This is a genomic window from Acinetobacter sp. GG23 (assembly GCF_057766365.1).
The window spans coordinates 1-57,671 of the sequence record NZ_JBYMDJ010000009.1; the positions used below are offsets into that span (position 1 = coordinate 1).

Consider the following 57,671-nt stretch of genomic DNA (forward strand, 5'->3'; position numbering starts at 1 on the left):
TGTCCGGTTTAACGCGAACTTTAACGTTGGCATCAACCACACGTTTTACAGCAACAAGAGCCTTCATGTAATCCTCGGCTGTTTCAGCAAAAGTAAATATTGAGAAAAGTTATAATAACTCTTCACTTAAAATTTTTAGGTGCCCTATCTTGCAATGCGTATGGCATTTCGGTCAAGTCACAATTATCGAAAGAGCTGTAAAAATGCGTAAAATTACTTGAACTAAGCGTTCATATTTTTTTGAAGTATTTTTATTAAGATGAATTCTCTCAATATTTATTTATTTTTTAACTATTGATTCTTATTATGTTTTTATTTGATTAATATCATCAAAAGTTCTGATTTAATTCTTGTTTTCAATTATTTTATAGCTACAGGAGCTTGGCCTTGATGCCTAGCTGACTAGGTTTTAAACTGTCATTTAAGACAGATAGGAAGCTTTTTTCTGCTATATCTGTAGCAAAAACGATCATTTTTTAGAATAAACTTGTAATAAATTACTTTTAATCTACAAATTTGCTGCTACTTAAAAAGCATGCCACGGTGGCATGCTGTTCATCAGCGTGTTATTGAATGATTAACCAGGTTGCAGCAAGCATGAGCAAACTACCCGAACCGCCATCAATCCATTTTTGTTTACGTTCATCAATCTGGGTCTTTTGGGTAATTTTGGCAAAAATTAAGCTTAAACTACAGTACACCACAAAGATTAATCCGATAAAAATAAACGATAGAATCAAACCTTGAGTTACCGTATCACCGCTTTTATGAATAAACTGCGGTAAAATCGCAAAATAAATCAACATACCCTTTGGATTCAGTAAAGCGGTAAAAAAACCTTTTTGAATCGGGTTCGATGTGCTTGTGTTTTCAATCGCCAATTTTTTATTGCTTAAAACCGACTTGAGTAAACCAAAGGCCAAAAATAATAGATAAGCAATCCCGAACCAGCGAATGGTTTCAAATAACAGCGGGAAGGAAACAATGATGGCCGCAATACCGAGCGCTACCAAAACAGAATGCACCAAATACCCCAGACATATTCCTACAGTTGCCATCATGCCTGCTTTTGCATCTTTTCCCATCACTTGTGACAGGATAAATAGCATATCTGGTCCAGGTGTAAAAATAAGCGGGATAACCGTTAAGGCGAACAGTGCAAATACAGACATTTCCTTTTCCCTTTCCATGTCTTGAAAGTGAAAATTAGTATCGAATAAATACTGCAAAATAGGATTTCAAATTATTCTATAATTCTAATCATTTTTCAAATATTATTCTAATTTATGAAAATATCCACCAAGTCTGTGCGGGTAAAGCTTGATCGAATTGATAAAAATATCATTCGACACCTGCAAGCCAATGGCCGTATTCAGAATAATGATTTGGCGCGTGAAATTGGGCTGTCACCTTCATCCTGTTTGCGCCGGGTAAAATTACTGGAAGATGCAGGTGTGATTCAGAATTACACCACCATTGTCGATCAACAAAAAATTGGCTTTCAGCTGATCTTATTTTCGCGCATCTGGCTGGTCGGTCAGGACGCCGAAACCATTGACACTTTTATTGAGGCGATGAAAGAGTTGCCCCAGGTGATGGAGTGCTACATTATTTTGGGGGAAAGTGATGCCATGCTAAAAGTCGTAGTGCCTGATCTGGAAAGTTACCGTAAATTCCAGTCGACACATCTAACTAAAAAAAATGGCATTACCAGTGTTAAAACGGATTTACCCAGTCAGATTATTAAACAGAGTTTCCAGCTTCCCCTGGATGATCTTTAAGACAGGATGAGGAGGGGTACAGCTTGAGACATCGCATTTAATTTTAAAAATATGGCAAGATTCTGATCTCAAGTCGTTTTATGTACTGAACTCTAGCACTGAAATGATGCATTATTTTCCCATTGTTTAAATCGGGAAGAAAGTAATGCGCTAGTGCATAAATTTTAAAGGATTATCGAAACTCGAGGTGGGAAGTTCTGTGCGGTCGAATTAAAAAGGTAGGGGATTTTATTGACTTCACAGCATTACCTGCTCAGCCCAGTCAATTTACCTTTTCGCCCTGCATCGAAAGTACTTTGCGACTTGAGCAGAAATATTGGGGGGAGTAATAGTTTTACGACCGAAGCTACGACCGCTTGTTTAAAATTTGCTTTTGATTCACTCAAGCTCAACCTAGTGGTTGTGTATTCACTGCAGTACAAAACATCAAAGCCCACGCTGTTATGCAAGGTTTAAGTATGCAACTTAAAAACTACTTCACTTACCCTGCTTTAGAGAACAGTAACCTCTTGCAAAGACCTGTGCTTTATCAAATAAATACTATTTTATTCAGGCAGGCTAAAACATCAAATTAAATATGATAATGTTGTAAAAAATCACGGTGAATATGGCTCAAATCAATTAAATCGTATTCCTGAAGATTAAATATTTCCCACACCTCTAAAAAGTCCTGTTTTAAATCCACACCCACTGTAGCCACCGGCCGCTCTTGCCACTGCAAGTCTGAAATCCAGATATAGCCTTGTTGCGTTTCTGCATTGAACGCCTGCACCTTACCTTCTGCATTGATGCCTTGGACATGGGTGTTTTCAGGTAAAGATGGCTCAATAGTAGGCAAACTTATTTCCACAAAATGCTTCACCTGACGCAGACCATAGCCTGCAAAAATCTCTTTTTGCTCGTTACTCAGTCGATCATACTTTTCTTGAATATTTGAAATCATTTTTTTTCCCTATCATTTTTAACTTTCAAACTTGGTGTAATACCCACTCAAACAATAAATAATTTCATGACTTGGCATTAGTCATAACTTTGCATTAGTCATGCCATCTAGTTCATATGTATACTTGATTTTTATACCTGATAAATTGGCTTTTTATTATTCTACAATAGTTTAAAATGTCCATAATATTCCGCAATACTAGCTATAGATGTATTTAAGTTTCATTAATTTATATGCTAAGACTTAAAAAAATTTAAAATCACGTTGAGACAAAATTTAGCTATCTTTAAATATCTATTACATTTTCTTGAGTTGCGCACGTGGATGTGCCTGATCATAGACTTGCGCCAAATGGTCAAAATCAACATGCGTATAGATTTGCGTTGTGGTTAAATTGCTATGCCCTAACATTTCTTGAACCGCGCGCAAATCTCGACTATTTGACAACATATGACTGGCAAAACAATGACGCAATAAATGTGGATGCAAATCGACATTTACTCCGGCACGTTGCGCTTGTAATTTAACCCGATTTTCAATTTGTCTTGCGCCAAGCGGATTGCCCTTTTGAGTAATAAACACATTGGCGTCAGGGACAAAGTCACCATTCCACAAAGGATAAATTTGCAACCACAACATTACCGCGTCTTTGGCTTTAGAACCAAAAGGTACCACCCGGGTTTTATTGCCTTTACCGGTGATGCGTAAAAGCTGCCGATTAAAATCGATATCTTTAATACGCAAACCTTGTACTTCCGCCAGTCGCAAACCACTAGAATAAAGCAATTCCAAAATCGCTTTATCGCGTAACCACATTTGTTGTTCGACTGGTTTTTCAGGTTTGGATTGATCTAAAATTTGATTGATGGTTTCAATATCTACCATACCGGGTAGCGGTCTAGGCAAACGTTTCAACTGAAAATCATCGGCAGGATTAAAAGCCAGATATTGCCCTTGTTCCGCCCATTTCATGAATTGACGAATGGAAGACAAAAGACGTTGCAAACTGCTGGAACTCAGTTGCTGCTGCTCAACTTTTTGTGCCAGATATTCACGCAGATCGGTCGATTCAACATCTGCCAGATTGAGTTTTTTGATTTCACAAAAATTTAAAAAATCCGAAACATCACGCTCATAGGCCTGCAAAGTATGTTTGGACTGATTTTGAATTTGTCTTTCTTTTAGCCACATCAGCAATAATTCAGCAGGAGCACGTATCTGCATCTCAGGATCAATCACGTTTTTTCTCACTGTATTTAATCGGTGCTATCAACGGCGATTATATTATTCATGTTTAACGAGTCTTATATTCAATGCTCAAGCAGATCCCAGGATACGCTTTTTCATTTTGATTCTAGCGGTTTCATAGCTTTTTGCATAATCAATCATTCCATAAATAAAAAAGCACCATCATGCTGACAGTGCTTTTTCAGTCAAACCATCGGCTTTATTGTTGGTAAAAACTTAAATCAATACGGCCTTCATAGACATTTGCAGTTGGACCGGTCATCCAGACCACATCGCCCTCTTTCCATTCAATTTGCAACTTGCCGCCGGCAAGTTCAATTTCTACCGTATTAGCAAGCAAGCCACGGCGCATGCCTGAAATAGCAGCTGCACAAGCACCTGTGCCACATGCCAACGTTTCGCCTACACCACGTTCAAACACACGTAAACGCGCATGATTTTGATCAACAATTTGCATAAAACCGGCATTGACGCGTTGTGGAAAACGCTCATGTGCTTCAATTTGAGGCCCCATGCCAGCAACATCAGCCCTAAGCACATCTGGAACAATGGTTACTGCATGCGGATTACCCATGTTCACCACATCAATGATAATACTCTCATCATTGGCCAACTCTAAGCTGTACAAATTTTCAGGCTCATCAGCAAGGAATGGAATCTGGTTCGGCAAGAATTTTGGATAGCCCATATTCACTCGAACCCAGCCATTCTGACCCAGCTCAGGCTCAACTATACCGGCTTTGGTTTGTACTTTAATTTTGGTTTTCGTGGTCAACTGACGTTCATGCACAAAACGTGCAAAACAGCGAACTCCATTACCACATTGCTCGACTTCAGAACCATCCGCATTAAAGATACGATATTTGAAATCAACATTGGGTAAATCGGGTGGTTCAACAATAAGCAGCTGATCAAAACCAATCCCAAAATGACGATCGGCCAAGCGCTGAATAGTCATGGTATCTAGGTAAGCGCGCTGGCTGATCAGATCAACCACCATGAAGTCATTGCCCAGACCATGCATTTTAGTAAATTCTAAAAACATCCTGCATTACTCCTTAAGGCAATAAACGCTCTTTATCCCATAATGATTCAATGCTTTCACGCTCACGAATTAAGTGGGCCTGATCACTATCAACCATTACTTCAGCAGCACGACCTCGACTATTGTAGTTCGAGCTCATTACAAAACCGTATGCACCTGCACCCAATACCGCAAGCACATCATTTTCTTGAAGGGCAAGCTTGCGCTCTTTACCCAAAAAGTCACCGGTTTCACAAATTGCACCGACCACATCCCACTCTTTGGCTTCAACGTCAGAACGCGGAGTCACTTCCTGAATATCCATCCACGCTTCATACAAAGCAGGACGAATCAGGTCATTCATTGCCGCATCAATAATGGCGAAGTTACGGTGATTGGTCGGTTTCAACAAATCAACTTTAGTCAGCAAGACACCCGCATTGGCGGAAATGCTGCGCCCCGGCTCCATATACACTTTTAAACCGAGTTTTTCTAAAGCCGGTTTCAACGCATTGGCATATTCGACAACGGTTGGCGGAGTTTCATCTTTATAAGTCACCCCCAAACCACCGCCGATGTCGATGTGTTTTAGATTAATACCGAGTTCTTTCAATTTTGCGATCATCATGATCACGCGATCAAGCGCATCTACGAAGGGTTGCGTTTCTGTTAGTTGTGAACCAATGTGACAGTCGATACCGACCACGTCCAGATTTGGTAAAGATGCTGCATATTGATAGGTTTCAAATACGCTGTCCGAGGGAATACCAAATTTATTTTCTTTTAAGCCCGTCGAAATATAAGGATGGGTTTTGGCATCGACATCTGGATTGACCCGTAGAGAAATCGGGGCTTTTTTACCCAGTTTAGCTGCCACTTTTTGAATGCGATCCAGTTCGGCATAGGATTCAACGTTAAAGCAGGCAATTCCGACTTCCAAGGCTTTTTTAATGTCCGCTTCTGATTTACCCAAGCCAGAGAACACAATTTTAGCTGCCTCACCGCCCGCTTTAAGCACGCGTGCAAGTTCACCGCCAGTGACAATATCAAAACCTGCACCCAGCTTTGCCAGTACATTCAATACCGCAATATTAGAGTTCGACTTTACCGCGAAACAAATTTGATGATCGATAAAGCTAAATGCACGATCCATATCGAGATAATGCTTTTCAAAAGTGGCTTTTGAATAAACATAAAGTGGCGTGCCAAATTGCTGCGCAAGTTGTTGCAACGAACATTGCTCTGCGTGCAGAACCCCATTAATGCGGGTAAAACTCATGAATCTATCCTTTCGATGACGCGTTTAGATATTGAAAATTAATTCGTTTCAGCAGATGAAGTAGGGAGCTCTTGTACCGGAGCTGCTTCCTCCTTAGCCGAAGATTGCTGTTTTGAATCGACATTGGGATATAACAAATATTTCGAACGCTTGTCGTAATTCTGATCATTCGGTAACTGTAAAGCTCCGGATTGACCACAACCGACCAAGGCAAAAGCTGTTGCCAATAAACTGATGTAGCAAATGACAAGACGCATCTGACCACCTATCCTATATTTTCGAAGAAGTATAACTCGATCACCGCCGTGACCAAAGGGCTAAACGCTAGAGATTATCGCTAGTTAAAAAAAAACGCCAGTTTCAAACTGGCGTTTTCACAAACAAAGGGCTTATTTATGTTTCGGTTTGTAGAAACCAAAGTAACCAATAATCAAAATAATGAACCAGATTGGACTTACCATCAGCGCTTTCATGGTATCTGCTTCTAAGGACAAGACGTAAATCATGCCAATAAAGAAGATGATTACCAGCCAACAGGTAAATAATCCACCCGGTAATTTAAAGGTTGACTTGGCATGCAGTTCTGGACGGGTTTTATAGTAGACAATATAACTCCAGATAATCATCAACCATACACAGATGAACAAAATGGTGGAAAGCGTGGTTGCCAGAGTAAAGGCTTCAACGGTGTTTGGTACAAAATACTGAAGTGCAGCACCCAGAAGTAAACACACCGCAGAGAAATACAAGGCATTCGCTGGAACCGCACGTTTGTTTAAATGCCCGAATGCCTTTGGACCTTGTTCTTCACGTGACAGACCGAATAGCATCCGGCTGGTCGAGAATACCCCACTGTTCATGGATGACATGACTGAAGACAACACCACCAGATTCATGATAATCGCTGCTGCAGCAATGCCTGCTTGGCTAAACAGGTTTACAAACGGACTGATGGTTGGATCAATTTTATTCCATGGCGTCACCGACATTACAATCACCAATGCCAATACATAGAAAATGATGATACGAATCGGAATTGAGTTAACCGCTTTAGGTAAGTTACGCTCTGGATCTTTGGTTTCAGCTGCAGTTGTACCGACCAGTTCTACCCCAACAAAGGCAAATATCGCAATCTGGAAGCCTGCCAGGAACCCGGATACTCCAGTGGGGAAAATCCCGTCATGTGACCAGAGATGGGTAAATGACGCTACTTCACCTGCAGTTGAAGTGAATCCGGTAAAGATCATCCATAAACCGACAGCAATCAGTACCACAATGGCAATAATCTTGATCAAGGCAAACCAGAACTCTAATTCACCGAATAATTTAACGGTAACCAGATTCAAGCCCATAATAAAGATGATGGCTGCCACACTGATCATTACCCCTTCTCCAGGCGTAAACGGCAGCCCTCCGTTAAAGAATTGAAGGTAATAAATAATTGCAGATAAGTCAGCAATACCGATGGTGATCCAGCACAGCCAATAGGTCCATCCAACAAAATAACCCGCCCATGGACCAATTAAATCTGTGGCAAAATCAATAAAAGACTTATATTGCAGGTTAGACAGTAACAGTTCGCCAAGCGCACGCATGACCAAAAAAACCATAAAACCAATAATCATATAAATGATCAGAATTGAAGGACCGGCCAAGCTGATGGTTTTACCCGAGCCCATGAATAAGCCTGTACCAATCGCCCCGCCAATCGCAATAAGTTGCAAATGCCGATTCGACAGACTTCGTTGAAGCTCACCATCTGCAGCAGATGAACTATGGTTTTCATTTGACATTGTTATTTTCGTCTCTCAAATTTCGTGTGATAAAAGTAGCTCAAATTAAAAAAAATAAATAAAGTTTTTGAGCGATTATTTAATATTTTTCAAGCCTAAGTGTGTTTCTGTCGCTTTTTCATTCAAATTCAATCCCTTTTATGTTCCTCAGTTCATTTCCCTTAGATTTAGCAGTTTACGTGCCAAGATTAAGAATGGCCAAATTTTATGCAAAAAATTGTATTTCTATACAGCTATTGCTACATTTCTCCTCAATCTTCTTATTTATATAGATAATACTTCAATGAGCAAAGTCAAAACTGTGTACCGTTGCGAACAATGTGGAGCTGACCACCCTAAATGGGCGGGTCAATGTACAGATTGCGGTGAATGGAATAGTCTGACTGAAGTCCGTGTTGAGCCAACCGTGAGCCATCGCGCACAACCGAAAATAGGTGGATATGCAGGTCAAGCGGCAACTATTACTACTTTAAATAAAGTTTCCGTTTCACATGAATCACGCTTAGCAACTGGCATTAGTGAATTTGACCGTGTTCTAGGCGGTGGCCTGGTGACCGGTTCTGTGGTGCTGATTGGCGGTGACCCGGGAATTGGTAAATCCACGATTCTTTTACAAACTGCCACTCATATGGCATCTGCAAAAAGTTCTGCGCTTTATGTCACCGGTGAGGAATCACTTTCGCAAGTGGCATTGCGTGCCCACCGTTTAGAGTTACCGACAGACCATCTTCAAGTCATGGCGGAAACCTGTGTGGAACGCATTTGTGAAGTCTTGGCGCAAGTACGTCCTGCCGTTGCCATCCTCGATTCGATTCAAACGCTTTACACTGAAACCCTGCAATCTGCACCGGGTGGTGTATCTCAAATTCGTGAATCTGCCGCATTACTGACCCGTTTTGCTAAAAATAGTGGCACCTCATTATTTCTTGTGGGGCATGTGACCAAAGAAGGTGCTTTAGCGGGTCCACGTGTTTTAGAGCACATGGTCGATTGCGTATTGTATTTTGAAGGTCAGTCTGACTCACGTTATCGCATGATTCGTGCGGTGAAAAACCGTTTTGGTGCAGTCAATGAGTTGGGCGTGTTCGGCATGACCGAGAAAGGCTTGCGTGAAGTTTCCAATCCGTCCGCTATTTTCTTAAGTCGTTATGATGAAGCCATTCCCGGTTCGATTGTGATGATTAGCCGCGAAGGCACTCGCCCACTCCTGGTTGAAGTGCAAGCTTTGGTGGATGATGCACATGGCCAACCGCGTCGTGTAGCCTTAGGTTTAGATCAAAACCGGCTGAATATGTTGCTTGCGGTGATGCACCGTCACGGTGGCGTCCAAACTGCCGGACAAGATGTCTACGTCAATGTGGTCGGTGGTTTAAAAATTACCGAAACTGGTTCTGACTTGGCTGTTTTACTGGCTTGTGCTTCAAGCTTGCGTGGTAAAGCATTACCTCAGCAGCTAGCGGTGTTTGGTGAAGTTGGACTATCGGGTGAAATTCGCCCTGTGCCGAATGGCCAGGAACGTTTAAAAGAAGCCGTTAAGCATGGTTTTAAATACATTATTTTGCCAAGAGGCAATGCGCCACAAAAACCGATTCCAAATGTGCAGATCATTTCTGTAGCACGCTTACATGAAGCATTAAGTGAAGCCATGAGCTTAAGTGAAGAATTGGCTTAAGCTTCAACATATGAAAGATTATGTAAAAAAAACACCATTTTGATATTGAAATTCGATGCAAATGACTGCATAACTATAGGGCTATAATTTATTTTTTTATTTAGGAAAAATTCGATGGAAGTTCGACAGCGTGGTTTGATGGCAAGTCTTTTAATGGCCGCTTTGGTGGTTGCACCAATGGCTGAAGCGAAACGTGCAGGTGGTGGTAAAAGCCACGGCATGAGTCGTTCTGCTGCTCCAAGCCAATCTTACCAACAACCGCGTCAAGCTACTCCTGCCCCACAACCGACTACCGCACCTGCTCAAAAATCAGGTTCTGGCGTAGGTAAAATGGTTGCTGCTGGTGTTGCTGGTGCTGCGATTGGTGCAGTTGCAGCAAATGCAATGGCGGATGATAAACCTGCTGCAAGCGGTGCTGAGGCTACAGCACAACAGCAGGAAGAAAAAGGCGGACTTCCAAGCTGGATCTGGATTCTTCTAGCAGCTGCAGTCGCATTCTTCTTGTTCCGTAAATTCGGAGCAAAAAAAAAACTAGCCGCTAACAATCCTTATGCACCAAACAATGCTGGAAATACAGCACCGTTTGGTCAACAAAATGCAGCACCACGTACTTCAAATGACAACAGCAATATTTTTGGCCAGTCAGTAGGTGGTTCTGCAGGGGCAGCAACTCAAGCTCCATTTGGTAATGCTTCAACCAGCAATGGCAATCAATTGCCAGATGGTACTGAACCTGCCGCATTCTTGCGTGTTGCTCGTCAGCGCTTCAACCATATTCAGTCAATGAATACAGCAAGCAACATTGCTGAAATTCAACGTTATTTGACACCTGATCTTTATCAGTCTATGTATAACGACATTATGGCGAACCAAGATCAGGATGTGGCTGAATTCTCTAACCTGAATGCCATGGTTACCGATTCTTCAACTGAAAATGGTCAGTATGTGGTCAGCGTTCGTTTTACGGGTACTGTAAGCGAAGATTTAAACAGCTTACCGCAACCTTTTGCAGAAGTTTGGCATTTCACCAAACCTGCAGGTTCTAACCAGGAATGGTTGGTTGCCGGTATTCAACAAGAGGCTTAAGCTCTTTTGAGCTAAAAACAGCGACTTCGGTCGCTGTTTTTTATAATGATATTAAATCAAAGGTCAGTTTTAATCCCCCCTCATTGTATTTCAATTAGGCTGTGTCCTAACTAGGTGCATATCTAGCACCAAATTAAATCTTTAATTGTAAACTTAAAGTATCTAAAATCGCCTTATCAGCATTTCCGGCCGGAGTTTGCTGCTCCTTGTTTTAGTGATTTGTATTTTCCAAGGTAGTTTAAGTAGCATGATCAGCTATTGGGTGGGTGTACTCACCTTCTCTGTTTTATTTGTCGGATTGTGTTTAAGTTACTTTGAATCCAGGATTAAGAAGATCACAATTGCAACCGCAATGATTTGGGTTATCAGCACGCTCACCTATTTAATCTAAAATTGAACAGTGTAAAAAACCAATCTTCAGATTGGCTTTTTTGTAGCAAACATTTAGGCTATAGCAATTATGTGCTTTGGATGTTTGAATGTCTGATCTCCCTATTTCTACCGAACTTTTTAACCGTGCGATGGCAGGCAATCGTGATGCACAATTTGAGCTTGCTGAAATTTATATGCAAAGTGAAAATGATGAACATGTTGCACTTGCTGAAGAATGGGCACTTAAAGCCGCTCAACTGGGTCATGTCGAAGCCATGTACTGGCTGGGTGAAGGTTATGCATTTTATGCAAAAGACATGCGGGCAGAAGATCCAGAGGAAGCAAAAACCTATTTTGAACATGCTTACCGCTGGTTAGAACAAGCAGCGAAACATAAACATCCTGCTGCTCTTTTAGAGTTATCGAATTTTTATCGCCGCGGCGATGTAGTGGAAAAAGATGTGACCAAGTCGGTTGAATTGGTCAAGCAAGCTGCGGAACTGGGTGAAGTTCAAGCCATGCGTGATTTAGCCTGTATTTATGAGCACGGCTTGGGTATCGATGTGGATGAGGAAAAAGCCGATTATTGGCATGATAAAGCTCAATCTGCTGAAGAATAATTGGATGAAAAAGCCCATCAAATGATGGGCTTTTGTTTGATACAGTTTTAAGTATTAATTCTCGATATAATCATTTGTTTCAACAACAATCACTTGTCGGCAAATCCCTTCCGCTTTACGTTGCTGCTCAAAAACTGAAGCTGGCATGGGATCAAAACTGTCAAAGAAACAGATTTCATCCGCATTTACATCATAAACAAATGAATGATTACCCACGCCTTCTAATGTGTCGTAATAGACAATCACAAATTTATTTTGATCAAACGCTCGTTGTATTTGCTGATAATTTAATGCAGGTAAAATAGGTAAACCCAGTTGTTCAGCTTCTTGGTAACTGAGTTTTTCACCCTCCTGAAGATCAAGATCATGATCGGTATAAAACTGAATGTTAAAACCAAACTTTTTTAATGCTACAGCTAGACCGATGGTTGTCGTGCCATTTTCAGCATCATATCCACATACCTCTACCAGTTGCTGAATATCGGCATCAATGCCTAAGTGTTGCAGCAACATCCATACCGCAAAAATTCCACCATTTGCTTCTAGATTGGCTAATTCTTCAGGCATTTCTAAGGCCATAATTTTCATCCCAAATATGATTGTGCTGATAATAATCAATTTCAGATTGGAACAAAATCAATTTCCAAGTACAATAGCCCGCTAGTCGAGGGATGCTGCGACTTTCTTACAGGCATATAAACGTAAGATCGCTAGGCTCGACGATTCGGTCACAAGTACTCTGAGTAAATCAGGTTCTGATCAAAAACGGCATCCGCGAACATAACGATCCAATCTATTTTTATCCTAGGAGATCCTGATGAACGCGGTTAATGCTTCATTTACAGATTATAAAGTTGCCGATATTTCACTTGCTGAATACGGTCGTAAAGAAATCAAACTTGCTGAAGCAGAAATGCCAGCACTTATGGGTTTGCGTAAACGCTACTCAGCAGCTAAACCACTTGCAGGCGCGAAAATTCTCGGCTGTATCCACATGACCATTCAAACTGCCGTTTTAATTGAAACGCTTGTTGAACTGGGTGCAGAAGTTCGCTGGACTTCATGCAATATCTTCTCTACTCAAGATCACGCTGCCGCTGCAATGGCTGCACGCGGTATTCCTGTTTTTGCTTGGAAAGGTGAAACTGAAGAAGAATACATGTGGTGTCTTGAACAGCAAATCAATGTAAATGGCAAACCTTGGGATGCCAACATGATTCTGGATGATGGCGGTGACTTGACTGCTGTTGTTCATGAAAAATATCCAGAACTGATTGCTAAAATCCATGGTGTGACTGAAGAAACCACCACAGGTGTGCAACGTCTTTATGAAATGTTACGTGATGGTACTTTGAAAGTTCCTGCAATCAACGTAAACGATTCAGTGACTAAATCTAAAAACGACAACAAATATGGTTGCCGCCACTCTCTAAACGATGCGATCAAACGCGGTACTGACATGTTGATGTCTGGTCGTCGTGCACTTGTGATTGGTTACGGTGACGTAGGTAAAGGTTCTGCTCAGTCTCTTCGTCAAGAAGGCATGATTGTTCGTGTAACTGAAGTTGATCCAATCTGTGCGATGCAAGCATGTATGGACGGTTACGAAGTTGTATCTCCATACAAAAATGGTGTGCAAACGGGCAAGAAAGAAGACATCAATGTTGACCTTCTTCAAAACACTGACCTGATCGTAACGACTACGGGTAATTACCACGTATGTGACGCTGCAATGTTAGATACATTAAAAGCAGGTTCTGTGGTGTGTAATATCGGTCACTTTGACACTGAGATCGATACCAACTACTTACGTGGTTACAAATGGGTTGAAGTTAAGCCTCAAGTACATCAGGTTTATCGTTCAGAAGATGAAAATAACTATTTGATTCTTCTTTCTGAAGGCCGTTTGGTTAACCTAGGTAATGCAACGGGTCACCCATCACGTGTGATGGATGGTTCTTTTGCTAACCAGGTATTGGCTCAAATGCATTTGTTCGCTGAAAAGTTTGCTGATCTTCCTGAAGAGCAAAAACAAGCTGCGCTTCGTGTAGAACTCCTTCCTAAGAAATTGGATGAAGAAGTTGCTGCTGCAATGGTTGCGGGCTTTGGTGGTGTATTGACTACATTAACTCAAGAACAAGCTGACTACCTTGGCGTACAAGTTGAAGGTCCATTCAAATCCGAGACTTATAAATACTAAGTTTTAATCTTTTTCCCTCATCCTAGCCTTCTCCCCGAGGGAGAAGGAACTGACCATTTTTAACAGTAAAGTGAGAAGTTCCCTCTTCTTTTAGGAGAGGGCTAGGGAGAGGTTTAAATAAATTTAAAAAAAGTATTTATAAAAAAGGATTTGAAAAATGACCAAACGTGTCCCAATTTCGTTTGAATTTTTTCCGACCAAAACTGATGTTGGTGCGGAAAAACTTCGTGTTGTTCATAAAGAATTACAACTGTTAAATCCTGAATTCTTTTCAGTGACTTATGGGGCTGGTGGTTCCACTCGTGAACGCACACTCGCTGCAATCAATGACTTCAATGGCAAAGGCACACCTGTAGCCCCTCACCTCTCTTGTATTGGTGATGATAAGGCCCGTATTGCAGAATTGCTGGATTTGTACAAATCGCAAGGTATCGACCGTATTGTTGCGCTTCGTGGTGACTTGCCTTCCGGTCAGGTCGGCTTGGGCGAATTGCCTTATGCACAGGATCTGGTTCGTTTTATTCGTGAGCATTCAGGCAATCATTTCACCATTGAAGTGGCTGCTTATCCTGAAATGCATCCACAAGCAGACAGCTTTGATAGAGATATTCAACACTTTGTCGAAAAAGCCAATGCCGGTGCCAATGCCGCTTTAACACAGTTTTTCTTTAATCCAGATGCATACTTCTACTTTGTAGATCGTATTCAAAAAGAAGGCGTGAATATTCCAGTAGCTCCCGGCATTATGCCTATTACCAATGCAAGCAACCTGATTCGCTTCGCAGATGGTACAGGCGCTGAAATTCCGCGTTGGATTCGCAAGCAATTGGCCACTTATGGAGACGACGCTGCTTCAATCAAGGCTTTTGGTCATGAAGTTGTGGTGAAATTGTGTGAACGTCTGCTTGCAGGCGGCGCCCCGAGCTTGCACTTCTATACCATGAACACGACAGACCCAACACGTCAACTCGTGACTGATCTGGGTTTAGCTTAATTTTTAATTTGATTTGTGAGTAATACTTAAATGCCGCGTTTTTATACTGAAGCTGATTTGGCGGTTGATCTGAATGTTGAATTAACCGAAACGGTTTTTCATCATTGGGTAAAAGTATTACGTGCACAAGTCGGCGAAAAAGCCACCTTGTTCAATGGACAAGGTGGTGAATACGACGTGACGCTTGTTGAGGTTTCAAAAAAATCAGCAAACGTTTCTGTCGATACCTTCAATCCTGATGATCGTACCCCTGCATTTACAGCCTTACTTGGTCAAGTGATGAGTAAAGGTGACCGTATGGATTATGCGATTCAAAAAGCCACAGAACTTGGGGTTTCTAAAATTCAGCTGCTGACCTCTGAACGTTGTGAGATGCGCCTTAAGTATGATCGAGACCAAAAGAAAATAGATCACTGGCAAGGTATTGCCATCGCTGCTTGTGAGCAATGTGGAATGAATAAAGTTCCTGAAGTGTTAGCGCCGCTCTCTTTGCAGGACTGGTTAGCCAGTGAACTCCCGACCACAAAATTAGTACTTGCACCTAATAAAGATCAAGTCGATGTTTTAGCTGATGCCACACCTGATATTGCACTACTCATTGGCCCTGAAGGTGGACTCAGCGAGGCTGAAATACAATTATCCAACAATACTGGATTCATCAATTGGTGTATTGGCAATCGCGTTCTACGCACAGAAACCGCTCCAATTGTAGCTTTATCTATTTTAAATTATAAATTAACTGTATAGTTCATCCGATTTTAGATAAATACTACTGGATTCGATTGATTTTTTTAAATAACATTATTAATCTTGATTTAAAATAAAACTGGGTTTTTGAACATGGTTAATATTTAGAAAATAATTTATCGTAAAACAAGAATAAGGTTTCTGCTTATATGCCAGATATTCAAGATGAGTATGTTAAACAGCATGTAAGTGCTGCTCAAATTACAAATACGATTCGACTCAGTCAATTCTTTCTCGTCAGTATTTTAATCGTTTCCTTATATGTCTATTGCATTTACCAATTTTATTTTACAAAACCATCTTTCTATTTCAATTTATGGTTTATTACTACCGAACTCTTGAGTTGTCTAAGTTTACTCATTACCAGTATTTATTTTAAACCACATAATTTCGCTCTAAATCACGCTCATCGCTGGCTGCAATTTCAGTGTTGGGCAATAGGGTGTTCTATTGCTGTTGGCACGAGTCTGATTTACTACTATCTACCGCAATATAACCCTAATTTCAGCTACGTGAATGCTTTAATTCTTTCAGCTCTATTACTGATTGTAAGCCAGTCATTTGCCCTGACTTTTTTAACTCAACGTTTAAATTATTTTTGCTTAGCCTTTATTCCAGCACTTTTCCCTTATCTTGCCTCGCAGTTTATTAGCACAGAAACTTCTAATCATTTATTTCATTTGTCGCTCAACTTCATCCTTATTGTTATTTTACTTTGTGCAAATATAAGCTCGCGTATTCATAACCGCATTTCAGTGCTTTACTCCAAAAATAATCGCTTGGTTAAAAATGCCGAACAACAGGTCGTCTGGACAGATGAGTTATGCCAACAGTTGCAAACTGAAATTAATAAATCCAAAAATATTGAATTACAACTTCAACTGAATAATCAACTGCTTGAACAAAAAGTCAAAGAACGAACTTTTGATATTGCTAAAATGAATACTGATTTAGAGAACCAGCAACATAATCTTATGTTGGCCCATGGAGTTGCGGGACTTCGACCTTGGGACTGGAATATCAAGGATCGTGAAATCCTAGTGACCGACTATAAGCACCAAAAGACATTAAAACCTTCAAAACAACATCATCATCAGCTAAAAAATATCATTCATCCCGATGATATCGAACACTTCAAAACCTCGATGAAGCAAAACTTACGTGGTCAAACTGACCTATATGAAGCCACTTATCGCCTTCAAAATAGCCAAGGCAAATGGAAATGGGTACATGATATTGGTAAAGTCATTACGCGTGACCCGACCACTCAAAGGCCGTTGCGGATGGTCGGCATTCGTCGTGATATTCACCAGGAACGTACTGATCAGGAACGTTTAAAATTTGCAGCAAATGTACTGCAACAAGCTGCTGAAGGAATCTTCATTCTTAATGAACAACTTTGCTATATTGATGTCAATCCATTTTATGAACAGTTAACTGGTTTCACTCACGATCAAATTATTGGCAAACATTTATTTGATATTGTTGCAAACGTTAAGTCTCAACAAAAAAGCAGTCATTCGTCCCTGATTCAGCAACTAAATAAAATGGGTGAGTTTGATGGCGAACTCAATGAAAAATTTCTTTCTGGTAAAGAATTTACAATCTGGATGCGTATTAATGCCATTAGCGATGAAAAAAATCGTGTCACGCACTATATTGGTATTGTCTCTGATTTAACTGAACGCAAACTGCAAGAACAGCGTTTGTCCTATTTAGAAAATTACGATCCACTGACCGATTTACCGAATCGCTTTTATTACAACTATCAATTACATCAATATTTAGTCAGTCAAAAGGATTCGATTGAACAACTCGCCGTGATTCGTCTAAATATTGATCGCTTCAGGCCATTGAATGAATTTCTAAGCAATAGCGGCGGGGATGAACTATTACGCCAAGTGGCGCAACGACTCCGGCTTACCAATGCTGAAGCCTTATTTGTCGCGCATCTAAATGGTGATGACTTTGCCATTGTCTATGAAATCTCGCATATTCGCCCATCGGTTCAGCATCACTGTGAACAGATGAATAAAGCATTTTCATTGCCATTTAACATTTTTGGTCAGGATCATATTATTAACCTGTCGATGGGAATAGCTTTCTATCCTGAAAATGGCCGTCAGCTGGATTATCTAAATAATTGTGCCGAACAGGCACTGACCGAAGCAAAAAGCTTAGGCGGTAATACCATCCGCTTTTATTCCAATAAAAATACCACCCTACTTGAGCAAGGAATTTATCTGGAGCGTGATTTACGACTCGCCATTAACAATAACGAACTGATTGTTTACTATCAGCCCAAAATTAATTTTAGCGACCAGAACATTTATGGTTTTGAAGCGTTGGTTCGCTGGAACCATCCAAGCAAAGGTATTATTCCACCGGACTTGTTCATTCCCCTTGCAGAGCAAACCAGTTTGATCTCGGATATTGGCAGAATTGTTATACGACAAACCGCTAAACAAATTAGGAACTGGAATGATTTAGGCTTTAATAATATATGTGTCTCAGTCAATGTAGTTGCACAGCAATTGCAACGTGGACAGTTACTCGAAGACCTCGATCATGCCATTAAGACCTATAAAATTTCCGGCAGTAGCCTGGAACTTGAAATTACTGAATCATCGTTACTTGAAAATTCAGTCACCGTTAAAAATCTGCTCGATGAGATCAAAAAACGGCAGATCAATATTTCTTTAGATGATTTTGGAACCGGCTACTCTTCCCTGTCTTATCTTGCTGATTTTCCAATTGATATATTGAAAATTGACCGTAGTTTTGTTTCTAGAATTGGACAAAATAAACAAGAAGCTATTGTCAGTGCCATGATTGCCATGGGCAAAGCGATGGGGATGGTGGTGGTTGCAGAAGGCATTGAAACACAGCAACAAATGCAATACTTACAAGATCTGGAATGTGACATTGCCCAAGGCTTCTTATTTTCAAAACCCTTGCCTGAAAGTGAAGCAACTATCTTCCTGGAACAACATCGACTTATACCTTCTTAATATAAGTCGACACAGCTAAATATCAGTTTGCTTGAAAATGGCAGATTCGCGACTGTGCTAAGGTCACAACAAATGTTATATTCAATCAAATTAAGCAAAAAACCACCACCAGCTCGGGCTGGGCAACTCAAGCAACAATAGAGATACAGATGGACGATCAATCATTAAAACAGCAAGCTTTGTACTACCACGAATATCCAACACCAGGAAAAATCAGTGTTACGCCAAGCAAACAGCTGGTCAATCAACATGACCTTGCACTTGCTTACTCTCCAGGTGTTGCAGCACCATGTTTAGAGATTGAACGTGACCCATCAACAGCAGCACTCTATACCGCACGTGGTAACTTAGTGGCTGTCATTACAAATGGTACGGCAGTATTAGGTCTCGGAAATATCGGTCCTTTAGCGTCTAAACCGGTCATGGAAGGTAAAGGCGTACTGTTTAAAAAATTCGCAGGTGTAGATGTATTTGACCTCGAAATTGCAGAAAATGATCCTGATAAAATTGTGGACATCGTAGCTGCATTAGAACCAACTTTTGGTGGTATTAACCTTGAAGATATCAAGGCACCAGAATGTTTCTATATTGAGAAAAAACTTCGTGAACGCATGAATATTCCTGTGTTCCATGATGATCAACACGGTACATCAATTATTGTGGGTTCAGCTTTACTCAATGCCTTGCAACTGACTGGCAAAAAAATTGAAGAGATTAAAATTGTCGCTTCTGGTGCGGGTGCAGCTGCATTGTCTTGTCTAGATTTACTTTGCGCTTTAGGTGCAAGCAAACAGAATATTACCGTTGCCGATTCACGCGGTCTGCTTACCACTAAACGTGACAATCTGGATGAATCAAAAAAACGCTATGTACAAGACATTGAAGGCACCCAATTAGCAGATGTGATTGCTGGTGCAGATATGTTCTTGGGGCTTTCAGCGGCAGGCATTTTGACCAAAGAAATGGTTAAAGTGATGGCGGAAAATCCGATCATTTTTGCTTTGGCAAATCCGGATCCAGAAATTCTGCCTGAACATGCGCATGAAGTTCGTCCTGACGTGATTATGGCGACTGGTCGTTCAGACTATCCAAACCAGGTAAACAATGCCCTTTGTTTCCCGTATATCTTCCGTGGTGCCTTAGACGTGGGCGCAACCACCATCAATGAAGAAATGAAAATTGCCTGCGTACATGCAATTGCACGTATGGCACACATTGAAGCAGATGCAGCATCTTATGGTGAAAAATCAGCATCATTTGGTCGTGACTATTTAATCCCACGTCCACTGGATCAGCGTCTAATTCTTGAAATTGCACCTGCGGTAGCCAAGGCGGCCATGGATTCTGGGGTTGCGACTCGTCCGATCCAAGATTTCTCTGCATATCGTCAAAAATTGTCTGAGTTTGTATACAACTCTGCATTTATGATGAAACCGATCTTTGCTCAAGCAAAAACAGCGCCTAAACGTATTGCTTATGCTGAAGGTGAAGATTTACGTGTGCTGCGTGCAGTTCAAATTGCGGTTGATGAAGAATTAGCATTCCCTATTCTTGTCGGTCGTACGGCGGTTATTGAAGCAAATATCAAGAAACTGGGCTTGCGTCTTGAACACGGTGTAAACATCGAAATTGTGGATCAGGAGAAAAACCCGAATTACGAATTGTTTGCGGATGATTACTACCAAATCATGCAACGTAAGGGCGTAACACCTGAATATGCACATCGTGAAGCACGTCGCCGTTCTACCCTGATTGCTGCAATGTTAGTGAAACATGGTCATGCAGACGGTATGCTTTGTGGTACCTATTCAAGCTATGACATTCACCTAGATTTCGTGAAAAACGTGATTGGCTTAAAAGAAGGTCGCAGCACGTTCTTTACTCTGAATGCATTAATGCTTCAAGACCGCAACCTGTTCATTGCCGATACCTATGTAAATACCAACCCAACAGCTGAACAGTTGGCGGAAATGACTATTTTGGCAGCTGAAGAAGTACGTCGTTTTGGTGTGATTCCACGTATTGCATTATTATCGCATTCAAGCTTTGGTTCTGACCAGACGGATGCAAGTGCACAAAAAATGCGTAAAGTATTTGAAATTTTAAGTGAAATAGCACCTGAACTAGAAGTCGAAGGTGAAATGCACGGTGATGCTGCACTAGATGAAAATATTCGTCATTTTGCATTCCCGAACTCACGTTTCAAAGGTTCTGCAAACCTACTCATTATGCCAAATCTGGATGCAGCCAACATTTCATTTAACCTGTTAAAAGCAACTTCAGGTAACAATGTAACGATTGGTCCAATTCTATTGGGTGCTGCAAAACCTGTCCACATCTTGACACCGACTGCAACCACACGTCGTGTGGTAAATATGACTGCGTTGACTGTAGCTGAAATTCAACAGTCACAAGAAGGCTAGTATTACTTTAGCGAAAAGCTAAGGTTCTTTACTTGAGAAAACCTCTATTCTGTAGCATGATTGCTTGAAGAATAGAGGTTTTTTTCATGCGAGTTTATTTAGTAGGCGGTGCAGTACGTGATCACTTACTCGGCCACCCCTATCACGAAAAAGATTATGTGGTTGTTGGTGCAACACCTGACCAACTTCTGGCTCAGGGCTATCAACCGGTGGGTAAAGATTTCCCTGTTTTTCTCCATCCCCACACAAAAGAAGAATATGCTTTAGCCCGTACCGAGCGCAAATCTGGTCGGGGTTATCATGGCTTTGAATTTCATACAGATACCAGTGTAACGCTTGAAGAGGATCTGATCCGTCGTGACCTGACCATTAATGCGATGGCTATGGATGAAGATGGCAACGTATACGACCCTTATAAAGGGCAGCAAGATCTAACAGATCGAATATTGCGTCATGTATCTCATGCTTTTGTCGAAGATCCGTTGCGGGTTTTACGCATTGCACGCTTTGCCGCACGTTATAAAGCACTTGGATTTACGGTTGCACCCGAAACTTTGGCACTGATGCAACAACTGGCTGAATCGGGTGAATTACAGGCATTGCCGCCTGAACGAGTATGGAAAGAAACCTCTCGTGCCCTGATGGAAAATCACGCCGACGAATATTTCGAAGTGCTACGTGCCTGTGGTGCTTTAAAAGTGCTATTTCCTGAATTAGATGCGTTGTACGGCGTTCCACAACGTCCTGAATATCATCCGGAAATTGATTGTGGCATTCATACCATGATGTCACTACAACAAGCCTGTAAAGCCAACTATTCACTCGATGTACGCTTTGCTGTTCTGGTTCATGATTTAGGAAAAGCCCTCACGCCAACAGAGGAATTACCGCGTCATATCATGCATGAAGAACGTGGCATAAAACCGGTCACCGAAGTGTGTGATCGGCTCAAAGTTCCCACAAATACCAAACAGCTTGCCCTCGCAGTATGTAAAGAACATTTAAAATGTCATCAAGCTTTGAATCTTAAACCGGGCACTTTATGGCGTTTATTACAACGACTAGATGTATTACGCCGTCCTGAACGTGTTGAAGCATATGTTCAAGCCTGTGAATGTGATTCACGTGGTCGCTTAGGTCTAGAAGACCGTGAATATCCGCAATCGCAATATGTGTTAGATGCAATGGAAGTGGTTCGTAGCATTAAAGCACAGGATTTACCACCTGATATTAGTGGTCCTGATATTGGGGAAATGTTGATTCAACGGCGTATTCAAGCAATTGAAGAATTAAAAGCCCGACAGATCGTTGCTGCAGTATAGCTCATAAAAAAAGCTTCTCAAAAGAGAAGCTTTTTTTATGTTAGGAGGATGATAAAAAATCTTCCCTTTGCACAGCAATGCTGCTCACCTTTATAAAGGGAGAGAAAGAGGTCCTCTTTATCACAGAAGGATTCAAGGAGGTTATTTATATCAAGATACCTCCGCAGGGAAAGTAATGACTTTTTCCAGTTTCATCTGTTGCGTCGCAACCATCAATAAACGGTCAATGCCTAAAGCAATGCCTGAACATTCAGTCATATGCGGTAAAGCCGCGAGTAGATATTCATCAATCGGCATCACATGCAAACCGAGCTTTTCACGCTCAAGATTATCTGCTTCAAAACGGGAGCGTAAAATGTCAGCATCAATCAGTTCATCATAGGCATTGGCTAATTCTAAACCTTCAATATAAAGCTCAAAACGTGCTGCAACCTGTTCACCTTCTTCATCAACTTTAACTTTGGCAAGTGATGCCATTTCCGGTGGAAAATCGGTTAAAAATACCGGCGTATCAAAACCCAAACTCGGTTCAACCATATGTGAAAATAACAGGTCGATATAACCCAAGCGATCATCACCCAAATCCAGATTTAAACCCACACGATTACAGCAGCCTTTCAGCTGCTTTAAGCTGGCTTGTAATGGATTGAGATCCAGACGGTCCATAAAGGCATGTTTATAACTTAAAATCGTTGGACGGACTTCGCTAAAACGATGCGTCAAAGTCACATTGAGCAAATCGGTGACTTCAAACATCAGTTCTTTCAAGCTTAAATTGGGGCGATACCATTCCAGCATGGTGAATTCACTATTGTGTTTTCGCCCATGTTCATCATCCCGAAAGACTTTACAGATTTGGTAAATCGGGCCACTGCCACTAGCCAGTAACCGCTTCATGGCAAATTCAGGTGAAGTTTGCAGATAATGGGTGTGTTTACGACCACCGAGATGACGCTGAGTCTGAACTGAGGCTAGATGCACATCTGTTACACCCGCTTGTGACAATATTGGGGTTTCTACTTCAAGCACATTACGTTCAGCAAAAAACTGCCGGATTTGAGCATACATTTTGGCACGGGCTTTTAATGCTTTAATATCGCAGGTGGGTTGATAATTGATGCTTGCTGTATTTGCCATACTCATGCTTTCGGGCCTCCGTGCGCTGCCCATTCACGGCGTAAGGGATAGGTTTTACGCAAATAATCAAAGGCTCTTTGATGCACTTTACCCTCTTTCAAACAGGCTCGCAGGTTGGCATCGTCACGGGCAATATCATAAATGTGAGCAAGATACTGTTTTAGCACCGATTTTAAATCTTGATCTTGAAAATATTGCTCGCAGACCGGCAATTGAGTTTCAAACTGCTTATCTGCTACAAAATTAAAAGTTTTGCAAAAGGCATCGTAAATCATTTGCGTGCCACGTGCTTTGCCTTCCAGACTATAACCCGCAATATGCGGTGTCACTAAACGAATCAGCTTTAACAGTTGTTCCGAAATTTCTGGTTCATGTTCAAATACATCTAAAACTACTGGGCGATTGGTCTGTTCAATATCCGCAATCAGGGCCGCTTCCTCAATCACAGGTCCACGTGCTGAATTAATCAAGATGGCTTCAGGCTTCATTTGTGCCAAAGCATCCGCATTGATCAAATGAAAAGTTGGATGCTCCCCGGTTTTGGTTAAGGGTACATGAATAGAAATGGCATCCGCTGTTTTTAATAATTCTGCTAATTCAACGTGGGTGATATTTTCACAATTCACAAAAGGATCGTGACCAATCACATTCCAGCCGAGCAATTTTGCCATATAAGCCAAACGTAAACCGACATTACCTAGGCCAATAATACCGAGGGTGAATTGTTCATTTCTCTCGATTAAATTCGGTTGTAAATATAGCAGTGCTGTAATCACATACTCAGCAACTGCCTGTGCATTACACCCTGCCGCATTTGACCATGCGATATTGTGTTTTTCTAACCCAGGAATATCCAAATGGTCGGTTCCAATGGTGGCACTACCGACAAATTTTAAATTTGTATCTTGAATAAGTGGTTCATTTACTTGGGTCACAGAACGCACCAGTAAGGCTTCAGCATCCTGTACATCTGCATGGGTTAAAGTCCGCCCTGCTGCTTGTTGAATCTCGCCAAAATCTGCAAAGAAATATTCGGTAAAGGCCAGATTCTCATCCGCAACGATTTTCATAGTACGTTCCAATGACATGAAGACCGCTATGATAACGCTTAGCGGCAAATCTGACTATGCAAGTTAATTATAGAGCTGATGCTTTAAGCGATATAAGTAAATGAATATCCGAAATTTTAATAGCTTTCCTGCTCAGTAAGCCCCAACCAAAATACAATTCCCCCTCCAAAAAAAAGACCAAATCTGGTCAAGAATTCGGTCAAAGGAGCAAATGAAATAGGAGTGAATAATGCTAACTAAGCCACTGCACCATCAATAATACCCTGCGCTTTTAAAGCTCTTAATTCATCCTCAGTTTTAAATTGCGATAAAATCTTTTCAGTATGTTCACCTAACTGTGGTGCAGCATGCTTATATTCAACTGGGGTATCAGATAGTTTCATCGGTGAACCGATCATTTTAAAATGATCATTCAATGGATGTGCGACCTCCACCACCATGTCACGCGCTTGAATTTGTGGCTCATTCAATGCCTCTTCGATTGAGTTAATCACCCCGACCGGCACTTTAACTGCATGAATTGCAGTCACCCATTCTTGGGCATTTTTAGCCAAGAAATATTCCGACAATAAGGGAATCAATTCATCACGATGTTTAACCCGATCCTGATTACGTTGGAACTTTTTATCTTCTAATAATTCAGGCAACCCAATCGCAATACACAAATCTTTAAACTGTTTGTCATTGCCACAGGCAATAATAAATTCTTTATCTTTAGCCTTAAAGGTTTGATACGGCACAATATTCGGATGGTTATTTCCCATACGCTTTGGAGATACACCGGTAGTGAGATAATTCATGCCTTGATTGGCAAGTGTAGCCACCTGAACGTCTAATAAGGATAAATCGATATATTGACCACGACCGGTATGTTGACGTGCCAGTAAAGCGGCCTGAATCGCAACGGTTGCATATAAACCTGTTTGAATATCGACGACTGCAACACCGACTTTTTGCGCACCACCACCGGGTAATTCATCTTTTTCACCGGTGATACTCATCAGTCCAGACATGCCTTGAATAATAAAGTCATAACCCGGTTCTTCTGCACGCGGTCCAGTCTGACCAAATCCGGTAATCGAGCAATAGACCAAGTTCGGATTCAGTTCATTCAAAGACGCATAATCCAAACCGTATTTTTCTAATGAGCCTGCTTTATAGTTTTCAATCACCACATCGGCCGTTTTGGCAATTTCCCGAATCAGTTCCTGACCTTGTTGACTTGCAATATCTATTGCGACCGAATATTTGTTGCGGTTAGCGCATTGGTAATAACCCGATTCACGAGTTGCAGTACCCTGATTATCCAGCATCCACGGTGGTCCCCACATACGGGTGTCATCACCCATTTTGGGACGTTCAATTTTAATTACTTCAGCACCCAAATCTGCCAGAATCTGCCCACACCATGGACCTGCCAGTACACGGCTTAAATCTAAAACGCGAATTCCTTGTAATGCACCCATGTTCTACTCCAAAAGCCAGCAGACGACGCTGCTGGCTATTTTTATTATTTAGCGGTAAGCGTTGTGTCTGTTGTTGCCACGGTACTCGGTGTTTTCTCTTCTGTATCTGTTGCTGTTACCAATGAAGATTGCTGTGGATCATACTGACGTTCACGGATAAACAAGCCTGGAATCACACCGGCAATAAAGTAGGCTGCACCCATCACAATAAATGCCATAGTAAATGAACCGCCTGCCGCAATAATACCGATGGTAGCAGGTGCAATTGCCGCGCCTAAACGTCCCATGTTATATGCACCGCCAATGGCTGTACCACGTACATCGGTCGAGAAAGTTTCCGCCATATACGTTGCATTTACCCCATAAGGAATTCCGTAAAGAAAACCGAAGGTAATTAACAGGTAAGCAATATTAGTTGGCGTGTTAAAAAAGATAATCACGGGTAAAAATGCAGCTGTCGCAACGGTTCCAAAAACAAAGGTTGCCCGACGACCCAATTTGTCTGCCGCATAGCCGGCAATAATTTTACCCAGAATCATTGCTGTATATGCACCGACCATATAGCCTGTTAAAGCTTTGAAGTTCATATTCAGTTCAGTTTCTAAATAGGTTGGCATCCAGTTATTGACACCGTAATAGCCAAACTGCAAAAAGGCAGCGGTGCTCATCCATAACAAGAACATTTTGCGGTGCTGGGTATGTCCAAAGATACGTTTATACACACTTTCAGAAGAAGCTTTGACAGTGATGGCTTCAGTTGTAGGCTCAATTTTCAATTCTTTACGTTTAAACTGTTCAATTTTTGCTTCCTGCCAAGATGCAGGTTCAGGCACAAAACGCATGAAAATCAGCGCGAAGGCAGCCGGAACAATGGTCACATAAAACAGCATACGCCAACCATGATCAGGAATAATTGCCCCTGCCAACAAAGTCGCCACGATATAACCAACGGTTTGACCGGTCTGTAATGTGCCTAAAACAGTGGTACGATACTTGGTTGGTACATATTCAGCCATCAGCGTATTACACGCCATGTAGAGCGAACCCAATCCAAATGCGCCAATAAAACGTAGAGTCATGAACTGCTCATAACTTTGGGTGAATCCCAAAATACAGGTCATGATCGAAAAGAAAACCACAGACCAGGCAATGGTTTTTACCCGGCCAAATTTGTCACATGCCCATCCACCGGTAATTCCGCCCAGCGCCATCCCGGCAAGTGATGAACTTCCCAGCATACCGGCCTGAAATGAAGTCAGGCCAAACTCAGCTTTTAAACTGGTCAAACTGAATGACAACAGCATGATGTCAACACCATCAATCACCAGAGAAATAAATGCAAAAACAAATGCAATTTTCCAGGTGTTTTTATGAATGCGGTGCGCTGTACCTATATTGGAGGGTAATTTTCTACTGAGCGTTCCTGCTCCAGCCTGCCTATCATTATTCATTTCCATATCCCTCATTTTCCCAAATGAGTCATCGGCAGTCTTATTGTTTCTCTACATTGGCCTGAGGTTCTTTATTATTTTTCTATCATTCCATTTGAACTTTAAGCGTGAAAATGCAAAGATTTACAAGAATGTTTCACGATGAATCCTTTAATTTAAGTTAATTATTAATTTTTTGAGACCAAACATCTCTAGGATGTCCACGAATAGACATCCTGAATTGAAGAATTCAATTAATTACCGAACGCAGCAATGCCAGTTTGTGCACGACCCAGAATCAGGGCATGCACGTCATGGGTGCCTTCATAGGTATTGACTACTTCCAGATTGACCAGATGACGGGCCACCCCAAACTCATCACTGATGCCGTTGCCCCCGAGCATGTCACGCGCCAGTCGGGCAATATCCAGCGCCTTGCCGCAGTTGTTGCGTTTGATCAGTGAAGTCCCTTCAACCGATGCAATGCCTTCATCTTTCATCCGGCCAAAACGTAAGGCAACCTGTAAACCCAGTGCAATTTCAGTTTGCATATCCGCCAGTTTCTTCTGGATCAGCTGGTTGGCCGCCAGTGGACGGCCAAACTGTTTACGGTCCATGGTGTATTGATGGGCAGTATGCCAGCAGAATTCAGCCGCCCCCATCGCGCCCCAGGCAATGCCGTATCGGGCACTGTTCAGGCAGGTAAACGGACCACGCAGGCCGCGAATTTCCGGGAAGGCATTTTCTTCAGGTACAAACACGTTATCCATCACGATTTCACCAGTAATCGAGGCACGCAAGCCGACCTTGCCGTGAATCGCCGGTGCAGACAGCCCTTCCCAGCCTTTTTCCAGAATAAAGCCGCGGATCTCGCCGACATTACCTTCTTTTGAAACCTCTTTGGCCCAGACCACAAACACATCGGCAATCGGACTGTTGGTGATCCACATTTTTGCACCAGTTAAACGGTAACCGCCCTCGACCTTTTTGGCCCGGCTAATCATGCTGCCCGGGTCAGAACCATGATCCGGCTCGGTCAAGCCGAAACAGCCGATATATTCCCCAGTGGCCAGTTTGGGTAAATACTTCTGTTTCTGTTCTTCCGAGCCAAATTCATTAATTGGCACCATCACCAGCGAGCTTTGTACACTGGCCATGGAACGGTAACCCGAATCGACATATTCAATTTCACGTGCCACCAGGCCATAACTGACATAGTTCAGCCCTGCACCGCCATACTGTTCCGGAATGGTGGGACCCAACAGGCCCAGCTCACCCATCTCACGGAAAATGGAAGCATCGGTTTGTTCATGGCGGAACTGTTCCAGGACACGCGGCAACAATTTACCCTGGCAATAGGCCTGGGCAGAATCACGAATCATGCGCTCTTCTTCTGTGAGTTGCTGCTCGATTAAAAATGGATCTTGCCAGTTAAATTGAACTTTTGCTGTTTTTTTGATATTGATCATTTGATTCATCGCGTCCTCTGCTCGATATCATGTTGTATTTATCTGAATCGATGCTAGGGGGGAAAAAAGATTCTTTCAAACGATAAATTTTCATGCAGATATACCATTTACGCATATCTTATTTTAAGCAGGTAGATAACAAGGGAGTTAGCGAATTTATTTGTCAGATATTATTCAATTTCTAGACTAAAGTTGAATAGGTTTCGCATCTTCATATGTCATTTTAAAATATCTAGTTTCAGATAAAAAGATTTATCTATGCGTCGTCACATCCCATCATTACAAAGTTTATTATGTTTTGAGTCTGCGGCGAAACATGCCAGTTATACCCATGCCTCACAAGAACTGTGTATTACCCAAAGTGCGGTGTCACGGCAAATTCAACGACTCGAAGAATTTCTAAAGCTTGAATTATTCACCCGTACCCGACATGGCGTCGAACTCACCCTTGCAGGACAGCAATATTACAGTCTGATCAAACCCTATTTACTGGGTCTGGAGCAAAGTACTTTAGATATTATGGCGCACAAAGGTCTAGGCGGAACGTTAAAATTAGGTGTGGTTCCTACATTCGCTACCTGTTGGCTGCTCCCTAAATTGCATCGCTTTAATGAAATTTATCCTGAAATTACCGTCCATTTGGAAACCAGCACCAAACCCTTTCTGTTTAATGAAACCATCTTTGATGCAGCCATATATGCAGGAACACCTCAGCAAATTGCGCATTGGCCAGACGTACAAACCCATTATTTAATGAAAGAAGACCTGATTGCTGTTTGTTCCCCCCAGCTTATTTTAAAAAACTTTCCCGATGCACAAATGATTAATGAATATAACTATGATTTAAGCCCTGAACAACTCACCCAACTTCCACTGTTACAACAAACCACCCGCCCTAGCATTTGGCAGGAATGGTTTAAAACCCATCAAATTTTTTATCCGAAATCTGACATGGGTCATCGGCATGAACTGTTTTCCATGTTAGCGGTAGCGGCCAAACAATCAATGGGTATGGCACTCATTCCACAAATCCTGATCGAGTCAGAACTTCAAAACAAAGAATTGGTCATCGCATCAAGTAAAAAACTCGAAGGAAGCCGTTCTTATTATTTAGTGCATTCTAGTCGAGAGTCCTCTCCTCTGATCCAAAAATTTATTGATTGGATTCAACAAGAATTACTGCTTTCATCAACCAAAGATGATGGATAGAAATATAGAGGAATAAAGCAACTCATTCCGATGCTTATTTAGTTCAACTGAGATATCAATAATGAATTGAAATCGTGTTATTGAAGTGTTTTTTAATCGCGCTCTGCTGTGTATTTTTATACTTTGCGAAGCTAATTTTCCGTTCCTTGATCACTCACGGTAATCAAATCTCAATAAGTGCTCACTTAAAGACTTTCACATTTGATTTTTTTTAATTAATGACATCGATATCTAGTTAATGTTCATCAATTCTACTTCCCCATAATATCATTCAAATTTTTTCTTTATTTATTCTTTAGTTTTTTATGAATAAAAAAATTAGGCAATAAAAAACCCCGATTAATAATCGGGGTTTTGAATTTGGCGGAAGCGGTGAGATTCGAACTCACGGAGGACTCACACCCTCGTCGGTTTTCAAGACCGGTGCATTAAACCGCTCTGCCACGCTTCCAATGGCGGCTATGATATAAATAAAACCCCATCTTGGCAAATACTTTTCTATGTTTTCCTTATCAACCGCTTAAAATAAAAACAAAATATATTAATTTTTTGAATTTTCAGGTATTTCATAACGAATTTGATTGATATACCACTGTTTCTTACCTAATGGAGTTAGCACCTCAACTTCATCATTGACTTGTTTTCCGAGCAAGGCACGTGCCATAGGCGAATCAATCGAAATATGCTGTGGATGATGATCATAAATTTCATCCACACCAACAATACGTAAAGTTTTTTGGTCGCCTTCTTCATTCTCAATTTCCACCCAAGCGCCAAAATAAATTTTTCCTTCTTGTTCAGGTGAAAAATCAATAATTTTAAGCTCTTCTAAACGCTTGCCCAAGTAACGAACACGACGGTCGATCTTACGTAAAATTTGTTTATTGTACTGGTAGTCAGCATTTTCCGATCTATCGCCTAGACTCGCCGCCCAGTTTACTTTTTTGGTAATTTCTGGTCGTTCTTCATGCCACAAATGTTGTAATTCTGCGACTAATTTATCATGCCCAGAACGTGTAATTAAGTTAGATTTCATAGTCTCTTTTGATATTTTACTGACATTTTGTTTACAAGAATGGTCTATTTTATCCGCTATTTACACATAACTAAAGTTTATAAAATTAATTCTTCAATTAAATTAATTCCTTATGTTACATATCTCCAAAAACTTTAGTACAAAATTTGACAAGTTTATTTTTCACCCTTATTATTCGCGCATGTTCTCAAATCGTCTATTTTTTAATCTGTGTAGAAATTCTACATTATTCTCCTTTTAATCCAATGTCATTTTTGAATGACGTCATGACTGCCCTACCCTTATTGAATTTATCAAACTTGAAGAAGCTTGAGGCATGTGCGCCTTTGCTTTTTAGGGCATAAATTACTTGTAGCGGAGACAACATGCACAGTAGTTCAACTTCTGGAGTGAGGCTTTGCCTTAACTCTTTAAAATCTTCTCTCTCATTAAAAATTCTTGCATTCAGTACCTTGTTAATCCCGTTTCACAGTATTAATGCAAGTAAATCGTCCCAGTACGATTCTGTAGTTAACGGCAAGCAACTCACCGTCGTTTCAGTCGAAAATTCGACCACCGTATTTAAAGATGGTGCGCATCTACATGGTTTTGGTTATGACTTGGCACGCAACTATGCCAACAGCTTAAATGTTAAGCTGATCTTTAGAACCGTACCGGATAATGCGACTGCACTCAAATGGGTATCCCAAGGTAAAGCCAACTTTGCCATGACCACCGCAAATCTCAGTTCAATTGAACAGAAGCGTTTAACTTCTTTTTCTGCAACTTGTGGTGATATGGGCAGCTTGAAACAGAATGGCTTGAATACCAATCTGAACTGGGTGTTTAAACATGCAGATGATCCACTCACCCAAACTGCGAGTGGTTTTGTCTGCAAAGGCAAACAATCGGGTGCAATTCGACAACTTGCTTCATTCTATAACCAGAATGTAGTAGAAGAACAAGCTTGGGATACTATTCAGCGTGATCTGAATAAGCGTATGCCGATTTATAAAGCCAGCTTTAAAACTACTGCAGCTAAATATGATTTAGACTGGCATCTGTTAGCAGCGATTGGTTATCAGGAGTCTTACCTGAAACCTAATTCCGTCTCGCCTACTGGTGTGCGTGGTTTAATGATGCTCACCAACAATACCGCAAAGGCTATGGGGGTCAGTAACCGAACTGATCCTACCCAAAGTATTGAAGGTGGAGCAAAATATTACGACCAGATGTTAAGCCGCTATTCAGACGTACCTTTTCCTGACCGCAACTGGTACGCACTTGTGGCTTATAATATGGGGCCAGGTGCAGTAAATCAGATTCAGAAACGCATTCGGGCACAAGGTAAAAACCCAAATAACTGGGTTAATCTGTACAGTTATTTGGATAAAAATAAGGCCAGTAATGGACGTTATCGTCAAGCAGTACAATATGTGACACGTATTCGTGCCTATTTAGAACATATTAAAACTTCAGAGTTAGTGAATATTTAATATATCCTAGATATAAAAAAAGCTTACCTTTGGGTAAGCTTTTTTATGCTTAAAATTTCTTAAGTTGTTTGCTCAAGCACTTTCTTAAATAAATCTTTTTGTTCTTGGCTTGGCTTGGCAGTTTGTAAAGCCATCAATTGTGACATATCACCTTGAACCTTAATTTTCCCGGTCATGAAGGCTTGCATAGCAGCAGCCATATCAAATTCCAGGAATACTTTACGAAGGGTTTCACCATCCATATTCAAAGTGGTTTTCGCATTTGGAGATAAACCTTTTTTGATTGCCCCACCATCCAAAGACAATTCTGTATTGCCTTGTACATCTGTAACCACCAAGTTAATTGCTAAATTTGCCAATGCAGGTGGCAAGTTTAAATCACCCGCTTGCGCAGTTAAGGTTTCTACAGTTGAAAACCAATCATCAGTTAAAAAGGTAGGCATGATCTTTCCTCAATTTATTCGTTCATTTGTGTCGCCTATCCAGACAACATCTTTGTGAAGCTATTTATGCTTGAGGATTGTTATAGCATGTAAAATTGTTTTCTGCTTAAAGTTTTTTGCACGATACGTTCAATTTTTATATTTCTAATACATTATTTAACTGAATCAAATATATAAATAGACACCAATCCTAAAACTGATGTCTACCACAACGATTATTCAGCAGCAAAGCCTAAGTTCACCATATTAATACGTTTGCTTTGCGGTTCCTCTTCTGTTGAACAGCTACCGGTAAAATCAATTTCACGTTGTTCATCTAAAGCTTCAAAGTCGAACAGTTCACGATCGGCCAGTTGCGAAGGCGATACATTTTGCATGGCACCGAAAATACTATGTAAACGCTTCGGATACTGTGCATCCCATTCACGCAACATATTATTAATCATGGCACGCTGTAAATTTTCCTGTGAACCACACAAGTTACACGGAATAATCGGGAACTGACGCATTTCTGCATATTTAATAATGTCTTTTTCTTCCACATACGCCAGTGGACGAATCAGAATATTTTTCTTGTCAGATGACAACAGTTTTGGTGGCATAGCTTTTAAGCTACCGCCATGAAACAGATTCAAGAAGAAAGTTGCCATAATGTCATCACGGTGATGACCTAAAGCTACTTTGGTCGCGCCAATTTCTTGGGCAAAGCCATACAGTGAACCACGACGTAAACGCGAGCAAACCGCACAATAGGTTTTACCTTCAGGGGTCAACTTTTTGGTAATGCTGTAGGTGTCTTTTTCCAGAATGTAATATGGAATGTTATTTTCTTCCAGATAACGTGGTAAGACATCTTCAGGAAAACCTGGCTGCTTTTGGTCTAGGTTCACCGCAACAACATCAAAGTTTACGGGTGCAATCCGTTTGAACTGCAACATTATATCCAGTAAGGTATAACTGTCTTTACCACCAGAAATACATACCATCACCTTGTCACCTTCTTCGATCATTTTAAAATCACGAATGGCATGACCGACTTGGCGGCGAAGCTTTTTCAACAAACGGTAATATGCCGAACTTGTTGGCAGTTCTGGTTTGAAATTAAATCCTTGTTCGGACTCAACTGGCGAGTACATAGACGAGATTTACCCATAAATAAAAATACCGCGCAATTTTAGCCGATTCAGAGTTAACAAGCACCAAAAGAATGTAAATTCTGAAAATTGATCTTCATTGTCATTTTCACGTAATCAAGCAAGTGTTATTTTAGACGTTAGAGTTCAAATTTTATGCACAACGCTTACCAATTGTACTTTTCCACAGTTGTCCACAAAACCTGTGGATAACTTTGTGGATTTCAAAAGGCTTGACAAGGTGTCTGTCCTATTATTTAAGGCTTCTATTTAAATTGATCATTTTTTGATCAATTTAAATATTATTAATAATCAGTATGTTACTGGTGTCAAGTTATCCTGATTAAAAAAAAAATTAAAATATTTTTTGATTACTCTCTCTACAATTAGCACTTGCTTTTTACAAACTTGTTGAGAAATTAATTCTACAAAGCTTTTTATTCTGTTTTTTTTTGTTAAACTCCTGTTGAACTGTTTGGAGCAGATTTTTTCTAAATAAAAAAATGAAAAATAACCTTGTAAGTATCGGTCTTTATTTGTTGGGGTATGTAACAGTTAGTTTGGTTGCATCGAGCAGTTATGCCGGTCAAACTATTTATCAGTTAAAAGAGTCAAATGGAACTACCTTGCTCACCAATAAACAGAGCCGCTATAGCCATTTGAAAGTAGAAAAAAAGACTTACTACCCTGACAGTAATATGCATAGTTATAGTAACTGGGGAAGTTCAGAAGCTTCAGTTTTGCCCAGCTACAGTCGAAATAAAAATGCATTTGACCCGATTATTAAACAAGCAGCATCGCAACATGGCATTTCTGAAGGCTTGATTAAAGCAGTCATGCATACTGAATCCGGTTTTAACGTCAATGCACGTTCTCCAGTCGGTGCACAAGGATTAATGCAACTGATGCCAGCAACGGCGCGACGCTTTAATGTTTCAAATGCTTATGATCCTCATCAAAATATTATGGGGGGGGCAAAATATTTGTCTTGGTTAATGAAACGCTTTAACGGTAATACCTCCCTGGTTTTAGCCAGTTATAATGCGGGTGAAGGCAATGTTGCCAAATATGGCGGCATCCCTCCCTTTAAAGAAACGCAGGATTATGTAAGACGGGTCAGCAGTCGTTATAGCAACTTATACTCTAGTGGAATTGCTGGCAGTAACGGTTCAAGTAGCGATTCCTACTCGAATAATGCAAAAATTATTGCGCAATCTTCCCCTGATGAGTCTTCTTCCAGCTCGACACCGCACTATAGCGTGCAACGCCAAATTATTATGGCCTCTGATGGGAGTTTTACGGACGCACCTATAGGCTCTTACGCCACGGCACATGCCACGGCTTCAGCAAAAATTTCAATTAGCGACTAATAAAGTCATTTTTTTAATCCGCCTCATCCAACAGAATTACTTATTTTTCTTCTTGAATTTTTAAGACTTACACCTCATATTTACTAACATGATTTTTGATTCATAAATCAGATTATTTTTTTATTATAAGAGGATTCTCTCAATGATGCGGATTGGTTTGTTCTTGCTTACCAACCTCGCGGTACTGGTTGTAGCTGGCATTATTTTGTCACTCTTCGGTGTCGGTAGTTACCATGGCGCGGGTGGCTTAAATCTAGGCAACCTATTGGTCATCTGTTTTGTCTTCGGTATGGTTGGTTCTCTCATTTCCCTGTTCATGTCAAAATGGATGGCGAAAAAAACTACTGGGACAGAATTAATTGACCCAAATGCGCCTCGTAACCAAGCAGAAGCATGGTTATTACAAGAAATTGCGCAATTGTCGCAACGCGCTGGTATTAACATGCCAGAAGTGGGTATTTTCCCTTCTTATCAGTCCAATGCTTTTGCCACAGGTTGGAACAAAAACGACGCTTTAGTAGCCGTTTCAACGGGTTTACTCGAACGAATGAACAAAGACGAACTTCGTGCGGTACTTGCGCATGAAATTGGTCACGTTGCCAATGGTGACATGGTGACCCTTGCCTTGATCCAAGGTGTGGTCAATGCCTTCGTGATGTTCTTTGCACGTGTCGTTGGTGACTTTATTGACCGTAATGTGTTTGGTCGTGAAGACGGCGAAGCACCGGGTCTGGCCTACTTCGGTATTACCATCGTCCTAGATATCGTGTTTGGTATTTTGGCATCTTCTATTGTCATGTGGTTCTCGCGTCAGCGTGAATATCGTGCCGATGAAGCGGGTGCTCGTTTAGCCGGTAAACAAGCCATGATTTCTGCATTATTACGTTTACAGGCAGAATCAGAATTGCCTGATCAAATGCCTAAAGAAATGAAAGCATTTGCAATTGCGGAAGGTAAGGAAGAAGGGTTCAGCTTGGCAGCTTTATTCCAGACCCACCCAACGATTGAACAACGTGTAGCTGCCCTACATCAGCTTAACTGCCCATAATATGGTTTGATTAAAAATATTGGTTAATTAAATTGAATATCAAAAAGTCTCCACATGGAGGCTTTTTTAATGCTGCTGAATACAACGCAACAGACTGCCGTTGATATCAATAACATAGAACATCTCTATTTCAGTTAAGTGTTCTATAGCAGTGATTCGTGCTAGTGCAAATGCAGACCAATTTAAACCCTGCCACGCATGATAAAGTGCTGCCAAATCCTGAACACGAATACACGCACTATGCCAAGAAGTTTCTGGCTCCAGCTCGGGATGATGGAAAAACTCTAAACTCAAACTACCCCGATTTAGAATCAGCCATTCTTTTGATTGATGCAAACATTGAAAACCGAGCATACGATAAAAATCACAAGTGTCTTCAACATTGATTGCAGGTAAGTTTGCAGCAATATAATCCATAGATCTTATCCACTAAAAATCAAAAAGTATTCATAGCCGGAAACCATTGCCATAACCAGCTCAAACCGAACCACATCGCAATCAGCATCAATACTAAAACGATTGCACCTAAAAGATCAGGAATATGTAACCACAACCAAGCTACCACAGGATTTCGCCAAAAAGCCGAGCTCTGCTGTTTACGCTCTAAACTTTCATGCAGAAATGGATGAACCACATGTGAATCACTACCAATCTGGTATTCCTCTCGGATATGCTCATGCACAATCGCTAAAGCTTTACGACTGGGACGAATAAAAATGTCAAAAACCGTTCCTACTACAGGGACAAAACCCACCACTGCATCCAGCATAGCCAGTTTCATCACCGGATTAAGCTTGCTTTGTGGTACCCCTATTTGCTTGGCCTTATAAATGGCATAACAGGTCAAGACAAAACCTGCGACATCTCCGGCAATGGGAATCGTACTTAAAGCAGCATCTGCCCCGACGCCTTGTTTAGTAAACGGAATACGTACCACAGAGTCCATCATATTGGCAAACTTGGCTAAATCCCGTTCGAGGCGCACAACTTCTTGCTGACTGAGTTTTTTTTGTTGTTGCTCTGGCATAAGCCTTAATTCCCAGGAAAGCATTATCTAAACACTTGAGATTACATCATATCTTTTCTTATCGCTGTGTATCGATATGATTAATACAGCAGTTCAATGATCGAAAATAACAAATAAGGATGAATAACCAGACTCCTATATTTGCCGATATGACTTTTTATCATCTGGCTGCTGCTGCATGGCTCATAACTGCAGCACCCCTCACCCAATAAGCATCTTTAAGATCATACTTATGAGATGATGGAGAGTGTTTAAGATTCCTGTTGAGCTTTACCTTTAAATACAGTTCGGATCAGAACATACATAAATGGAATAAAAATCAGCACCAACACGGTCGCAAAAATTACCCCACCTAAAACACTCACTCCAATTTCCTGGCGGCTAGCAGCCCCTGCACCAAAGGCAAAGACCAATGGAATTACCCCTGCACCAAAGGCAAGCGAAGTCATCAGAATTGGACGCAAACGCAGGCTTGCACCTTCCAAGGCGGCTTCAATCACACTGCGCCCCTGATCCTGAGCCAGCGATGCAAACTCAACAATTAAGATGGCATTTTTACAGGACAGGCCAATGGTGGTGAGCAGAGCAATCTGGAAATAAATGTCGTTGGGAAAACCGACAAAATAGCTGAACAGGATATTTCCGCCAATCCCTAAAGGAATGGCACTCATCACAGCACTAGGAATCGACCAGCTTTCATAAAGTGCAGCCAAGCACAGGAAAATAAAGCCAATTGAGATCAGATACAGCAACAAGGCCTGATTACTGGACTGTTTTTCCTCATAAGATAAACCGCTCCATGCCACATCAATACCGGGCTGCTGTCCAACCAGTTTGGCAACATCTTGCATGGCGAGGCCTGAACTCACATCTTTTGCAGTATCGGCTTCCATTTGCAGCGCGGTATACCCCATATAACGGTTCACTACTTCAGGCCCCCCACTCCAGGTCACATTGGCAAAATTGCTAAATGACACCATTTGATTCAGATCATTGCGCACATACCAATACTGCAAATCTTCAGGCTTGGACCGGAATTCGACATCCCCCTGCATCATCACGCGTTTAATCCGGCCACGATCAATAAAGTCATTGATATAACTGCCGCCCCAGGCACTGGACAAAGTACTGTTAATTGCAGATTGTGAGAGTCCGTTGGCCATAGCCAGTTTTTGGTCTACATTAACTTTCAGTTCGGCTTTATCCGGATTGGAACGTTTATCCAGATTTTCAAAAGTGGAATATTGTTTTGCCTGTTCCTGAAGTTGCTTAAATTGAGTGTCCAAAAATTGACGTCCCTGACCATTAACATCGCGAATCCAAAAATCCAGTCCATCAGTTTGACCTAAACCACTGACCGAAGATGGCATGCTGACGTTAATTTGTGCATTGGGGTTTTTTTTGAAATATTTTAAAGCACGTTCGCGAATTGCTTGTGCCGAGTTTTCTTTACCAGAACGCTCATCCCAATGTTTTAAGGCAATAAAACCCTGACCCAGATTCTGTCCCGTGCCGGAAAAATTACGTCCATAGCGAATCATCACTAAATTCACGTTATCTTTTTCATGTTCCAGAAAATATTGTCGAATCTGTTCACCAATTTCACGGCTTTTCGACATCGGTGCACCATCGACCAATTTAAACTGTACGCTTAAAATGCCTTGGTCTTCACTTGGAATAAAACTGGTCGGTAAGGCACGATAAAATAAAGCAAAGACACTGATGAGTGCGGCAAAAATGACTAAGCAAATCGCTTTATGCTGAATGGTAAGAGTAGATAATTTTAAATAACGATGTTTTAAAGCATCCAATTTTTGATTAAACCACAGCGCCCATTTGGCCGGTTGTGGATTGGGCTTTAAAATCAGTGCACATAAAGCAGGCGTTAAAATAAGGGCAACGGCCAGAGATAAGGCCATGGCTGCAACCAAGGTAATTGAGAATTGGCGGTAAATTACTCCGGTTGAGCCACCAAAAAATGCCATGGGAATAAATACAGCAGTCAGCACCAGGGTAATCCCGATCAATGCACCACTAATTTCTTGCATGGACTCTATCGACGCTTGTTTCGCCGTTAATTGCTTTTCATGCATCAAGCGCTCGACGTTTTCAACCACCACAATGGCATCATCAACCAAGAGTCCAATCGCCAGTACCAAGGCAAATAAAGTTAGGGTATTAATGCTCATGCCTAACACATAGAGCACAGCCATGGTACCTAAAATGACCACAGGTACGGTAATGGCAGGAATAAGTGTCGCTCGCCAGTTTTGCAGGAAGATGAACATCACTACAATTACCAGCAATATGGCTTCAAACAGTGTTTTGACTACTTCCTTAATGGACTCTTGTACAAAGGGAGTGTTATCGCGTGGATAAACCAGTTTGTAGCCTTCAGGCAATTGTGTCGAAAGACGATCGACCTCCGCTTTAATTAAGGCTGAAGTGGCCAAAGCATTGGCACCCGAAGCTAAGGAAATCCCCATTCCGGCAGATTCAAAACCATTAATGGTATTGAATGATTGATAATTTTCTGCACCTAACTCAATACGTGCGACATCTTTTAAATAGATAAAACTTCCATCGCGGGCAGATTTGACAATAATATTTTCAAATTCAGGCACGGTTTTTAAACGTGAGCCTGAAGTCACTTTAGCATTTAGGTATTGGTCTTTGAGAGTGGGTAAATCACCAATTGCCCCAGCAGCGACTTGGGTATTTTGTGCTTCGATTGCTGCCCGAATATCACTGGGCATTAAATTGTATTGTTTTAATTTTAAGGGATTTAACCAAATCCGCATTGCATATTGCGAACCAAAAACATCAACTTCACCCACGCCTTCAATGCGCGCCAAATCTTCTTCTAAATGCGTCATCATATAATCTGACAGTGCAATATTGTCACTTTTACCCGAGGCGTCGTACAAGCCAATGACCATATGGGTATCGCCAAGGGACTTAAATACATTCACCCCCTGACGTTGTACATCCTCAGGTAAACGATTCACTACCCCGTTAATTGCATTTTGTACTTGAACTTGTGCGGTATCAGGATCTGTGCCATTTTCAAAACTAATGCTGATTCGACTACGACCCGATGAATCACTACTTGAACTAAAATAAAGCAGATGATCAATACCTTTAATTTGCTGTTCTAAAACTTGGGTAACACTTTCTTCGACTGTTTCTGCTGAAGCACCATTATAGGTTGCACTCACCGTAATGCGTGGCGGTGCAATATCAGGATAGCGCTCCACAGGCAAATTCAGCACCGCAAAAATCCCAAAAGCCATCACAATAATGGCCAGTACACCGGCAAAAATAGGTCGTTGAATAAAAAATTTCGACAGCATATGACTTGATCGCAGGTTAAAGAAGTGATGTTGCTATACCTTAGAATGAATTCTAAGATCGCTTATTAAGGTTGATATTCAGTGACTAAAAATCAAAATACAATAACATTTAACAGAAAAAACAATTTTTGTCATAAATAAGGAGAAACTATGAAGATATGCCATTTGATCTGGAATTATCCGCCAGTTCATTCCCTATCTTCTTTCATCAGACTGTTAATCCTTGCTTGAACAGGATTGCTTTTTAAATCCACCCTCAACAGCTGAAAATAGATTCACTTTATTCAATTCAATATAAGCAACCCTTAATTCAATCTAAATTTAATTAGATTCACTCAGCTCATAGAAACATCACCCAAGAATATAGTTTTTAGGATTCAAATTGAGAGAGATAGCAACCTGATAGATGCAAAAGAACTATTCTTAACATTTTGATGTTACATATTTTTATCATAAGAAAATTTAATCATAAAGCATTTGAAATTAATCTCTGTTTAATAAATCTGTTCTATGGTGTCTGAAATTGATGAAAATTTTTTGTTATGAACTCATATTCCCCCTTTAAAGGCAAAACCGGTTTTAAGCGTATTATCCATGCCACTCATTATTCTTTTTCGGGTTTTAAAACTGCATTCATTAATGAAGCTGCCTTTCGTCAAATTGTATTTATAAATTTGATTCTAATTCCTGCGAGTTTTTTTCTTAATGTATCCCGTGTAGACCAAGCCGTGATGATTGCGGTGTGTTTGTTGGCACTGATTGTTGAATTATTTAATTCAGCGATTGAAGCAGTGGTGGACCGTATTTCTTTAGAAAAACATGAGCTTTCAAAAAGTGCTAAAGACATGGGTAGTGCTGCGCAATTTGTTGCACTGGCGATTATTTTCTTTACTTGGCTGATTATTTTAGTACCCTAAGATTTTTTACTCCCTATCAAGTTATTTACTATATAAAACAATTATAAAAAAACCCTGCTTTCGCAGGGTTCTTTTTGAATCATTCGGGAGGATTAACCACCGAATTGGTTCATTGTGTTTTTAGCGTCATCACCCGCTTTAAGCGCGTTGTCACCAGCGAAGATTTCTTTGTGATCATCACCGATGTCAGAACCAGCCATTGCTTGGTGTTTAACACATGCGATTGAACCGCGGATTTCTTTACGTTGTACGCCAGCAACATAAGCAAGCATACCTTGATCGCCGAAGTAACCTTTAGCAAGCTCATGTGTAGAAAGAGCAGCTGTGTGATAAGTCGGAAGTGTGATCAAGTGATGGAACACACCCGCTTCACGAGAAGCATCTGCCTGGAATGTACGTACTTTTTCGTCAGCGTCAGCAGCCAATTCAGTTTCGTCATACTCAGCGCTCATTAATTTAGCACGGTCGTATGCAGATACATCTTTACCTTCAGCAACATAACGGTCATAAGTTTGTTGACGGAAGTTTAAAGTCCAGTTGAATGATGGGCTGTTGTTGTAAACAAGCTTAGCATTTGGCACTGTTTCACGTACACGGTTAACCATGTGAGCGATTTCGTCAACGTTTGGAGTCGCAGTTTCGATCCAAAGTAAGTCAGCACCGTTTTGAAGGCTAGATACGCAGTCAAGTACAACACGATCAATTTGAGTGTCAGCACGGAACTGGTAAAGGCCAGAAGGTAAACGTTTAGGACGGTGTAATTTACCATCGCGTTTGATTAGAATTTCGTCTTCTTGCGCATCAGCGATGTCAATTTCAGAAGTTTCTAGGAAACCGATGTATTGAGAAGCGATGTCGCCTGGCTCTTTAACCACTGGGATTTTTTGAGTCAAGTCAGCGCCTTCAGAGTCAGTACGCGCAACGATGATACCGTCATCAAGACCCATTTCTAAGAATGCATAACGTAATGCATGGATTTTAGCGATGAAGTCTTCATGTGGAACAGTTACTTTACCTGCTTGGTGACCACATTGTTTCGCATCAGATACTTGGTTTTCGATTTGTAGTGCACAAGCACCCGCTTCGATCATTTTCTTAGCTAACAAGTAAGTTGCTTCTTCGTTACCGAAACCAGCATCGATGTCCGCAATAATTGGTACAACGTGAGTTTGGAAACCGTCGATTTGTGCAGTGATTTCAGCCGCTTTAGCAGTATCACCCGCTTCGTTTGCTTTTTTAAGCGCACGGAACAAGTCGTTTAATTCTTTCGCATCAGCTTGACGTAAGAAAGTGTAGATTTCTTCAATCAAAGCAGGTACTGAAGTTTTTTCGTGCATAGATTGGTCAGGAAGCGGACCGAATTCTGAACGAAGTGCAGCAACCATCCAACCAGATAAGTAGATGTAACGTTTGTCGGTGGTACCGAAATATTTTTTGTTCGCAATCATTTTTTGTTGTGCGATGAAACCGTGCCAGCAACCCAAAGATTGAGTATATTTGCTAGAATCAGCATCATATTCAGCCATATCACGACGCATAATAGCAGCAGTATATTTAGCAATATCTAAACCAGTTTTGAATTGGTTTTGCATTTGCATACGCGCAGCATCTTCTGGGCTGATATCGCGCCAAGTGTTGCCGAATTTTGCTTTTAATTCGCGGATTGCGTCAATCGCTGTTTGGTATGTAGTCATGATATTTTCCTGTATATAATTTTAGGATTTCATCAATCAAAGGACTAAATCTGCAAGATATTGATTTGTTCAGATTTAGAGCACTTCGTTGCAATGAACACAGCTTAGATGCAGTCAAATAATTAATCCAATAGTCTGCAAGAATCTTCAGTATTTATTTAAAAAATATGTAGATTAAAGTCTAATTATAATTCCCCCCATATTTCACAAGTTACTAATTTTTAATACTATATTGAAAAAACAAAAATTCTTTTTTTGTATAACAAATAAGCAAAATGCTGTTTTATTTTTCATTAGACCTAAGTATAGGGGTTATTAAAAAAGAACTATCTGCTCCATTTTCCTCTGTTTTTTTGTTATTTAATCCTTAGTATTTTAAAAATACAATTGTATTTTATTTCATCAAATCATGTGTTCTTATTTTTTATCTATTCAAAACCTGAGCTGTAAAAGGATCATTTCGCTTTTCAGTATAAATTTATGAAATACAGCTTTTCACCTCAAGGCCTTTCCATTCAATTAACATCGACACAATTAGAACTGCTCTATTTGAGCGAATTGTATAAGTCGAAAATTAAACTTTAAACTCCCTCTATTGAAGTTATGCAGATTATCAAACTTATATTCTAATTTTCTTAAAAACCAATTGATAATCATCAAGAATTCAGCTCCTATAAAATGACTAAATTTATAACAGATTCACTTTTATACCGATTTTTTCTTCATCATATTTCCTACACAAGCCTTACCGCTTATGGCATAATCAATATAATTTCATGGTTTTATTATCGGTATTTCTTATATGAATCTGGAGCGGGTCGATCTCAATCTATTAATTTACCTTGATGTTCTTTTACGTGAAAAAAATGTAACCCGCGCAGCAGAACAATTGGGCGTTACCCAACCCGCCATGAGTAATATTTTACGTCGTCTACGTAATTTATTTAATGATCCGCTTTTAATTCGTTCTTCTGAAGGCATGACTCCAACAGAACGTGCTTTAGAGCTTCAGCCGCGAATCCGAGATGCTCTTGCTGATTTATCCATGATTTTGGAACCTCGTACAGAATTCCGCCCTTATACCTCGAATCGCGTTTTTCGCATCATGACCTCTGATTATGCCGAAGCGACTCTAGTTCCTCGGCTGGTTAAAGCTTTGCGTTCAGAAGCACCGAATGTGGTTCTCGACTTTTTAACCCCAAGTGACGTGTCTTACCGTGACATGGAACAGGGTAAAGTTGATTTAGCCATTAACCGATTCAATGAAATTCCACAAAGTTTCCATCAGGTCTTGGTTTGGCGTGACAGTTTTTCGTGTTTACTCAATAACAAACATCCTGCTAGCGCGAACTTAAATCTTAAAAGCTATCTAGATGCACAACATATCTGGGTATCTAAAACTGGTATGGGGGTTGGCTTTGGTGTCAATCCTGATAAACAAGCCGGTCTTGGCTGGATTGATCAGGCTTTAGAACGTATTGGTCAAAAACGTAAAATTTCTGTCTTTACCCGTCATTATCAAATGCCTGCACTTTTGGCATCCAATGTTGACTTGATTGCCACTCTCCCAAGCCGTATTGCAAAATTACAATCGAACAATCCAAACCTGCTGCTCAAAGATCCACCATTTTATATTCCTGAATTTGAATTAAAAATGGCTTGGTGTCCGTTATTGCACCATCATCCTGCACACCGCTGGTTACGTCAGCTTATTCTGTATGTAGCCCGTCAAATGATTGAAGAAGAAAATCGTGAATTTTTAAGCAATAACTCACAATTTTCTCACTATTAAGCATAAAAATTCTTAAATTCTTCTTTTTTAAGATTATACTGTAATCACCTAGGTAGTAATTTGCTTACTACCTCTCGTCCTTTTGTGTTAAAAATATTCCATAATAATGATGATCAACAGGTGGATTCGTGAGCCTTTTCCAGAATATCCTCATCATCGTGATACTGATTGCGGGAGCCGGTTTTCTATCATTAACGGAGATTGCACTTGCCGGTGCACGTAAGGTCAAACTTAAAATTCTTGCAGAATCGGGCGATGAACGTGCCCAAAAAGTTTTAGACCTACAGGAACAATCAGCTGATTTCTTTGCGGCTTCGCAAATTGGCTTAAACGCGGTTGCCATTCTCGGTGGTATTTTGGGTGAAGCAGCATTTCGCCCTTATATCGTAAATTTTGTGAATCGCATTTATCAAGGTCCATGGACTGAAAACATTGGCTTTATCCTCTCCTTTAGTTTAGTTACCTCACTTTTTATTCTTTTTGCAGATTTAATGCCGAAACGCATGGCCATGATTGCACCAGAAAAAATTGCAGTTTCAGTAATTAACCCAATTCAAATTTTTATTAAAATTTGCAAACCGCTGGCTTGGATCATCAATGCCATCGCTAATTTATTGTTTCGCTTGTTTAAAATTAATACCATTCGTGATGACAACATTACCTTTGCTGATATTTCGGCAGTGATGGATGCTGGTGCGCAAGCTGGTGTATTACAAAAGCAAGAACATCATTTCATTGAAAACGTATTTGAACTTGAAGAGCGTAATGTCCCTTCAAGTATGACCACTCGTGAAAATGTGGTGTTCTTTACTTTAAAAGAGTCTGAAGCCAGTATTCGTCAAAAACTGGCAGAATATCCTTATTCCAAATTTGTGGTGTGTAGTGAAACTATTGATGAGGTGATTGGCTATATTGATGCCAAGGATATTTTAGTCCGTATTTTAAACAATCAGTCTTTATTGCAACTTAATGAAAACACCATTCGTAGTGTACTGACCATTCCAGATACATTAACTTTATCTGAATTACTTGATCGCTTCCGGTCCACCAAGGAAAAATTCGCCGTTGTGATTAACGAATATGCCTTAGTGGTCGGTGTGATTACCCTGTCCGACATTATGATTACCGTGATGGGCGACTGGGTAACAACGGTTGAAGCGGATCAGCAAATTATCAAGCGTGACAATAATTCCTGGCTAATTGATGGCAGCACACCGATTGAAGACATCAAGCATGCGCTTGAAATTGATGAAATGCCGGATGATGAAAACTATGAAACTATTGCTGGTTTCATGATGTATAAATTGCGCAAGATTCCTCGTCCTGCAGATGCGGTGATATTTGGGGGTTACAAATTTGAAGTAGTCGATGTCGATCATTTTAAAATTGACCAATTACTGGTGACGCGTCTTCTGGAAAAATCAGCAGAAAATGGAATTCAGGAAGAAGCAGAGTAATCTGCTTTTTCTTTTTTAAACGCAAAGTTAATAACAGAACAACAAAATTGGAAAAGGAGAATGAATATGTCTTTATCGGCACTCTTCGCCTGATTCAGTTTTTATTCTTCTGGTCTTTGTATGAGTTACTACTTTTTGCCAAACAAGCCCAGCCCATCATCATTCTAATAGCAATTGTACCGCTGATTTAGGTTTAGTGGATTACTCCCATAACTATAAAAGCAATCGAAAAGTGATGACTCAACTCTGCGTATGGGTGAATTTCTTTGGAGGCCTCTTATTCCTTGGTGGAGACTGCTTATTTGGCTAATGGGTGTATTCTTAGCCTAGCTTTATCTATAAAAAACTCAATGCAGCATAAAAAAGCACCCTTTAACAGGTGCTTTTTATTTTCATAAATAACTCTTTAATGAGCGTTATTTAAAATTTTCAATCAAGTGCTCAATGACAAGCGCATAGTGAATACCAATGTCTTCTTCCAGAATATTGTAGGCATTATCAAACTGAACCATTGGCCAGCCTTCTTTCCAGAATGGGAAAATATTATGTAGATCGTGCGTTACAATTGCATCTTCACGAACAATTGCTTGCGCAACTTGTGATAAAACCTGCGCTGTTTCAGCACCGTCAATTGCCATGTAATCAATACCTCGTACTTTCAAAATACGGATACGGTCTTTTTTATATTTAATTTTTTTCGCTTGTCCGGGATTTAATCCTAATGCCAAAGTCACTGCTTCAACAAAGTTTTTTTCAAAAGTGTCATGTAAAGCCACAATTGCCTGTTTATACGCTTCTTGACGACCAGCTTTACCTCCATTACGGATAATCTCTTTCGCTTCAGTATTCAGCTCATCGTCTTTCATGGACTGTAAAATGTCTAAAATTTCGATATCGCTTAAAGATTCAGGAGATTGATCAGTCATAAACTGTCCTTGGACAAAAATAATAAAAGTCTATTTTCGCATAAATCATCTTTCAATACAGGAATAAAATCTGCTTCTGACGATTATTCAGCCATCATGCAGGCCTGTTGGGCTTTTGTTGTGTTAAATATGCTGAAAACCTTTATATTAGCCTTCGTTCTTCTTTGTCTTTGGCTCTTATGATCAGCAAGCAACAAACGGTTCTTTTTTTAAAACAATTGCGGCAGGAATACCCTTCGGCCTTTAAAAGAAATTATTTGTTTTATAGCATGATTAAGACCAAAGGTATTTTAGATGAGTTAAAAGAGCTAATTCCTTGGCTATTGGCCGCAATGATTTTTATCAGCCTCGCAATTAGTCTTGGTCATTTGATTGCACTTCAACTGCCGCAACTCAGTGCCTTTCGTGCGCAAGGCACCGCTGTATTGGCAATTATGTTGCTGTTTATGCTATATACACCATTGGTGATTAAACAAATTAAACACAGTTCCATCTCGATGTATCAACAACTGCGCCATACTCCTGTCAAACTGGCCACCCTGATTGTGCTACAAACGATTAATATTGCCTATATTGAAAGCATCTTCTTACAAGGAATTTTATTTTTCTTTGCCTTAAGTTTTGGCTTTGTGCACTTCTATAAAGAGAATATGTTCCGTGCCGACACCCAAGTTGAACAATATTTTTACTTGCAAGAAATACGACGCATTTGCTTTTGGTCATATAAACAAATTTTAAAAACTAAACTTAAGCGCCTAATCAGTACAAAAAATTCCGTGCCCTATAAAACAGCGCAGCAACAGGAAAAACAGTTTGTCGACTTATATATGCAACTGATTCAATATGAAAATGCGCTGTGTAAAACCTATAAACATGCAGATATAGAGAGCTATTTAGATAGTTTAATGTAAAGGTTATTATTTTAATGCGCCCTATTCAGCTGCATGTAAAATAATAATTTTAAAATTGCCGAATAAGCACAGCAATAGCTACCCACTACTTCATCTAACATACTCATTTTCAGCTAACATATTCATTGCTGCTGATCATATCGGAAGCCTGTTAACTGGCTGCGTAGGCTAAAGCCTGTAATCAAGCGATTACCTCCAGGCGAGCTGCACCTGATTGCTTATAATGGCTGTATAGAGAATGGGATATTCGGCTAATAACAATAAAATGATTCATACATGAAAAAGCGAACAAGATATAACGGGAGTGATACCTTACATGCCATACGGAAAACCCCGGCAGGATGTTGGGGGTTTTTATTAATTTTTAACTAAATTAAGCCATAATAAAGGTCAAAGATTGCAATGTGCGGAAATAGGCTTTTTCATGGTGTACAGGTAAAGTAATCGCTTAAAAAATCCAAAATTATCACTGCTAAAATCCTAACTATGCGATTGATTCCAGTCTGCAGCAGCATCACAAGTTAAATAAAATTAGTTTTTAAATATATAGGGGCAACCTAGATATGTTGTACTTTTTAATAAATCAAATCCGAAATACAGGCCAGTAATCACACAAAATAATTCTTCAACATTATATATTTTGCCAGCATTATGATTGCTTTAGGTAACTCTATAGATGGCTTTGGTAAAATCTGTTTTACAATTTTATTCTTGTCTATAATTCAGACTATACTGGACCAAGTTCAAAGCCTTATAAAAAAGCAGCTAATAATACGAAAAGTGATGACGACTAATAAATGGAATTAACGAAGGAGTCGGTTTTTTATTAAAAAAATAAAAACCACCGAATTTCAAAATGTTAATTCCTACTATGGAGGTATATATGACACCTGTTAATTATCCAACGCGTTCTAATTTTTTAATGGCGATCTATTATTGGCTTGATAGCATGCCATTTGGATTTTTCGTTGCAGGACTCATTTTTGATATTTTATACATGAATACGGCGGAAGTTCTGTGGAATAAAGCCTCCGCTTGGGTGATTGCAATTGGTTTAGTCATTGCAATTATTCCCCGTCTCATCAATTTATATTTGGTTTGGTTCCCTAAAACTTACACGCGAAATAATGTGAGTCTGATCGGGTTTTGGTGTTATGGATTTGCAATTTTAACGGCTATTTTAAACTCTTTCGTACACAGTCGTGATGCTTATGCTTCGGTACCTGAGAATGTCATACTGTCTATAATTACTGTGGCTCTCGTGAGTATTGCTTATATTTCTAAATCTTTTGATGATAATCATAAACTTTGAGGAATAAACATGAAAAATAATGCAAACCTCTTGATGGCTATTTCCCTTACCTCGATAACGCTGCTGGCATGTAGCGATAAAGCCCCTATCGATAATAATAGGCAAATAGGCAATAATCCAGAATTACCAAAAGCCCAAAATTTTTTAGTTCCTCCGATGCAAGTGCCTAATTTTGCAGGATGGGCAAATGATGCTAAACCTGAAGTGGCCCCAGGTTTGAAAATTGAAAGAATTGCTGACAATCTATTACATCCCCGCCAACTCTATACGGTGAGTAATGGTGATATTTTAGTTGTAGAATCCAATGGACCCGGCGAAGAAGCGACCACCACACCTAAACAGTTAATTGCCTCTAAAATTAAAGGGAAATCAGGGAAAGGGGGGAAAGGCGGAAATCGTATTACCCTACTTCGTCAAAACGCTACGGGGCAATGGGAAAAACATATTTTACTCGAAGGGTTACATTCACCTTTTGGGGTACAAGTAGTGGGTAACGCCTTATATGTTGCCAATACCAATAACATCATGAAGTATCCATTCATTGCCGGTCAGACCAAAATTACCGACCCGGGTGTAGAGCTTGCAGATTTACCTGATACCATCAATCACCATTGGACTAAATCTATGGTGGTCAGCCCCGACCAAAGTAAACTGTACGTGGGTGTCGGCTCTAATAGTAATATTGGGGAAAATGGCTTAGAAGTTGAATATCGTCGCGCGGCCATTTTAGAAGTTGATATCAATTCAGGTGCCAGTCGTATTTACGCAAGTGGCGTGCGCAACCCAACTGGGCTACAGTTTGAACCTGTTTCCAATAAGCTTTGGGCCATTGCCAATGAACGAGATGAAATTGGTGCAAGTCTGGTGCCTGACTATTTAACCTCTATTCAAGATGGTGGCTTTTATGGCTGGCCCTATAGCTATTACGGTCAAAATATTGATACCCGAGTCAAACAACAACGTCCAGATTTAGTAAAAAAAGCCCTTAAACCAGACTATGCTTTAGGCTCGCATGTCGCTGCACTTGGATTATGGTTTTATAATGGCACAGGATTGCCGGCTCAATATAACGGTGGTGCATTTGTCAGTAATCATGGCAGTTGGGATCGGTCTCCGTTAAGCGGTTATGACGTGGTGTTTATACCTTTTAAAGATGGTATGCCAAGCGGCAAAGCGATGCCAATTGTGACAGGATTTCATTCCAAAGATGAAAGCAAGTTGTTTGGCGCGCCTGTGGGCCTAACACAAGATCGTACTGGGGCTTTGCTTGTGGCAGACGATGTAGGCAATATAATTTGGCGCGTTTCGGCTCAGCAATAAAATTCAGCATTAATAAATGACCACTGTTTTAAGATAAAAGGGATATCTTTTTTGTTCTATTTCTTAACCAAAATAAGAAACCAAGAGAAAATCCCTTTTTTAATCCATTCGATTGCTGCATAAAAAGTAGGCAAAAAAAGAAACGGTAAAACTATTATCGGTATTAAAAGACTTTAGAAAGTTAAAATTTCGCTCTCTTTACCCCCATAAGCACATGAATTGATTGAAAAGAAAGCAAACACACCGAAAGATACTTGCCAAGTTTTATTTCGTCCTCTATTATTGCGCACATGCCCGAGTGGTGAAATCGGTAGACACAGGGGATTTAAAATCCCCCGCCCACAAAGCGTGCCAGTTCGAGTCTGGCCTCGGGCACCATTTTAAGTCTTATTAAAATGGTGCAATAAAAGACCCAGCGATAAGCTGGTTTTTTTATACCTAAATTCTTAAAATACAATCACTACATAATAAGAAATAAAATAATGAACAAAAACAGAAGACATAGCATTTGGCATGTCAGCCTATTCATCTTGATTATTTCATCTTTTTGCCACGCAAAAGAATCAGTTAACAAAGAACAAACTAAGATTATTTATGATTTATTTTCGGGAACGATTACTCAAGATAAAGATCAACTTATCTTACATCGCTGTAGTATAGCCCGAGATCAATTCCTACTTGATTTTAATCATCCTGAAGATGAAATAAAAATCCGCAGATTAATACAACAAGATTCCTATTTTTGGCTCAATCTAAGAGCCAGAGCTTATGAGAATAATAAGATATACCGTTTAAGAGTAGAGGGAATCTCCGCGGTACATCTTAAAAAAAGCTGTCATCTTTCAGATTTATTATCCGATTTAGATAAACTTCCCAAAGGAAAACTAACCAATAGAGAGTGACTTACCACTCTCTATTAGATACTAGTTCTTCCATTTCAATATCCATATAACCGTGCTCTTGTACCACCATCATCATGGCCTCAGCAATATAATCGGCTGCAGTATCATCTAAGGATGAATCTAGATCTTCAAACTGGGGTTTCATCTTATTAATTAAAACAACGGTTTCGGCAGCAAAACGATAAATTTCCACTTCAGACAAATCAGACTTTGCGACTTTCTTTGCAAACTGTTTAATAACCTGCTTAATTTCCGCTACCAGAATATCTGGATAATATTCATCATCAAACATGGGGAGAAGTAAATCTTCAAACATACAACACTCAAAAAAGACACGCATTAAAGCGAGCCTGTATAACATAAAGCAACATAATTACCAAACCAAACCACAAAAAAGAGAGTGGACTTTACCTATATTCTATTTTATTCACACTTGTTGTATTTAATTACACTTGGCTCATTACCTGCCACATTATAATTGCCTCACTGAGCGCTTTTCTAAAATATTCATTAATTCTATCTAAACCTAAAATAGATTATTTTCATATTTGCTCTTCCTTTCTGTAGTTAAGGCATACTAAAAGATAATTAGACTTGCAACCTTTCTCACAATACAAACTAAACAACTAATTTATTTAAACTTTTAAATTTAATGCAGGGGTTTGGTTGAGTTTTCGATACATTCGATAGCCTTACTAGGATTTAAATAAAACTTACTTTATAAAATAAAAACATAATTCTTATAGGGAAATGTTATGAAAGCCATTTTAGTTACATTTCTTGGAATAACCTTAGCAGCATGCTCTACAACACCAATGAAAGATACTCACAAAAATATTATTTCTGAACCCGAAGTAATAGCGGCACAGCAAGCTTGGTGTAAAGCATTACTTGATATCAGTTCAATCTACGATAAAAGCGGAAAACAAGCAGCAAATGATCTCGCCAGTAAAGTGATTGATACTGCATATTTTTATCAGGATGGCCCTGTTTTATTTAAACCCACATTAACCACCAATCCACAAACATTCAGAACCACAAAACAAGGTGCTTTATCTTATTTCGTGGGAGGAGATCCAAATTTTCCGAGTGACAAAGGGTTTGCACTCGGTGGGTGGCAAAAATGCGAAATCGATAATGCAGCTATAAATATATCGGGTAACAGTGCGACCACTTTAGGCAAAGTTCACTTCACCAATAAGAATGGCGAAGTCACTACTGTAGATAAAACCTGGAAATTTGTAAAAGATAGTGCAGGTAAATTACGAATCGTTGTTCACCATTCTTCGCTTGAGCATAAAGGCAAATAATTACATCTTTAAAGCAAAAAAAAGCTCGACCCCCTTATCGAGCTTTTCTTATTTACAGACCTAGATGATTCACTGCATTCCACACTTTAATTGCATCTGACATCGCTTTGACATCGTGTGCACGTACCATACAAGCGCCCTGTTGAATACTGAATAAATGAGCAGCAACAGAACCAACCGCACGATTTTGTGCATCTGCCCCACCCAATGCTTCACCAATGAAACGCTTTCGGGATAGCGCAGATAAAATAGGATAACCCATGTCATTTAATTTATAAAATTCACTTAATAATTTTAAATTTTGCTGTGCATTTTTAGCAAACCCAAATCCTGGATCAATCATGATATTTTCAGGTTTTATCCCGGCTTCTAAAGCATCATCGACACGTTGTTGCAGCTCTTTGATTACATCCGTTGTTACATCAGCATATTGGTTTAAATTATTCATTGTGGTTGGTTCACCACGCATATGCATAATGATGACAGGTATATTCAGTTCAGCCGCGGTTTCAAGTGCCTGGGGACGTGTTAACGCCCGGACATCATTCCAGATATGCGCTCCTGCTTGAACTGCTGCACGCATCACTTCCGGTTGTGAAGTATCAATTGAGATAATTACCTCATGTTTCGATAATTCATTCACCACAGGCACAACACGACGTATTTCTTCTTCGACTTCTACAGTTGATGCTCCCGGACGTGTTGATTCCCCTCCTACATCAATAACAGTCGCGCCATCCGCAATCATTTGCAGCGCATAAGCCACGGCTTGATATTTTCCATTATGCTTTCCACCATCACTAAACGAGTCTGGAGTAACATTTAAAATACCCATCACATGCGGTTGAGATAAATCCAGACTTATCCGTCCACATTGCAATACTCGTTTTGGTAATGGCATTAACCGCATAATAACTCTCCTTAAATATCTAACTCACAGTGTATCAAGAGTTGGTTTCACTCTAGCTGAAATCTTTTTAAATTCTAAATTTTTAGCATAAAAAAGAGCCTCAATTGAGACTCTTTTTACACCCAAACCTAACCATTAGCTTGCAGGTAATGGTGGAGGTGTTGCTGGACCATCAGTCGGTGTTACATCAATCACTGGATGATCAGCAATATAGACCTTAGGTGGTTGAGGTTCACGACCTTCCATAATGTCACGGATTTGATCACGATCAATGGTTTCCCATTCCATCAATGCTTTAACCATCGCATGAGCAACATCTTTTTTACTTTCTAGGATATCGCGTGCGATTTTATACTGCTCATCTAAAATTCGACGAATTTCACGGTCTACTTCTAGTTGTGTAGTTTCAGAAATACTGCGACTACCAATACTTCCCATGAAAGATTGCTGCGCATCTTCTTCATAAACCATCACGCCCATTTTGTCAGACATGCCATATTTGGTGACCATTGCACGTGCCATTTTCGTTGCACGTTCAAAGTCGTTTGAAGCCCCTGTAGACATTTGATTAATGAATACTTCTTCAGCAATACGACCACCAAACAAAATTGAAAGTTCATTCAACATTTTGTCTTTATAATGGCTGGTTTGATCAAATTCAGGTAACTGCCAAGTTACACCCAAAGCCCAACCACGCGGCATAATGGTTACTTTATGCACCGGGTCTGTACCGGGTAAACTTTCAGCAACAATCGCATGACCGGCTTCATGATAGGCCGTAGCTCGACGCTCTTCGTCACGAAGCACCATCGATTTACGCTCTGGCCCCATGTACAACTTGTCTTTTGCATCCTCAAAGTCATGCATATCGACTGTGTTTTTGTTGCGACGTGCTGCAAAAAGTGCCGCTTCGTTCACAAGATTCGCCAATTGTGCACCTGAGAAACCTGGTGTACCACGTGCAAGAACTTTTACATCTACACCTGTTACAGAAGGCAATTTTTTCATGTGAACATTAAGAATTTGTTCACGACCTTTAATGTCTGGAAGACCAACCATCACTTGACGGTCAAAACGCCCTGGACGAAGTAAGGCTTTATCCAGTACATCTGCACGGTTGGTTGCAGCGATTACAATAATACCTTCGTTACCTTCAAAACCATCCATCTCTACAAGCATCTGATTCAGTGTTTGTTCACGTTCATCGTGACCACCACCTGTACCTGAACCACGGTGACGACCGACTGCATCAATCTCATCAATAAAGATAATACATGGTGCATGGCGTTTTGCTTGTTCAAACATATCACGGACACGAGACGCACCCACACCGACGAACATTTCAACGAAGTCAGAACCAGAAATACTAAAGAATGGAACTTTTGCTTCACCAGCAATAGCTTTCGCAAGTAAAGTTTTACCTGTACCTGGGGGACCGACCATTAAAACACCACGTGGAATACTTGCACCCAGACGTTTAAATTTGGTTGGGTCTTTCAGGAAATCGACAATTTCCACCACTTCTTGTTTAGCTTCATCACAGCCCGCAACATCTGAAAAAGTGACTTTAATTTGGTCTTCAGAAAGCATTTTGGCTTTTGACTTACCAAAACTCATCGGGCCACTTTTACCACCTGCACCACCACCCATGTTTCGCATAAAGAACATGAATAACAAAATGATTAAAAGTACAGGGAAGCTGGCGATAAGAAGTTGCATCAACAAGCCTTGACGCGCAGGAGCAGTACCCTCTACGACCACACCCTGTTTGATGAGGCTTGGCATAAGTTCCGGGTCTTGAATTGCAGGACGAATACTCTCAAACTCTGAACCGTTTGTTTTTTCACCACGAATTCTTTCACCATCAATCGTGACTTGCTTAATTTGACCAGCATTCACCGCTGAAACAAACTCTGAATAATTCATTGCAGTCGGTTGATTGCGGTCACTGATGTTGCTGAAAATCAAAATCAGCACACCGAGTATAACCAGCCACAAAACGGCATTCTTGAAGAGATCGCTCAAAGCTTTATTCCCATATCAATCTAATTTGATCATGCCCAAAAACGGGTGACCCTAATTTAAGCTGAAAATCAGCTATGCAATATTTTAAAAATGTACAAAATGCACAATTTTTAACGTCTTGGCAAGTAAACTTTATTTAGAAGCCTTCTTGCGCCCTTGTCCGATCAAAAATACTTCTTTAGAACGGGCACGTGAAGCAGCAGGTTTTGATGTTTTTAATACATCAAAGCTATCTACAACTTGTTTACGGAATTCATCAAATCCTGTGCCCTGGAAAACCTTGACTACAAATTGCCCTTTAGGTCCTAGAACCTTGTTGGCAAAATCTAAAGCAAGTTCACACAAGTAAATCTGACGCGGTTGATCTACAGCCTTATTACCTGATGTATTGGGGGCCATATCTGAAATTACAACGTCTACGGTCCGTCCGTTTAAAAGATTTAACAATTTTTCGAAAACTTCTTCTTCCCGAAAGTCACCTTGTAAAAAAGTTACATCAGGCAATGCATCCATTTCCAAGATATCTGAAGCGATCAGCAAACCTTTATCGCCGACCAATTTTCCGGCAATTTGCGACCAACTACCTGGTGCAGCACCCAGGTCTACAACTGTCATGCCTGGTTTAATAATTTTATATTTTTCTTGCATTTCAAGAAGCTTATACGCAGCACGCGCACGGTAGCCTTCCTTCTGTGCTTTTTTCACAAACGGATCGTCTAAGTGCTCGCGCATCCAATCTCGACTGCTTTTCGATAACTTTTGGTTGGTAATGCGTGTTGCCATAACTCTCTAAATAATAAAAAACTTCTAATTTATTATTGTACGTGAAAAATGCCATAGTTGCAGTATACATCTGTATCTAAATCTGATCTTTGGTATGTTTTTTTCAATCACTGAAATCGATTATTTCACAGAATATAAAGCGTTTAAATGTGAGATTTGCTATACTAGGCCGTTTTTAAAATTAGGTTATCTTTATGGCGGCTTTATCAATTCAGGAACGCAAGCGTTTGC

At 40.3% G+C, this 57,671-nt stretch carries 48 protein-coding genes and 2 tRNA genes (1 of these 50 running past the window's edge); 24 read left to right on the forward strand and 26 right to left on the reverse strand.

Going from position 1 to position 57,671, the window contains the following annotated elements:
- Positions 1 to 566 precede the first annotated feature (566 nt).
- Positions 567 to 1,172, reverse strand: a complete 606-nt coding sequence (locus AC3CAU_RS13685; RefSeq protein WP_447053418.1) for a LysE family translocator — start codon at positions 1,170 to 1,172, stop codon at positions 567 to 569.
- Positions 1,173 to 1,286: 114 nt separating this feature from the next.
- Here AC3CAU_RS13685 and AC3CAU_RS13690 point away from each other — a divergent pair, with 114 nt between their 5' ends.
- Positions 1,287 to 1,781, forward strand: coding sequence for an Lrp/AsnC family transcriptional regulator (locus AC3CAU_RS13690; protein WP_424620086.1), 495 nt, complete (start codon positions 1,287 to 1,289; stop codon positions 1,779 to 1,781).
- A 571-nt stretch (positions 1,782 to 2,352) separates the two neighbouring features.
- Here the strand turns inward: AC3CAU_RS13690 and AC3CAU_RS13695 are convergent.
- The 6 genes from AC3CAU_RS13695 to AC3CAU_RS13720 all read right to left on the reverse strand — a co-directional run bounded on the left by AC3CAU_RS13695 (position 2,353) and on the right by AC3CAU_RS13720 (position 8,068).
- Positions 2,353 to 2,724: a hypothetical protein gene (locus tag AC3CAU_RS13695; RefSeq protein WP_447053419.1), complete on the reverse strand. Its 372-nt coding sequence runs from the start codon at positions 2,722 to 2,724 to the stop codon at positions 2,353 to 2,355.
- 297 nt (positions 2,725 to 3,021) lie between these two features.
- Positions 3,022 to 3,915, reverse strand: a complete 894-nt coding sequence (gene xerA / locus AC3CAU_RS13700) for a site-specific tyrosine recombinase/integron integrase (RefSeq protein WP_447054329.1) — start codon at positions 3,913 to 3,915, stop codon at positions 3,022 to 3,024.
- A 256-nt stretch (positions 3,916 to 4,171) separates the two neighbouring features.
- Positions 4,172 to 5,017, reverse strand: a complete 846-nt coding sequence (gene dapF, locus AC3CAU_RS13705) for a diaminopimelate epimerase (RefSeq protein ID WP_131214960.1) — start codon at positions 5,015 to 5,017, stop codon at positions 4,172 to 4,174.
- 13 nt (positions 5,018 to 5,030) lie between these two features.
- Positions 5,031 to 6,275, reverse strand: a complete 1,245-nt coding sequence (lysA, locus tag AC3CAU_RS13710) for a diaminopimelate decarboxylase (protein WP_447053420.1) — start codon at positions 6,273 to 6,275, stop codon at positions 5,031 to 5,033.
- Between the two features lie 38 nt (positions 6,276 to 6,313).
- Positions 6,314 to 6,532 (reverse strand): LPS translocon maturation chaperone LptM, encoded by a 219-nt coding sequence (gene lptM / locus AC3CAU_RS13715; RefSeq protein ID WP_424620094.1) that lies wholly within the window; start codon positions 6,530 to 6,532, stop codon positions 6,314 to 6,316.
- Between the two features lie 132 nt (positions 6,533 to 6,664).
- Complete coding sequence (locus tag AC3CAU_RS13720) at positions 6,665 to 8,068, reverse strand: amino acid permease (protein WP_131214966.1); 1,404 nt, start codon at positions 8,066 to 8,068, stop codon at positions 6,665 to 6,667.
- A 283-nt stretch (positions 8,069 to 8,351) separates the two neighbouring features.
- On the opposite strand from AC3CAU_RS13720, the gene radA reads away from it, so the two are divergent.
- From radA to AC3CAU_RS13735, 3 genes are all read left to right on the forward strand, one after another.
- The gene (gene radA / locus AC3CAU_RS13725; RefSeq protein WP_131214969.1) at positions 8,352 to 9,740 is read left to right on the forward strand and encodes a DNA repair protein RadA; all 1,389 of its coding nucleotides are present in this window, start codon (positions 8,352 to 8,354) and stop codon (positions 9,738 to 9,740) included.
- Positions 9,741 to 9,854: 114 nt separating this feature from the next.
- Positions 9,855 to 10,826, forward strand: coding sequence for a Tim44 domain-containing protein (locus AC3CAU_RS13730; RefSeq protein WP_447053421.1), 972 nt, complete (start codon positions 9,855 to 9,857; stop codon positions 10,824 to 10,826).
- A 479-nt stretch (positions 10,827 to 11,305) separates the two neighbouring features.
- Positions 11,306 to 11,818 carry a tetratricopeptide repeat protein gene (locus AC3CAU_RS13735; protein ID WP_447053422.1) on the forward strand — a complete coding sequence of 171 codons (513 nt, stop codon included), beginning with the start codon at positions 11,306 to 11,308 and terminating at the stop codon, positions 11,816 to 11,818.
- Positions 11,819 to 11,872: 54 nt separating this feature from the next.
- Here the strand turns inward: AC3CAU_RS13735 and AC3CAU_RS13740 are convergent, their stop codons facing one another.
- Entirely contained in the window at positions 11,873 to 12,397 is a 525-nt protein-coding gene (locus AC3CAU_RS13740) for a cysteine peptidase family C39 domain-containing protein (RefSeq protein WP_447053423.1), read from the reverse strand.
- Between the two features lie 238 nt (positions 12,398 to 12,635).
- On the opposite strand from AC3CAU_RS13740, the gene ahcY reads away from it, so the two are divergent.
- The 6 genes from ahcY to AC3CAU_RS13770 all read left to right on the forward strand — a co-directional run bounded on the left by ahcY (position 12,636) and on the right by AC3CAU_RS13770 (position 22,515).
- Positions 12,636 to 14,018: an adenosylhomocysteinase gene (ahcY, locus tag AC3CAU_RS13745; protein ID WP_131214977.1), complete on the forward strand. Its 1,383-nt coding sequence runs from the start codon at positions 12,636 to 12,638 to the stop codon at positions 14,016 to 14,018.
- 157 nt (positions 14,019 to 14,175) lie between these two features.
- Positions 14,176 to 15,012 (forward strand): methylenetetrahydrofolate reductase [NAD(P)H], encoded by an 837-nt coding sequence (gene metF, locus AC3CAU_RS13750; protein WP_131214979.1) that lies wholly within the window; start codon positions 14,176 to 14,178, stop codon positions 15,010 to 15,012.
- Positions 15,013 to 15,042: 30 nt separating this feature from the next.
- Entirely contained in the window at positions 15,043 to 15,759 is a 717-nt protein-coding gene (locus tag AC3CAU_RS13755) for a 16S rRNA (uracil(1498)-N(3))-methyltransferase (RefSeq protein WP_131214981.1), read from the forward strand.
- 149 nt (positions 15,760 to 15,908) lie between these two features.
- Positions 15,909 to 18,770: a bifunctional diguanylate cyclase/phosphodiesterase gene (locus tag AC3CAU_RS13760; protein ID WP_447053424.1), complete on the forward strand. Its 2,862-nt coding sequence runs from the start codon at positions 15,909 to 15,911 to the stop codon at positions 18,768 to 18,770.
- Between the two features lie 149 nt (positions 18,771 to 18,919).
- A complete protein-coding gene (locus tag AC3CAU_RS13765) occupies positions 18,920 to 21,193 on the forward strand; it encodes an NADP-dependent malic enzyme (RefSeq protein WP_424621828.1) in 2,274 nt (757 codons plus the stop codon).
- Positions 21,194 to 21,279: 86 nt separating this feature from the next.
- A complete protein-coding gene (locus AC3CAU_RS13770) occupies positions 21,280 to 22,515 on the forward strand; it encodes a multifunctional CCA addition/repair protein (protein ID WP_447053425.1) in 1,236 nt (411 codons plus the stop codon).
- Between the two features lie 150 nt (positions 22,516 to 22,665).
- Here the strand turns inward: AC3CAU_RS13770 and epmA are convergent, their stop codons facing one another.
- The 5 genes from epmA to AC3CAU_RS13795 all read right to left on the reverse strand — a co-directional run bounded on the left by epmA (position 22,666) and on the right by AC3CAU_RS13795 (position 29,096).
- Complete coding sequence (gene epmA, locus AC3CAU_RS13775) at positions 22,666 to 23,652, reverse strand: EF-P lysine aminoacylase EpmA (RefSeq protein WP_447054330.1); 987 nt, start codon at positions 23,650 to 23,652, stop codon at positions 22,666 to 22,668.
- A gap of 2 nt (positions 23,653 to 23,654) precedes the next feature.
- Entirely contained in the window at positions 23,655 to 24,722 is a 1,068-nt protein-coding gene (locus tag AC3CAU_RS13780) for a 4-phosphoerythronate dehydrogenase (RefSeq protein WP_447053426.1), read from the reverse strand.
- A 236-nt stretch (positions 24,723 to 24,958) separates the two neighbouring features.
- Positions 24,959 to 26,188, reverse strand: a complete 1,230-nt coding sequence (locus AC3CAU_RS13785) for a CaiB/BaiF CoA transferase family protein (RefSeq protein WP_447053427.1) — start codon at positions 26,186 to 26,188, stop codon at positions 24,959 to 24,961.
- A 44-nt stretch (positions 26,189 to 26,232) separates the two neighbouring features.
- A complete protein-coding gene (locus tag AC3CAU_RS13790) occupies positions 26,233 to 27,639 on the reverse strand; it encodes an MFS transporter (protein WP_447053428.1) in 1,407 nt (468 codons plus the stop codon).
- A gap of 233 nt (positions 27,640 to 27,872) precedes the next feature.
- On the reverse strand, positions 27,873 to 29,096 hold the full coding sequence (locus AC3CAU_RS13795; protein WP_447053429.1) for an acyl-CoA dehydrogenase: 1,224 nt from the start codon (positions 29,094 to 29,096) through the stop codon (positions 27,873 to 27,875).
- A 249-nt stretch (positions 29,097 to 29,345) separates the two neighbouring features.
- On the opposite strand from AC3CAU_RS13795, the gene AC3CAU_RS13800 reads away from it, so the two are divergent.
- A complete protein-coding gene (locus tag AC3CAU_RS13800; protein ID WP_447053430.1) occupies positions 29,346 to 30,296 on the forward strand; it encodes a LysR substrate-binding domain-containing protein in 951 nt (316 codons plus the stop codon).
- A gap of 361 nt (positions 30,297 to 30,657) precedes the next feature.
- Here the strand turns inward: AC3CAU_RS13800 and AC3CAU_RS13805 are convergent.
- Together AC3CAU_RS13805 and greB are read right to left on the reverse strand one after the other, a co-directional pair.
- Positions 30,658 to 30,747 (reverse strand) — tRNA-Ser (locus AC3CAU_RS13805).
- 90 nt (positions 30,748 to 30,837) lie between these two features.
- On the reverse strand, positions 30,838 to 31,332 hold the full coding sequence (greB, locus tag AC3CAU_RS13810) for a transcription elongation factor GreB (RefSeq protein WP_424619307.1): 495 nt from the start codon (positions 31,330 to 31,332) through the stop codon (positions 30,838 to 30,840).
- A gap of 365 nt (positions 31,333 to 31,697) precedes the next feature.
- Between greB and AC3CAU_RS13815 the strand changes: the two genes are divergently transcribed.
- A complete protein-coding gene (locus AC3CAU_RS13815) occupies positions 31,698 to 32,807 on the forward strand; it encodes an MltF family protein (RefSeq protein WP_131215423.1) in 1,110 nt (369 codons plus the stop codon).
- Positions 32,808 to 32,866: 59 nt separating this feature from the next.
- Here AC3CAU_RS13815 and AC3CAU_RS13820 read toward each other — a convergent pair whose 3' ends face one another.
- Positions 32,867 to 33,250: an SCP2 sterol-binding domain-containing protein gene (locus AC3CAU_RS13820; protein ID WP_131215425.1), complete on the reverse strand. Its 384-nt coding sequence runs from the start codon at positions 33,248 to 33,250 to the stop codon at positions 32,867 to 32,869.
- A 215-nt stretch (positions 33,251 to 33,465) separates the two neighbouring features.
- Positions 33,466 to 34,386, reverse strand: coding sequence for a tRNA 2-thiocytidine(32) synthetase TtcA (gene ttcA / locus AC3CAU_RS13825; RefSeq protein ID WP_131215427.1), 921 nt, complete (start codon positions 34,384 to 34,386; stop codon positions 33,466 to 33,468).
- A 500-nt stretch (positions 34,387 to 34,886) separates the two neighbouring features.
- Between ttcA and AC3CAU_RS13830 the strand changes: the two genes are divergently transcribed.
- Positions 34,887 to 35,753: a lytic transglycosylase domain-containing protein gene (locus AC3CAU_RS13830; RefSeq protein ID WP_447053431.1), complete on the forward strand. Its 867-nt coding sequence runs from the start codon at positions 34,887 to 34,889 to the stop codon at positions 35,751 to 35,753.
- A gap of 142 nt (positions 35,754 to 35,895) precedes the next feature.
- Complete coding sequence (gene htpX, locus AC3CAU_RS13835; RefSeq protein WP_131215431.1) at positions 35,896 to 36,801, forward strand: protease HtpX; 906 nt, start codon at positions 35,896 to 35,898, stop codon at positions 36,799 to 36,801.
- 66 nt (positions 36,802 to 36,867) lie between these two features.
- Here htpX and AC3CAU_RS13840 read toward each other — a convergent pair whose 3' ends face one another.
- The 3 genes from AC3CAU_RS13840 to AC3CAU_RS13850 all read right to left on the reverse strand — a co-directional run bounded on the left by AC3CAU_RS13840 (position 36,868) and on the right by AC3CAU_RS13850 (position 41,181).
- Positions 36,868 to 37,218 carry a VOC family protein gene (locus AC3CAU_RS13840; RefSeq protein ID WP_447053432.1) on the reverse strand — a complete coding sequence of 117 codons (351 nt, stop codon included), beginning with the start codon at positions 37,216 to 37,218 and terminating at the stop codon, positions 36,868 to 36,870.
- A gap of 19 nt (positions 37,219 to 37,237) precedes the next feature.
- Positions 37,238 to 37,828, reverse strand: a complete 591-nt coding sequence (locus AC3CAU_RS13845) for a DUF4112 domain-containing protein (protein ID WP_447053433.1) — start codon at positions 37,826 to 37,828, stop codon at positions 37,238 to 37,240.
- 251 nt (positions 37,829 to 38,079) lie between these two features.
- Positions 38,080 to 41,181, reverse strand: a complete 3,102-nt coding sequence (locus AC3CAU_RS13850; RefSeq protein ID WP_447053434.1) for a multidrug efflux RND transporter permease subunit — start codon at positions 41,179 to 41,181, stop codon at positions 38,080 to 38,082.
- 542 nt (positions 41,182 to 41,723) lie between these two features.
- On the opposite strand from AC3CAU_RS13850, the gene AC3CAU_RS13855 reads away from it, so the two are divergent.
- A complete protein-coding gene (locus AC3CAU_RS13855; RefSeq protein WP_131215440.1) occupies positions 41,724 to 42,098 on the forward strand; it encodes a diacylglycerol kinase in 375 nt (124 codons plus the stop codon).
- 92 nt (positions 42,099 to 42,190) lie between these two features.
- On the opposite strand, the gene AC3CAU_RS13860 is transcribed toward AC3CAU_RS13855, so the two are convergent.
- The gene (locus AC3CAU_RS13860) at positions 42,191 to 43,792 is read right to left on the reverse strand and encodes an isocitrate lyase (RefSeq protein ID WP_447053435.1); all 1,602 of its coding nucleotides are present in this window, start codon (positions 43,790 to 43,792) and stop codon (positions 42,191 to 42,193) included.
- 802 nt (positions 43,793 to 44,594) lie between these two features.
- Between AC3CAU_RS13860 and AC3CAU_RS13865 the strand changes: the two genes are divergently transcribed.
- Both AC3CAU_RS13865 and paeA read left to right on the forward strand, forming a co-directional pair.
- On the forward strand, positions 44,595 to 45,584 hold the full coding sequence (locus tag AC3CAU_RS13865) for a LysR family transcriptional regulator (protein ID WP_131215443.1): 990 nt from the start codon (positions 44,595 to 44,597) through the stop codon (positions 45,582 to 45,584).
- A gap of 128 nt (positions 45,585 to 45,712) precedes the next feature.
- Complete coding sequence (gene paeA, locus AC3CAU_RS13870) at positions 45,713 to 47,041, forward strand: polyamine export protein PaeA (RefSeq protein WP_131215445.1); 1,329 nt, start codon at positions 45,713 to 45,715, stop codon at positions 47,039 to 47,041.
- 416 nt (positions 47,042 to 47,457) lie between these two features.
- Here the strand turns inward: paeA and AC3CAU_RS13875 are convergent, their stop codons facing one another.
- Positions 47,458 to 47,967, reverse strand: coding sequence for a hypothetical protein (locus AC3CAU_RS13875; protein ID WP_131215447.1), 510 nt, complete (start codon positions 47,965 to 47,967; stop codon positions 47,458 to 47,460).
- Positions 47,968 to 48,146: 179 nt separating this feature from the next.
- Here AC3CAU_RS13875 and AC3CAU_RS13880 point away from each other — a divergent pair, with 179 nt between their 5' ends.
- The 5 genes from AC3CAU_RS13880 to AC3CAU_RS13900 all read left to right on the forward strand — a co-directional run bounded on the left by AC3CAU_RS13880 (position 48,147) and on the right by AC3CAU_RS13900 (position 52,412).
- Entirely contained in the window at positions 48,147 to 48,878 is a 732-nt protein-coding gene (locus tag AC3CAU_RS13880; RefSeq protein WP_424620541.1) for a hypothetical protein, read from the forward strand.
- 883 nt (positions 48,879 to 49,761) lie between these two features.
- Positions 49,762 to 50,190 carry a DUF2231 domain-containing protein gene (locus AC3CAU_RS13885; protein WP_424620543.1) on the forward strand — a complete coding sequence of 143 codons (429 nt, stop codon included), beginning with the start codon at positions 49,762 to 49,764 and terminating at the stop codon, positions 50,188 to 50,190.
- Between the two features lie 9 nt (positions 50,191 to 50,199).
- Positions 50,200 to 51,510, forward strand: a complete 1,311-nt coding sequence (locus tag AC3CAU_RS13890; protein ID WP_447053436.1) for a PQQ-dependent sugar dehydrogenase — start codon at positions 50,200 to 50,202, stop codon at positions 51,508 to 51,510.
- 292 nt (positions 51,511 to 51,802) lie between these two features.
- Positions 51,803 to 51,888: transfer RNA gene (locus AC3CAU_RS13895), tRNA-Leu, on the forward strand.
- Between the two features lie 104 nt (positions 51,889 to 51,992).
- Entirely contained in the window at positions 51,993 to 52,412 is a 420-nt protein-coding gene (locus tag AC3CAU_RS13900) for a hypothetical protein (RefSeq protein ID WP_424620840.1), read from the forward strand.
- Between the two features lies 1 nt (position 52,413).
- Here AC3CAU_RS13900 and AC3CAU_RS13905 read toward each other — a convergent pair whose 3' ends face one another.
- The gene (locus tag AC3CAU_RS13905; protein ID WP_131215454.1) at positions 52,414 to 52,728 is read right to left on the reverse strand and encodes a DUF5713 family protein; all 315 of its coding nucleotides are present in this window, start codon (positions 52,726 to 52,728) and stop codon (positions 52,414 to 52,416) included.
- Between the two features lie 439 nt (positions 52,729 to 53,167).
- Here AC3CAU_RS13905 and AC3CAU_RS13910 point away from each other — a divergent pair, with 439 nt between their 5' ends.
- Complete coding sequence (locus AC3CAU_RS13910; protein WP_447053437.1) at positions 53,168 to 53,722, forward strand: hypothetical protein; 555 nt, start codon at positions 53,168 to 53,170, stop codon at positions 53,720 to 53,722.
- Positions 53,723 to 53,774: 52 nt separating this feature from the next.
- Here the strand turns inward: AC3CAU_RS13910 and folP are convergent, their stop codons facing one another.
- From folP to rlmE, 3 genes are all read right to left on the reverse strand, one after another.
- Positions 53,775 to 54,632 (reverse strand): dihydropteroate synthase, encoded by an 858-nt coding sequence (gene folP, locus AC3CAU_RS13915; RefSeq protein WP_447053439.1) that lies wholly within the window; start codon positions 54,630 to 54,632, stop codon positions 53,775 to 53,777.
- Positions 54,633 to 54,767: 135 nt separating this feature from the next.
- Positions 54,768 to 56,657 (reverse strand): ATP-dependent zinc metalloprotease FtsH, encoded by a 1,890-nt coding sequence (ftsH, locus tag AC3CAU_RS13920; protein ID WP_131215460.1) that lies wholly within the window; start codon positions 56,655 to 56,657, stop codon positions 54,768 to 54,770.
- Positions 56,658 to 56,789: 132 nt separating this feature from the next.
- Positions 56,790 to 57,440, reverse strand: a complete 651-nt coding sequence (gene rlmE, locus AC3CAU_RS13925) for a 23S rRNA (uridine(2552)-2'-O)-methyltransferase RlmE (protein WP_131215462.1) — start codon at positions 57,438 to 57,440, stop codon at positions 56,790 to 56,792.
- A gap of 194 nt (positions 57,441 to 57,634) precedes the next feature.
- On the opposite strand from rlmE, the gene yhbY reads away from it, so the two are divergent.
- On the forward strand, positions 57,635 to 57,671 hold the beginning of the coding sequence (yhbY, locus tag AC3CAU_RS13930; protein WP_067868089.1) for a ribosome assembly RNA-binding protein YhbY. The gene runs 287 nt beyond the window's last position; the window shows 37 of its 324 coding nt (coding positions 1–37); the start codon lies at positions 57,635 to 57,637; its stop codon lies off the right edge, out of view.

Coding starts and splice junctions, on each gene's coding strand:
- htpX (WP_131215431.1), top strand. CDS start 35,896: ATGATGCGGATTGGTTTGTTCTTGCTTACCAACCTCGCGGTACTGGTT.
- AC3CAU_RS13795 (WP_447053429.1), bottom strand. CDS start 29,096: ATGAATCAAATGATCAATATCAAAAAAACAGCAAAAGTTCAATTTAAC.
- AC3CAU_RS13885 (WP_424620543.1), top strand. CDS start 49,762: ATGACACCTGTTAATTATCCAACGCGTTCTAATTTTTTAATGGCGATC.
- AC3CAU_RS13860 (WP_447053435.1), bottom strand. CDS start 43,792: ATGACTACATACCAAACAGCGATTGACGCAATCCGCGAATTAAAAGCA.
- AC3CAU_RS13730 (WP_447053421.1), top strand. CDS start 9,855: ATGGAAGTTCGACAGCGTGGTTTGATGGCAAGTCTTTTAATGGCCGCT.
- AC3CAU_RS13855 (WP_131215440.1), top strand. CDS start 41,724: ATGAACTCATATTCCCCCTTTAAAGGCAAAACCGGTTTTAAGCGTATT.
- AC3CAU_RS13840 (WP_447053432.1), bottom strand. CDS start 37,218: ATGGATTATATTGCTGCAAACTTACCTGCAATCAATGTTGAAGACACT.
- AC3CAU_RS13780 (WP_447053426.1), bottom strand. CDS start 24,722: ATGAAAATCGTTGCGGATGAGAATCTGGCCTTTACCGAATATTTCTTT.
- AC3CAU_RS13770 (WP_447053425.1), top strand. CDS start 21,280: ATGCGAGTTTATTTAGTAGGCGGTGCAGTACGTGATCACTTACTCGGC.
- AC3CAU_RS13865 (WP_131215443.1), top strand. CDS start 44,595: ATGAATCTGGAGCGGGTCGATCTCAATCTATTAATTTACCTTGATGTT.
- AC3CAU_RS13830 (WP_447053431.1), top strand. CDS start 34,887: ATGAAAAATAACCTTGTAAGTATCGGTCTTTATTTGTTGGGGTATGTA.
- metF (WP_131214979.1), top strand. CDS start 14,176: ATGACCAAACGTGTCCCAATTTCGTTTGAATTTTTTCCGACCAAAACT.
- AC3CAU_RS13845 (WP_447053433.1), bottom strand. CDS start 37,828: ATGCCAGAGCAACAACAAAAAAAACTCAGTCAGCAAGAAGTTGTGCGC.
- AC3CAU_RS13815 (WP_131215423.1), top strand. CDS start 31,698: ATGCACAGTAGTTCAACTTCTGGAGTGAGGCTTTGCCTTAACTCTTTA.
- AC3CAU_RS13875 (WP_131215447.1), bottom strand. CDS start 47,967: ATGACTGATCAATCTCCTGAATCTTTAAGCGATATCGAAATTTTAGAC.
- AC3CAU_RS13765 (WP_424621828.1), top strand. CDS start 18,920: ATGGACGATCAATCATTAAAACAGCAAGCTTTGTACTACCACGAATAT.
- folP (WP_447053439.1), bottom strand. CDS start 54,632: ATGCGGTTAATGCCATTACCAAAACGAGTATTGCAATGTGGACGGATA.
- xerA (WP_447054329.1), bottom strand. CDS start 3,915: ATGTGGCTAAAAGAAAGACAAATTCAAAATCAGTCCAAACATACTTTG.
- epmA (WP_447054330.1), bottom strand. CDS start 23,652: ATGGCAAATACAGCAAGCATCAATTATCAACCCACCTGCGATATTAAA.
- lptM (WP_424620094.1), bottom strand. CDS start 6,532: ATGCGTCTTGTCATTTGCTACATCAGTTTATTGGCAACAGCTTTTGCC.
- AC3CAU_RS13740 (WP_447053423.1), bottom strand. CDS start 12,397: ATGGCCTTAGAAATGCCTGAAGAATTAGCCAATCTAGAAGCAAATGGT.
- AC3CAU_RS13890 (WP_447053436.1), top strand. CDS start 50,200: ATGAAAAATAATGCAAACCTCTTGATGGCTATTTCCCTTACCTCGATA.
- AC3CAU_RS13760 (WP_447053424.1), top strand. CDS start 15,909: ATGCCAGATATTCAAGATGAGTATGTTAAACAGCATGTAAGTGCTGCT.
- ttcA (WP_131215427.1), bottom strand. CDS start 34,386: ATGTACTCGCCAGTTGAGTCCGAACAAGGATTTAATTTCAAACCAGAA.
- rlmE (WP_131215462.1), bottom strand. CDS start 57,440: ATGGCAACACGCATTACCAACCAAAAGTTATCGAAAAGCAGTCGAGAT.
- AC3CAU_RS13905 (WP_131215454.1), bottom strand. CDS start 52,728: ATGTTTGAAGATTTACTTCTCCCCATGTTTGATGATGAATATTATCCA.
- lysA (WP_447053420.1), bottom strand. CDS start 6,275: ATGAGTTTTACCCGCATTAATGGGGTTCTGCACGCAGAGCAATGTTCG.
- AC3CAU_RS13900 (WP_424620840.1), top strand. CDS start 51,993: ATGAACAAAAACAGAAGACATAGCATTTGGCATGTCAGCCTATTCATC.
- AC3CAU_RS13880 (WP_424620541.1), top strand. CDS start 48,147: ATGATCAGCAAGCAACAAACGGTTCTTTTTTTAAAACAATTGCGGCAG.
- AC3CAU_RS13755 (WP_131214981.1), top strand. CDS start 15,043: ATGCCGCGTTTTTATACTGAAGCTGATTTGGCGGTTGATCTGAATGTT.
- AC3CAU_RS13790 (WP_447053428.1), bottom strand. CDS start 27,639: ATGAATAATGATAGGCAGGCTGGAGCAGGAACGCTCAGTAGAAAATTA.
- AC3CAU_RS13785 (WP_447053427.1), bottom strand. CDS start 26,188: ATGGGTGCATTACAAGGAATTCGCGTTTTAGATTTAAGCCGTGTACTG.
- dapF (WP_131214960.1), bottom strand. CDS start 5,017: ATGTTTTTAGAATTTACTAAAATGCATGGTCTGGGCAATGACTTCATG.
- AC3CAU_RS13910 (WP_447053437.1), top strand. CDS start 53,168: ATGAAAGCCATTTTAGTTACATTTCTTGGAATAACCTTAGCAGCATGC.
- AC3CAU_RS13735 (WP_447053422.1), top strand. CDS start 11,306: ATGTCTGATCTCCCTATTTCTACCGAACTTTTTAACCGTGCGATGGCA.
- AC3CAU_RS13690 (WP_424620086.1), top strand. CDS start 1,287: ATGAAAATATCCACCAAGTCTGTGCGGGTAAAGCTTGATCGAATTGAT.
- ahcY (WP_131214977.1), top strand. CDS start 12,636: ATGAACGCGGTTAATGCTTCATTTACAGATTATAAAGTTGCCGATATT.
- AC3CAU_RS13720 (WP_131214966.1), bottom strand. CDS start 8,068: ATGTCAAATGAAAACCATAGTTCATCTGCTGCAGATGGTGAGCTTCAA.
- AC3CAU_RS13850 (WP_447053434.1), bottom strand. CDS start 41,181: ATGCTGTCGAAATTTTTTATTCAACGACCTATTTTTGCCGGTGTACTG.
- radA (WP_131214969.1), top strand. CDS start 8,352: ATGAGCAAAGTCAAAACTGTGTACCGTTGCGAACAATGTGGAGCTGAC.
- AC3CAU_RS13695 (WP_447053419.1), bottom strand. CDS start 2,724: ATGATTTCAAATATTCAAGAAAAGTATGATCGACTGAGTAACGAGCAA.
- AC3CAU_RS13820 (WP_131215425.1), bottom strand. CDS start 33,250: ATGCCTACCTTTTTAACTGATGATTGGTTTTCAACTGTAGAAACCTTA.
- greB (WP_424619307.1), bottom strand. CDS start 31,332: ATGAAATCTAACTTAATTACACGTTCTGGGCATGATAAATTAGTCGCA.
- AC3CAU_RS13800 (WP_447053430.1), top strand. CDS start 29,346: ATGCGTCGTCACATCCCATCATTACAAAGTTTATTATGTTTTGAGTCT.
- AC3CAU_RS13685 (WP_447053418.1), bottom strand. CDS start 1,172: ATGTCTGTATTTGCACTGTTCGCCTTAACGGTTATCCCGCTTATTTTT.